We start from the raw sequence: 55052 nt of genomic DNA, 5'->3' as shown, positions 1-55052 counted from the left end.
CGAAGGCTATTACAATTGCCCCTATCATATCCAATACAAGTCCGTATATTTGTGGGTTAATTTTGTAGAAATATACCGTGTCAAGAATAAATAATCCAAGTACAAAAGTCAAAACTGGTAAATAATACTTCGAGCGGTCCAATATGCCCGCAAAAAAGAACATTCGTATCTTTTCGGTTTCAGAGGGTTTAATTTCAAAATCGTAATAAGAATCGTTAGTGTCAATTTTGTCAAGAAGGCCTAACAACGCTTTCGAGAGGTGAAATAGAGCCGTTTTCCATTTTGGAAGGGATATTGTGACCGTCTCCTTAGACTGATGCTCACCTAAAGTAATATCCGTATCTAAGTCTGGAATCCGCATATTTACGTCTGTGTTGCTTATATTATAAAATATCTTATTGCTATGGTAGTAAGCCACAGACCAATTTCAGTGTCGCCCTGATGATTGTCCCTCGGACAGTCAATGAATACTACCAGCAGTCTGTGAGAACCGAGAAGACTGTTGTAGGATACTTCATCTGAATAGAAGTTCATTGATTGTCTGTTTCTTTCCCGACAGGCTCCTACTCCTATCTATGGACTATTGTTGTAGTACATCCTCCATACGCTATACACACACCGACAACTACGTTATGTTGCAAAACCACTGTAGGGAAAGGGTATAACTTCTCACCCTCATCAATTAGTATATAAAAGCACAAAGCACAACTGACAATAAATCTGAATTCCGGATTACTTCCCATACACTCCGTTTCCCGAGACTTGATACTCCTGATATTGCAGGATTCAGGCAACAGAAATGATACCTGGAAATTCGACAACCTCACAAGTGGCATATCCCTCAATGTACCCACACTCCAAATCCGTTCGCAAAACCAGAAATTTCTCGCACTGAGTTACCTAATACGCGCTCGGGCGCACCGATGAATGTTTTAACCGGAGATAGGGATGCATTGAGCCGGTCAGTACTCGACTCAATGTGCTGTTACTCCCTTCGGTAACTGTACTCATACACACAATGCACCACCTTCCGGAACTCAATTGTAGAAAACCCGGGTACGTCGGAAGGTTGGATAGGTAACGGTGGGAAGCTACAAGGGACGTTTCTGGCGGATAAAAGCGGCAAAATAGACATTCAACGGTGTAGGGCTTTTATAAAGGAGCCACGCCTTCTGTCGATTGTTGACGGAGAGAACTCAGATGGACTCGCCGGGATTTGAACCCGGGGCCTCTCCCATGCCAAGGGAGTGATCTACCCCTGATCTACGAGCCCTTGCGTGCATTACCTGCTTCCCGATGGGATTGCTTAAACCCATCGAAGCAACGGGACATAGAGAACAGGCCCCATGGTCTCGAATAGACCGGTATCGCATCGACCTCGCGGGTACGTAGAAGTCTGGTAATCGGAGTTACAGTACGGCCATAATGGTTATAACGCCTGATACCATCCCTACAGTAATCTCAGTTCAGTGAATCAGGCTTATGAACCGTAGGAGAAATGAGACGCAGTCTACCAACCGGCGTGTCACGCGGTTACTCTGGACCGGAGGGCACCATCGGGGGCAGACGACGCTGGATTTCGCAATCGGTATGAGCTTGTTTCTGAGCGTCCTGATATTCATCTTCTTGTTCATTCCGGGACTGTTGTCGCCGTTTTCCGCAGGGGTTCAGGAGGAAACGGTCACGACCGATAGAGTTGCCGATGGACTCACGATGGGCATGCTTGGTTCGCCACAGCAGCCGTACGTTCTGGACGAGCACTGTACGCAGGAATTTTTCGCTGGGAACGCACCACCGTCTGAATGTGGGTACGAGTCTGGCGGGAGTACGGAGGAACGTGTGGGACTTGACCCGGTTCGGGAGAACGTGAACGTCACAATCCGGGGGAATGCGACGGCAACAGCAGCCTCCGATGAAACGCTCTGTTGGGATGGCTCAAGCGAGGAACTGGTCGAAGCTGGGGCTGGCTGTGGAACAACACTTACCACGGGTGGGAATCCGCCGACAAACAACGACGCATCGGTCACTGCGCTGCGAGTGGTATCGCTGAACGGGCAGGATGTCACAGTACGCGTGGTGATGTGGTAGCATGCGCGCGCAGGCGCACACGCTCGAAGCTATCGTCAGCGGAATGCTGTTACTGGCAAGTCTGGTGTTTGCCCTGCAGATGACAGCGGTGACACCGCTGTCGGCGAGTACGTCGAGCCAGCACATCGAAAACCAGCAGCAGGCAATCGGCCACGGCGTCCTCGCCTCTGCGGCGGCAGAGGACGCCCTGAAACCGGCTGTGCTCTACTGGGACAACAGCACCGCGCAGTTCCATAACACGACCGGGGGCCGAGAGTACTACACGAACGGACCGCCGGACAATCGCTTCGGCGGGTTGTTAGAGCGCGCGTTCGACCAGCGTGGAATCGCGTACAACGTCTATCTCAGGTTCCAGAACACGCAAGAGAGGACGGTCACGACCCGCTACATCTACAGCGGTGAACCGAGCGACAACGCGGTGCGAGCCAGCCATACGATTACGCTCATGGACGACGACCACCTGCGAGACGCGGACGGGACGCGAAACAGCACGCAGCTTGGTGACCCGACGACCGACTATACGGTTTCGGACACCGGGACGAACGTCTACAACACGGTTAGCGTGGAGGTGGTCGCGTGGCGCATCTGAACGACGATGAGCAGGGCCAGATAATCCTCATCGCCGCACTAGCCCTGGCGGTGACGTTCATCGGGCTCGCGCTGGTCGTCAACTCCGCGATCTACACGCAGAACCTCGCGAGCCGAGGTGAGGTTGCCGGGAGCAACGACGCGCTGGAGATGCGAGCGATGGTCGAAACGAACGTCGGGCAGGGCATTGTCGCGGCGAACAGGTACAATTACTCGTCCCAGACGGCGCTCGAAACCAGTTTGCGTGAAAGCATGGGGACCGTCAGTACGCAGACGGAGCGCCAGCGGGTAACCAGCGGGGCCCTGGTGAACGCCACTCTCACCGGTTCGCCGACCTATGGCACGCGAATCGCCCAGAATGACACGTCACAGTTCCAATCCAACGGAGCGGCCGGCAACTGGACCGTCAGGGAGCGAGTCACGCGTCCGGGCGATGGAACAAACGCAACTAGGCGGTTCGTCATCAACGCGACAGAAATTCCGACGGATTCCGCGGACGCGTTTGCCGTCACGGCTAATGGCACCAGCGGGGGTCCGAACTGGACGATGCGGGTCTGGGGGGATGTCGGACCCAGTGGAACGGTGAACGTGGAAGTCGATACGCCGAGCGGCATTCAGACCTGCGTTGTCTCAATTGAGGAACCGTATGCACATATCGACGTGACCGGCGGCACGGTGCAGGGTGAGCCGTGTCTCGCGCTTCAGGGCGGAAGCTTCGATGGCCGGTTCGCCCACGGTGTCGGTGACGAGTACAACATCACCTACGAATCGGGCAACATGACAAGGGGGAACTACTCGATGGTCGTCCTCAATGGTGATTCAGCAGGCACGGTCAATACAGCGCCCCCGTCCCCGTTCGAGACGACCGCAATCTACAACGCGACCGTCCGCTATCGCTATGATACGTCGAACTTACAGTACGAAGTAAAGATACGGGTGGCCCCGGGTGAGCCAAATGCGTCGTAACCGCGCCGTCTCGACGACGCTGAGCTACACGCTGAGTCTGGCTATCGCTTCGATTCTGGTGTCAGGCCTCCTCATTGCCGGCGGGAACTTCGTCGAGAGTCGACAGGAACAGGTCATCAGAGACGAACTCGAAGTCATCGGACAGCAGGTCGCCTCGGACATCGCGCGCATCGACCGGCTGGTAGTCGCTGCCGACGACGACCCGACTGCACGGCTGAATCACACGTTTCCGACGCGGGTGAGTGGCTCCAGCTACCGGGTCTCGATTGACCCCGCCGCCGATGCACTCACGCTCGAATCAACGTCGCCGGACGTGTCGGTGACTGTCTCGCTCACAACCCAGACAGACCTGGAAGCGTCCAGCGCTGACGGTGGCGTGATAACCGTGCTCTACGACGAGTCGAACGGGCGACTGGAGGTCCGAAATGGCTGATCGCGCAGTCAGCGAGGTGTTGAGCTTTGCGCTGGTGTTCAGTCTCATCGTGGCTTCGATAATCCTTGTTTCGGTGAGTGGCCTAGGGGCGTTACAGAACGCCCGGGATGCGGAGCAGATGGAGAACGCTGAACGGGCATTCGACGTGCTCTCGGACAACATCGCGGACCTCCACAAACAGGGCGCGCCGAGCCGTGCCACTGAGGTCAGCCTCGGCGAGGCATCGCTCAGGACGGGTGAAAACACGACAATATCGGTGCACGTCCACGACGGGACCGCTCCCAAAGATGTCGGGACATGGGAGGTACGCCCGGTCATCTACGCCGGTAATCAGGAGCGAGAGCTCGTATACGAGGCCGGGGCGGTGTATCGGACGAACCGGGACGGCGGGGTTCAGAAACGGGCTCCACCGATACTTGTCTCGGATGACCGCGTCCTCATCACCGTGGTCGGTACGACCGCCAGCAACCAACAGAGCCTGGGGGGGTCGACAGTGCTCGTCCGGACAAACCACCGAAACAGCAACGTCTCGTTTGCCGATACCGGTGGCAACATCGAACACGTCAACGTCAGTGTCGACGCTGACCCACAGCGCGAGGCACTCTGGCAGTCGTACTTCGAGAGTGAAGGGTTCACGTGCGCGGCCAACGGCTGGTGTAACTTCACGTCGTCCTCGGGTGGAATCGACCGGACGTACGTCGTCTATCACGACATTGCGGTCGAAATCGACCAGTAACCGGCGACTACCCGCTGGTGACGTTGATCCGGTTCTCCGAGACGTGGAGGTACGTCAGCCGGATGATGTTCGTGTTCTTCGGGACGGCTCGTTCGTTTCTGAGCGCCCGGTCGTAGTGGACCAGCCCCCCGTTATCCACCGTGACGGAACCAGCGACGAGGCCGCCGTACAGCTCAGCCTTCTTGATCTGTACAGTGCTGGCCCCGACGCCGCCAGCGGGTGCGTAGATCACGCCTTCAAACTGTGGGGTGTCGGTGTCGCCTTCGATGACAGCGTCGAAATCAGACTGGCCGTACACCCAGAACTGCTTCGAGTTGTTGGCGTTACCGACATCGACATCCCCGGTGCGATAGATGTGGAAGTGGTGGCCGCTGGCGGACGTAGCGTCGCCTCTGACGTAGAGACGGACTTTTCCACCGCCGTTAACTTTGATCTGTCCGTTGTTCTCGATGTAAACGTAGTCCCGGACAGCGATGGTCACATCGTCGCCGCCCGTGTTAATCGTCAGCGTCTCGCCGTTCAGTGTCAAATCCTCAAGATAGTACGTGCCCGCGTCGAGCGTCTGGTCGCCGCTGTCGAGCTGGTCCCCCGAAATGCTGCCAGTCGCACCGTTGTCATTGGTGCCACTTGCGTTGGCGACTTGCCGGTTCACCAGGCCGTCGATAGCGCCAGCCCCCTCAACGCCCGATATCTGTCGAACGTCACCGTTGACAGTCCCCTTGATGTGCTTCGTGGTCGAGTACTCCACGTCACGAGTGACGACGCCGCTGCCCTTGACCTCGACCCGGTCACCGGACCGGACAGCGCCAGCTACCTCGCTGTTTCCCTTCACGTACACATCACCCGCAGTGGTGATCGTTCCGAACGATCCTCGTGATGTCGAGTAGTCGCCGACAGACGAGTTGTAGCTGTCCGTCCGGGCGGGGTCAGTGCCGCTGCCGGAGAGCGTAATCTGTCCGCCAGCGGACGTAGCCGCGACGGCGCTCGTCACCTCTCGCGGCCCCGTCGGCACGACCAGCGTCGTGGTCACGCTGTCGTTTTCGTGATCGTAGTAGGCGTCGCCGTCAGTCCGCTCCTCGAAGTAGCGACCCCAGGAACGGTAGTAGTCGCTCTTGACTGTGATGTTGACTGTCCCCGTATCCAGCGGATTGACGTTCCCGGCCGCCTGGTCGGGGTACACCTGCGTCGTGCCGTTCTTTGAGATGCTCGCTCGTGACCCAAGCGACCGGTCACTGCCACGGACGGTGATAAGTGGGAGCGTCAGCGTCGCGTCGCGGTAGTAAAACTCCGGCGGTGAAATCATGACACTGCCGCTGCCAGAGCGCCGCCACACTCCACCGCCCTGATAGGCGACTCTCTGATTCCCGTTCTCGTAGACGACCGCGCCGAGTTCCTCCTCCATCAGCGTGACAGTTGTCGGGGGCGACGCCGAGTGGTTGGTGATATTGACGGTCATCCGACCCGCGGTGTTGTTGATTCGGTACGTGGATTTGTCCGTCCCGACGAGCGACACCCGCTGGCTGTCGGCGTTCCCAAGCGCCACAAGCGCCGCCTGAGAGTCCAGCTGGGTCATCCCTGTCTCTGCCCGGGAGACGTCGAGCCCGGCCTCAGTATCGACCAACGCCGTCGCTCCCAGGCTGACAACGATGCTGGAACCGACGATGACAAGACTGAGGACCAGTATCAGCCCAAGCGGGGCCGACTGTGCGCGTTGCTGACCCCAGGAGAAGTGCATTATCCGACAGTGGTTATCACAGCTGATAAGATTGCTGGCCAAATTATCACTGGCACCTCTTAGCGGCTGTCTGTGTCAGTCGCACTGAAAATCGAGCGAATATGAGCGCTCCCAATCCTGATAGCTAACGGGCAACCGGTCGGTTATCAATCGGACGTGATATTGACATCGTTCGTTGAAATGTGGACGTACGTAACAGAAGGGATTGCCTGTGGAATCGTCGTTGTCTCTGTCCGCTGAAGTGCCTCGTCGTAGTGGATACCGTAGTTGTTCGACACGAACGTCACGTCACCCACAACACCACCGTAGACGTGTGCGTTCTGGTCAAGTGTTATGTCCGCGCCATCGTTGTTCGGTCCGTTGGGACCGTAGATAACGCCGGTGAATTCGGCGTTGTTATCGAACTCGACATCTGCATCGGGGTTCGTGTAGACCCAGAAGTTCGGGGCTACATCGTCTTCGACGGTGACGAGTGCACCGTTTCGTTGGTAGTAGTCGCCCTCGACGTAGACATTCACTCTGTTCCCGCCGACGACCGTTATTTGCTGGTTGTTCTGTATCGTGATTGTTCCATTGACGACAATGTTGACATCGCCGCCGGAGGTATCGATACGAGCGTCCTCGCCACTGTTGAGTGTGATTTCCGAGAGGTAGTAGTCGCCGGCCGTCAGTTCGCACGTCGACGCGCAGTTTTCGAGCGTGTTCGAGCTATTGTCGATATCCACACTCGAATCGGCATTGTCGTTCGACGACGAGACACTCGACCGGCGTGTGTCGATTAGGCGTTCGACAGAGTCGGGTGCGGTGACTGAGGCGTTCTGTGCGCTCCAGCCACTGACACCGCTGGGGTAACCGCCACCGCTAGCTGTTCCCCCGTAGGAAAGGTTTCCACGGATCTCTCCGTTATTACTTATCTGTACGTCGCCACCGGATTCGAGATCGCCTTCAATGATGGCATTATTCTCCACATCGACATCGCCAGCAGAAATGATTCGGGAATTCGAGTTGTCGGGGAACCCACTGTACGGACCCACCGAGGAGTTGTAGCTGTCTGCCTCGGCGTTATTTTTGATTGTCATTGATGTCCCGGGTGTCCCAGCGACGATACCGCCCTGAACTGGCGGATTGGTCGCAGGGACGAGCAACTCCAGCGTGACTCTGTTACTGCTGTGGTTGTAATCGACCGAGCCGTCGGTTCGCGTCTCGAAATACTGTCCCCATGCCCGGTAGTACTCACTCTGGACTCTGACCTCGACTTGTCCCGAATCGAGCGGATTCACTGCCCCCGCTGATTTGTTGGGCCAGTACTGTCTCGAGGTGTTGTGCGAGATAGACGCGCCGCCTCTGAGTGCCCCGGACCCGCTCACTGTCACGAGCGGAAGCGTCAGCGTCGCGTCCCGGTAGTGGAACTCCGGCGGCGAGACCATCACCGACGTGCCGTCGCCGTTGGACCGCCAGACGCCACCGCCCTGATACGCGAGTCGCGTCTCGCCGTTGCCGCGGTAAGCCACCTCGCCCATCGACTCGTTTACCACGGTCGTCCGGTCCCCTGAAGTGGTGTTCTGATAGGAGACGTTCATCCACCCGGCGTTCTCGTCGACGTGATAGGTACTCGAACTGCTCGCGGGAAGGGTGACCTGCTGGACGTCTGTCTGTCCCAGTGCCACGAGCGCGGTTTTGGAGTTGAGTTCCGTCAACGACTTTTCCGTTCGTTCCGCGTCGAGTTGCGTCTGCGTACTCGTAATTGCGTCAGCACCCAGTGCGACGACCGCCGTCGTCGATATAATCATCACCGCAAAAACCAGCGCCAGTCCGAGCGGAGCACTTTGCCCACGGGTTCCGAGGCTCCACCCAGCGCTACTCATACTACCCATCTCTATTCCAACAAATTACTTAAAATGATCGGGAAAATTATCAAGTATAATACTGCGAAGCCGTTCAGCTATGAAGCGGTATCGCCGTTTCGAGACCCGGCCGGGAAGCGGAACGGTTTAGTCGCGCCCTCTCAGACAGACAGTTGGGAACAGCACGACCGCAAATCTGACTCGCTGTGGACTTTCACAGCTCGGGATTGCGGCCGTGTTCGGCACTGTACAGTGCCAATACGCCTCGTAACGAGAGCGGTTCGTGCGGTTCCAACCAGATTACAATGGCACGAATGCATACACGCCGCCGCGGTTCGTCCGACTCGGACAAACCGGCGGCAGACGAACCCCCGGAGTGGAGTGACGTCGACGAGGACGCAATCGAAGCGCGCGTCGTCGAACTGGCCGAACAGGGCCACTCGCCCAGCGAGATCGGCCTGAAGCTGCGCGACGAGGGCGTTCAGGGTACGCCGATCCCTGACGTCTCGCTCGCGACCGGCAAGAAAGTCACCGAAATCCTCGAAGAGAACGAAGCCGAGCCGGACCTACCGGAAGACCTCCGGAACCTGCTCGAACGGGCCGTCCGCCTTCGCGATCACATGACCGAGAACCCCGGTGACTACCAGAACAAGCGTGCGCTCCAGAACACGCAGTCGAAGATCCGACGCCTCATCGACTACTACCGCGGCGACGAGGTCGACGAGGACTTCACCTACAGCTACGACAACGCCGTCGAAGCGCTGGGCCGCGAATAGATGTCGGCGACCGGTCGGGAATCGACGCCAGCCACGTCGCCCGGTGCTCTCGCCGGGTCGCTTCGTGAGGCCACTTTCGTGCGCCTCGTCAGCGACGCGACCGGCGAGGCGCTGGCCGCGACTGGCCTGCTGGCGCGGGCGCTGGACGACACGCCGTTTCAGGCGAGCGTCGTCCGCCCGTTCGAAGACCCCGGCCGGACCACAGAGACCGACATCACCGTCGCCATCGGTCGCACGCAGCCGACCGCCGACGTGACGCTGACCGACCGCGCCGCCGCGACCGCTTTCGAGGCCGCCCGCGAACTCGGCACGGCCGACCCCGCGCTCGCCCTGGCAGGCACGATTGCCGCCGGGGACGTTGACGGGACTGTCGCAGAAGCCGCAGAGCAGGCGGGGCTCGACCGCCGGCCCGGGGTCGCTGTGCCGACAGCGGACCTCGCGGACGGGCTGGCCCACTCGACGTTGTTCGTCGCGCCCTTCTCGGGCGACGCCGACACAGTACGGGCCGCGCTCGCCGATTTAGGCATCGACGCGGACGAGACGCAGTCAGCGGAACTCTCGGCCAACGACCACAGACGCCTCGCGTCGCTAATCGCGCTGGCCGTCACCGCGGACGCGCCGCCCCGGGCCGCTGACGCGGTCCAGCGCGCGCTCCGACCGACAGTGGGCGGCCCCTTCGAGACGGTCGGCGGCTACGCGGACGTGCTCGACGCCGTCGCCCGCGAACAGCCGGGCACCGCCGTCGCGCTCGCACTTGGCCACGAGGCCGTTCACGAGGACGCCCTAGCCGCGTGGCGAACGCACGCCCGGCGCGCCCACGAGGCCGTCTCCAAGGCGACCACGGGTCGGTACGACGGCCTGTTCGTCGCCCGCGGCGACGCGATGCCGACCGGCACCGTCGCCCGCCTGTTCGCGGACTATCGCGCGCCGGAGCCGGTGACACTTGTTGTCACCGACGACCGGGCCGCGGCCCGCACCACAGACGGACGGGACGTGGCAGAGCCGATGCACGCCGCTGCCGATGCGGTCGGCGGTGACGCCATCGGGACGAACGACCGGGCACGCGCCCGGTTCGACGCCTCGACAGCTGACTTCATCGAAGCGTTCCGGGAGGCAGTATGAGACGGGCCGAGATTCGCACGACACACGACTCGCCCGAACGCGTCGCACGCGCGGTCCGGCCGGACAACACTGACGAGATGACCACGCGGGTCGAGGGCGACGCCGTGGTCACGACCGTCGAGCGCGACTCGACTGGCGGCCTGCAGGCGACCGTCGACGACTACGTCGTCAACATCCGGGTTGCAGCACAGCTCGCAGACCAACACACACAATCCAACCATGAGTGAACGAAGCGTTTCCAAGCGCACAGAACAGAAACGGTGGTACACCGTGCAGGCTCCCGAGCAGTTCGACCGGGAGGTTCTCGGTAAGACACCAGCAGACGAACCGGACAAGGTGCTCGGACGCACCATCGAAACCACGCTGGGCGAACTCACGAACGACGCCAGCGAGAACAACACGAAGCTGACCTTCAAGATTAACGAGGTCGCCTCGGACTCGGCGTACACGGAGTTCATCCGCCACGAGCTCACGCGGGACTACCTCCGCTCGCTCGTCCGCCGCGGCTCCTCGAAGGTCGAAGCCTACATCACCGTGCTGACCACGGACGACTACCGCGTCCAGGTCCAGCCGGTCGCCGTGACGACGAAGAAGGCCGACGCCTCCCAGGAGAAGGCCATCCGCCGAACGATGATCGACCTCGTTCGCGAGACGGCTAAAGACCGCACCTTTGAAGAGCTCGTCGACAGCGTCGTCGAGGGTCGTCTCTCCTCGGCCATCTACGGCGGGGCCAAGGACATCTATCCGCTCCGACGCGTCGAGATCAAGAAGACCACGCTCGAAGCGCGGCCCGAAGAAGTCGCCGCCGAAGAGGAGACGGCTGTCGACGTGGACGAAGAAGACGTCGACGTCGAAGCCTAACTTCGTTACAGCAGCGACCGTTTTCCGATTTTTCATCGCAGCGTGTGGCGAGTTGCATCTTGGAAGCGAACCCGGTAGACATGGGTTTATACCGTGACACGCGGTAACACTATACATGTACGAGTCAGTGCTGATTCCGACCGACGGGAGCGATGACATGGGCGTGGTCGTCGACCACGGCGTCGCACTGGCCGAGCAGTTCGGGGCCGCAGTCCACGCGCTCCACGTCGTCGATGACCGGGCGTACGGATCGGTTCCGGACGACGTGCAACAGCGTGTCGAGGAAACACTCACCGCGGACGGAGAGGACGCGACGAAAGCGGTCGCCCAGCGGGCGCTTGAGACCGGCCTCGACGTCGTCCGGGAGGTCCGCTGGGGGAATCCGCCGGCCGGAATCGTCGCCTACGCCACGGAGAACGATATCGGCCTCATCGTCATGGGAACCCACGGTCGAACTGGGTACGACCGATACCTTCTGGGCAGCGTCACTGAGAAGGTCGTCCGCGTCGCCCCGATGCCGGTTCTGACGGTCAGCGTCGGCGACGACGGCGATGACGCGCCGGCGGCTGGTATCTCAATGCCGGACCCCATTCGGGAGAACTGAAACGCAAACTCTCGTCACAGGGTGAGTACAGACACTACTCGCCGCTCGTCACCGCGTCCGGGTCCTCCGTTACGACGACGGTCCCAACCATCCCGGCTCGTTCGTGCGGGATACAGAAGTACGCATACTCGCCGAGCACCTCGAAGGTGTGCGTGAAATCGTCACCCTCGAACATCGTCCCACCGGAGGAGTTCCCCCAGTTGTCGCGGGCCGCCTGCTCGGTGTCGAACCCGCCGGAGGCGAAGTAGTCGGCCTCGTCGGGGATATCGTCTTCGTATGCTGTGACCGAGTGGCCCTGCTTGCTCGTGTTGAGCCACCGCACGGTCGTTCCCGGTTCGACGGCGATGCGAACCGGGCGAAACGCCTTCGCAGACATCCCCACGTCGTAGTCGGTGTCAGCGCTCCCACCGCCGAGGCAGCCAGCCAACCCTGCGACCGTTGCCGGACCAGCCGCACGGAGAAAGTCCCGTCGCTCCATACCAACGCTCAGGGCCGGACAGGCAAAGACCGCTCGGTTCCGGACTGCTCTGGACCCGATGGGCAGTCCGTCACGGTCACTCGAAACTTAGTCCGTCACGGAGGTCGCGCGCATCGGCGAGTAAGCCCTCGCGGTCGTCAGCGGTCAGCGTCACGTGTCCCATCTTCCGGAGTTCGTACACCTCGCGCTTGCCGTACCAGTGCAGGTGGGCCCGCGGCGTCTCCAGCACGCCGTCTTCGCCCTGCATCGCCGCCGGCTGGCGCTCTGCCACATCTCCGAGGATGTTCGTCGAGACGGTCGGGAACCGCTGGTCGGTCGACCCCAGTGGCTGGCCGGTGACCGCCCGCAGGTGTTGCTCGAACTGCGAGGTGTGACACCCTTCGATAGTCCAGTGCCCGGAGTTGTGCGGGCGCGGTGCGATCTCGTTGAGCAGAATCTCGCCGTCGGTCGTCTCGAACAGCTCGATGCCGAACACGCCGCGACCGTCCATCACGTCAAGCACGTCGTGAGCGACCTCTCGGGCGCGTTCGCGAACGGCTCTCGACGCTCTGGCCGGTGCGACGGATTCCCGAAGAATCTCTGCCCGATGAATCGTCTCAGTGACCGGGAACGTGTCCCGCTCGTCCGCGCCGCGACAGCCCATGACCGCGAGTTCCCGCTCGAAGTCGACCATCTCCTCGACCATCGCCGGGCCGGCGATGGCGTCGACTGCGTCCTCGACGTCTTCCGGGCCGTCGACGGGGACGTTCCCGCGGCCGTCGTAGCCGCCGGTCCGGGCCTTGAGCATCGCGGGGTAGCCCAGTTCCTCACAGGCCTCCCGGAGGTCGTCGGCGGTGTCGACGGCACGGAACTCCGGGACCGGGACGCCGGCGTCGGCCAGCCGGCGCTTCTGGACGAGCTTGTCCTGAATCGTCCGTAGCGTCTCTGGCGCAGGATGTACCGGCGTCCCCGTCTCGTCGGCGACCCGTTCGAGCACGTCGGGGTCGGCGAGCTCGATCTCGAAGGTGAGGTAGTCGGCGCGCTCGGCGAGTTCTCGCAGAGTCGATTCCTCGTCGAAGTCGCCGACGAGCTGGTCGCGAACGACTGGCGCAGCCGGACAGTCCGGCGTCGGGTCGGTCACGAGCAGTTCGAGGCCAAGCGGCGCGGCCGCCTCGCCCAGCATCCGGCCGAGCTGGCCACCGCCGACAACACCGACAGTCGGTCCTGGTGACGTGAGCGTCATACCGCGCGCTTCCACAGCGGCGGGGTTAAGCGTTCGTTTCTCGGCTGTAGGACTCGTGAACCCACACTGTCATGTCGTTGGAGCTGTACTTCGTCCGCATCCGATGGGTTCGGGGCTCGTAGCCGGCGGCTTCGAGCCGTTCGACGGGAACAGTGCTGTCAATCTGCTGGGCGACGACTATCGGTGGCTGCCTGTCCCGGACCTGTTCGGCGAGCGTGTCTGGCCGGTTCTCACACGAGACGTTCACGTCACCGGCCGCGTAGTACCACGGCAGTGGCAGGGAGTTGTACCACTGCAGACAGGTCGGTCTGGTGTTCCACCACGAGTCGTTCCACTGGCCGCGGTTTTCCTTGACGTAGGCATCGTCGGCGTCGTAGGCGTCGCCGCTCTCCCCGTGATACATTACGACATCGGTGCCGTTCCCGTTGGCCGTCGCGATCCGGTCCATCTCGGCCAGGTCAGCACGAAGCGACTCCTGTGGCTGGGCGTACTGGACCAGTGGGTTCCCCTCCAGATGCTCGTTTGTGTACACCCGCGTTGCGGTCGTGTTGACGACGAGTGCAGTGACGAGCAGCACGATGGCGGCGGCGATAGCAGCGCCGGTCACGTCGTCAGCCGACAGCGACTCGTTCCCCCACCGAACCACGGCGGCGAGCCCGACGGCGGCCGGAATCGACAGCGGGACGACGACGTGAACGGCGAGCCACGGCGCGCCGATGTCGGTCCCGATAGGGTAGCCCAGAATCGAGACGTAACCGCCGTAGGCCGCGAACGGGACGAGGTGGCGTGGCCTGACGATTCCCAGTCGGTCGACTACGTACCCGAATACCGAAAACAGGAGCAACGGTGCCGCCGTGTAGCCCAGCGCCTTCAGCAGTACCTCGTAGTGGCCGTCGACGCTCTCGTAGAACGTCTCGATGGATTCGACGAGGCCAGTGTCCGTCGTCGTCGCCTTTTCGGAGGCCGGCGAGAACCACTCGCTGTACTGGTCGGCGACGCGCTCCCAGGTGGCCTGGACGAGTTCGGGAAACAGCGACGGGTTCGTCACGCCCGACCAGAAGTTCACGTCGCCGCTGGTAGCCGGCGCTGGCGGGTGTTCGAGGCCGGCGACACCGGCCCCGCGAGGCGCGTAGAAGAACAGCGAGACGAAGCCAAACACCAGTGCGGCGAGGACAATGTGACTCGCGTACGCCGCGAGGACGGAGGCGGCGCTGTCGTGGCGGTCACGGAACGAGCGAACGGTGTCAACGACAAGCCCGACATCCGCCCGGGCGCGACCAGCAATTCGGCCCCAGATGGCACCGATACTCGGGACGGTCCGGAGGAAGCCGACGGCGTCACGGTAGCCGTTGGGGAGGACGAACACCTTCGCCAGCAGCAGGCCGGTCGCGCCGAGCCACGTCAGCACGTAGACGATGGCGTTTTCCTTCGAGGCGAACCCCAGCGCCATGAATGCCCCGACGCCATAGAGATAGCGTGCCTTCCGGGTGTCGACGAACCGGACGAGCAGACCGAAGGCGGTGAACATGAACGCCGCGACCAGCACGTCACTGCGCATGAACCGCGAAAAGTACAGGAGGACGGGGTTGAGCGCAAGAAAGGCAGCCATGAGCACCGTCTCGTCGGATCGAAGGTGTTCTCGGAAGAGCAGCGCTGTCAGTGGGAGGAGGCCGCCGACAATCGCGACGGGGAGCCGCATCGTGAAATCGGTTGGCGCGGCGAGGGCGAACACCCAGCTATCGACGTGCTGGATGAACGGCCCGTGGATGATGTATCGGTAGGCGAACGACCCGGAGTCACGGAGATGCAGCGCCCAGTAGGCCACCCGCCCCTCGTCGAAGTGAGCGACACGGCTCCCGAGTGCCGCGATTCTGAGGCCGAGACCGAGAAGCGTCACAACGACGACGAGCTTCACGGTGGCGCGGGGGTCGTCCGCGAACCAGGACCGACACCGACCCCGGACATCGTGGAGGGCAGACAACAGGGACGACTCAGCCATACCTGGCCCAAGCACATGAGGCATTAGAATCCTTCTGGTTTCTATAACGTGTTTTGAAGCTACTGCTCCGCCGCAGCGGCCGGCACAGCGGTCTAGAGATTCGTAGGCACGGAACGGTAGTTCTTTAGTCGCCCCTCCCCGGAAATCAGATATGGTGCAGCTTGGGCTGGTTGTCGCCCAGTACGACAAACACGGGGCCGTTATCGAGGAGATGGAGCACGGGGCTTACGAGGCCGCTGCCGACAACAACGCCGAGATTGTCGCATCGATTGATGTCCCCGGGTCCTACGACACGCCGCTGGCTGCCGACCGGCTCGCACGCCGGTCGGACGTCGACGCCGTCGCCGTTCTCGGTGCGATTATCAGCGGCGACACTGACCACGATCAGGTCATCGGCAACGCCGCCGCACAGGGGCTGACCGACGTGTCCCTCGACCGCGACACCCCCGTCACGCTGGGTATCATCGGCCCGGGCATGAGCCAGGACGAGGCCGAAGCCCGAACCGACAAGGGGGCCTCGGCCGTCCGGAGCGCAATCGAACTCGCCACCGAACTCGAACAATGACTATGGACTTCGCTTCCCGCGTCGAACGTGTAGAACCGAGCGCGACCCTCGCAATCAGTAACAAGGCCGCAGAGCTGGAGGCTGAGGGGAAAGATGTCGTCGACCTGAGCGTCGGCGAGCCCGACTTCGACACGCCGGAGAACATCAAGGACGCCGCCAAGGACGCACTCGACGCCGGCCACACCGGCTACACGTCCTCTAACGGCATCCCCGAACTGAAAGAGGCCATCGCCGACAGCCTCCACGACGACGGCCTCACGCAGTACGGCCCGGACAACCTCATCGTCACGCCGGGCGGTAAGCAGGCGCTGTACGAGATCTTCCAGACCATCATCGACGACGGCGACGAGGTCGCGCTGCTGGACCCGGCCTGGGTATCCTACGAGGCGATGGCGAAACTCGCCGGCGGGACGCTGACCCGCGTCGACACCGCTGCCCACGACTTCCAGCTTGAGGGCGCGCTGGATGACCTCGCCGACGCCGTCTCCGACGAGACGGAACTGCTGGTCGTCAACTCACCGGGCAACCCCCACGGCGCAGTGTACTCCCGCGAGGCGCTGGCGGGCGTTCGCGACCTCGCCGTCGAGCACGACATCACGGTCATCTCTGACGAGATCTATAAGGAGATTACCTACGACGGCGTCGACGCCGTCTCGCTCGGCACGCTTGAGGGCATGGAAGACCGGACCATCACCCTCAACGGCTTCTCGAAAGCGTACTCGATGACCGGCTGGCGGCTGGGCTACTTCGCGGCTCCTGAAGAACTCGTCTCACAGGCCGGGAAGGTCCACTCCCACTCCGTCTCCTGTGCCGTGAACTTCGTCCAGCACGCCGGCGTGGAAGCCATCACGAACACGGACGACGCTGTCGAGGAGATGCGTCAGGCCTTCGCCGAGCGCCGCGAGTTCCTCATGGGCCTGTTCGAGGACCACGGCGTCCACGTCCCCGAGCCACAGGGCGCGTTCTACATGATGCCCGAAATTGCCCCCGATGGCGACGATACCGAGTGGTGTGACCAGGCTATCTCGGAGGCTCAGGTCGCCACTGTCCCCGGGACCGCGTTCGGGACGCCCGGCTACGCTCGCATCTCCTACGCCAACAGCAAGGAGCGCCTGCAGGAGGCCGTCGACCGGCTGGCAGAAGCCGACCTCATCTGAAGAACTGGCAGTACCCACTCTCGCCGACGCTCGATAACACACCCGTCTAAACGCGGCAAAAAATTGTGCTGGGCCGCGGAAACGGCTACTGTCGCTACGTGACGACGAACACGGTCACCAGTGTGAGGATGACCAGCGTCTCGGGCAGGACTGTGAGAATGAGTCCCCGGCCGAACATATCTGGGTCCTCGGCGATGGCTCCGACCGCCGCCGCGCCGATACCGCGTTCGGCGAACCCGGAGCCAAGCGCCGCTAACCCGACGGCGAGGGCCGCGAGTCCTCCGGCGAGATAGCTCGCCGCCTCGGCAGAGATCGCGGGACCCCCTGTCTGTAACATGACCGCACTTGTGGTGGCTGACATGGCAGTTTCCCGTTCGAAGGCGGGGACAATCACCTGACCGATGGATTCCAACCCCTGGTATTCATGGTCGTCTTTTACGATGATCGGCGGCGAAGCACCACGGACGTACAGTTCTCACGGAGAACGACTCTCGGTCACTGAACAGCGCCAGCACTCAAACCGGACAGGGCTTCAGCAGTTCCCGGGCGAACCGTTTTCTCCCAACCGCTGGAACGGCCGGTATGCGAACCCGTAGAACGCTACTCGCCCTCTCGGCCGGAACGCTCTGTCTGGCTGGTTGTGGGGCCCCAGGCGGCGGCTCGGACAGCGGTCTCGCCATCGAAACGTCAGACGCGACCGCTGCGCCGGGCGAGACGGCGTGGATAGAGGTGCAAGCCTCGTCCGTCGGTGTCATGACGTGGCAGCTGGCCGAGATTCCGGAGAACTGGCAGGTGACACACGAGGGGTTCGAGCCGGAACCCACCGCGGTTCGGGAGTCCTACCCGCCCGAACTTGTCTGGGACCCTGTCGCTGGCTCTGTTACCGGTACTCTGGCTGTGGCCGTTCCGGACGGCGCGTCGCCGGGCGAGTACGTGCTGGCGGTTGAGGCCGGTATCGACAGTACAGATGAGCGTGTCATCTCGGAGGCAACAGTTACTGTTGCGCGATAAAGACTGCAAGTAGGCTGAAACCAAAGCCAGTCACAGCGCCTACCCGGCTCCTGTGAGTCCCACGCTCACGTCCCGGGCCGAAACAGGGAGGGCTACGTCAGCGATTACAGTGTCCCGATAGCTCGGTGGCGGCGAAACAGGTAGTAACAGCCGATTATGGGGTACACTATCGGCCCGGGAATCATGAAAAAGACACCGAGATTGACGTAGTTCCCCGGATTGGGCTGCCACGTCCCGGACTGAAGGCGAACGTAGGTCGCATCGCGGTAGATGGCGACAGAGAACGGTACCGCGGTGAGGATACCGACGCCAATCAGAGTAAGTCCGATACCGACGCTTCCGCTTGAAACAAGCACACCCCCGAGAGCGAGACAAACGGGCGGCAGCACGGTCCCGATAGCGACAATCGTCCACCACCAGTCCCGGTCAACCCAGTCGACAACATACTGATGGCGTTTGTACAGGTGGTGAAGTTTCATCAGGTAGCCGAGGAAGAAGCTGGCGACCGCATACAGGACTGGATTCGGGTCCCAGTCCACGTCTGCTTCCTGCACCTTCTTTGTATCAAAGTAGAGGAAGAACGGCGTTACGAGCCACGATATCAGCGCTACAACAATGCCGCCGAGGTACCAGACGCCGAACGTCCCGAAGATACTGGCCATCCCGAGCGGCCCGCTACCCACACTCTCGCCCCCTATCCCGACAATGATCAACCCGAGCCCGAGAAACCCAAACAGAAAGGTCGGCAAGAGCAGCAATATCTCTACAGCGCGGTACGACCGTGAATCGACGTCGTTGACTGTGACCATCCCCATTGTATCGTTCCAACTGGCGATTGCATTAGCGACGCAGAGATGTAAAATAATTTTGCTAATGCGCTGATAAGAGTGGGGCTGCGGAACCGAGTCAGCTACGCTCGTCGACAATCCGGTCGATAATCCGGCCTGTCGACAGGAGCCGGTCAGCCGCCTCGGCTTCCAGCGGGCTGGCTCGGCAGATGTCACAGTCGAGACCGCGGGCGGACAGCGCTGCTTCGAGTTGTTCGTCGTCATGGTGCTGGTCGTAGCCCAGCGCGATGACGTCCGGTTCGATGCGCTCGATGGGCACGAAGATATCCTCGGGATGACCGAGGTGGGCCTCGTCGACCGGTTTGAGCGCGCTGACCATCTCCCGCCGTTGCTCGTCCGGGACAATCGGTGTTTCCTTGTGCGTGACGTTGACCGAGCGGGCGACGATGACGTGGAGTTCGTCGCCCATGTCTGCGGCGTCTTGCAGGTAATGGACGTGGCCCGGGTGCAGGATGTCAAACGTGCCCTGTGCGACGACGCGGGTCACTGATCGAACTCCTCCTCGCGCAGTTCCGCGTCGATATCGGCCTGATCGAAATCGAAGAACGACTCCTCGGGCGGTTCGACGTCGAGCACCGGAAGATCGACGACCGAGCCGTCGCTGTCGAAGGCCTTCCAGTCGTCGCGGCCGTACGGGTAGCCGATGATGATGTGGACGTCGCCGCGCCCGAACGTGGCGAGGTCGGCGTCGCTGGGCTTGAGGACGCCGTTCGGGTGGGAGTGAATCGACCCCGCCGCTCGCATGTCGTTTGGCACCATGCTCGTCTTGACGGTCGCGCTGACCGGGTTCGACTCTGTCCCCGGGATGACCAGTACGTCGGTCAGAACTGTACCGTCGTCGTCGAGCCCGAGCTTGCTGGCGTCATCACCCCGAAGAAAGCCCATGTACTCGTTGGGATGGGCCTCCTCGGAGGCTGCGAGCGCGAACTCGAGTGCGGACTCCGCGATCCCGAGTATCCCGCTCGTTCGGAACAACCCCATATCACGCAGTCGGGTCGGACGCTTTTTACGCGTTGTGTTCGGCCCTCCGCGGATTCCGAAGAGTACAAACGGGGGAGCACCGAAGGATTGACAAATGTCTTCGCCAACTGGCACCGGTGACGGTGCGACGGTCCCCGACGGCGGGACCATCGTCTACGATCTCGCGGACCAATGTACGTCCGATGATCTCGAGGAAGGTGCACTGTACCACGCAACTGTCAACGGCACTGTCGAATACGGTGTGTTCGTCGACCTCTCCGACGCTATCTCCGGGCTCGTCCACGACTCTAATCTCTTGGGCCGGTACGATGTCGGCGACGAGCTTATCGTCGAACTCGGTGAGATTCGCCCCGACGGCGACCTGAGCTTCGAGGAAGTGCAGGTCGCCGACTACGAGGAACAGCGCGTCGTCCACGGCGACGCGACCACCGTCGCCGACCTCGCCGACGCTACCGGCGAGACGGTCATCATCGAGGGCCAAGTCGTCCAAATCAAACAGACCGGCGGTCCCACCGTGTTCCAGGTCCGTGAGGAAACCGGCATCGTCCCGTGTGCCGCCTTCGAAGAGGCTGGCGTCCGGGCCCACCCCGATGTCGAAATCGACGACATCGTCCGCGTCTCCGGGCGCGCCGAGGAGCGCGACGACGGCCTGCAGGTCGAGGTCGAATCGCTGACGGTACTCGACGGTGAGGTGGCCGCCGACATCGAGAGCGACCTCGACGCCGCGCTGGCGGAGGCCGCCGAACCGGCCGACGTCGAGCCGCTTGTTGAATGGCCCGCCTTCGAGAAGCTGTGGGACGACCTCCGTGAAGTCGCGACGGAACTGCGCAAAACGGTGCTCTCGGGTCGCCCGATTCGCATGCGTCACCACGCCGACGGCGACGGGCTCTGTGCGAGCGTCCCGCTGCAGGTCGCGCTGGAGTCGTTCATCGCCTCCCAGTACGAGGACGCCAGCGCCCCCCAGCACCTCCTCAAGCGCCTGCCGAGCAAGGCCCCCTACTACGAGATGGAAGACGTGACCCGGGACCTCAATTTCGCGCTGGAGGACCGCACCCGCCACGGCCAGAAGCTCCCAATGTTGCTGATGCTCGACAACGGCTCCACCGAGGAAGACACGCCGGCTTACCGGAACCTCCGGCATTATGACATCCCGGTGGTCGTCGTCGACCACCACCACCCGGACCCCGACGCCGTCGAACCCCTCATCGAGCAACACGTCAATCCTTACCTCCACGACGAGGACTATCGTATCACCACGGGCATGCTGTGTGTCGAACTCGCCCGGATGATCGACCCCGACCTCACCGAGGACCTCCGGCACGTTCCCGCTGTCGCGGGCCTGTCGGACCGCTCGGAGGCCGAAGCGATGCGAGACTACATCGACCTCGCCGGCGAGAAGGGCTACGACGAGAGCGACCTGCGCGACATCGGCGAGGCGCTTGATTACGCCACTCACTGGCTGCGTTACAACTCCGGTGAACAGCTCATCACCGACGTCTTGAACGTCGACTGTGATGACCGGGACCGTCACGGGGAAGTCGTCGACTTCCTGGCCGAGCGGGCCGAACGCGACGTCGAAGACCAGCTCGACGCCGCCATGAGCCACGTTGACCACGAGCGCCTCGACAACGGGGCGCACCTCTACACGATTGACGTGGAGAACCACGCTCACCGCTTCACCTACCCCGCGCCAGGCAAGACGACCGGCGAAATCCACGACCGGAAGGTCGCCGAAACCGGCGACCCCGTCATCACCATCGGCTACGGCCCGGACTTCGCCGTACTGCGCTCGGACGGCGTCCGGCTTGACATCCCGCGGATGGTCACCGAACTCAGCGAGGAGGTCGACGGCGGCGGCGTCTCCGGCGGCGGCCACCTCGTCGTTGGCTCCATCAAGTTCGTCAAGGGCCGCCGCGAGTCGGTCATCGACGCGCTCGTCGAGAAGATGGCCGAGGCCGAGATCGACGAAGAACTCGGCAGTTCGACGGCGCTGCCCGAAGAAGTGTAAGTCGGCGACACTGCGCCAGCGCACCGCGGTACTCGGTTTTTACCGCTCGAACACGACCCGGCGAGCGGCGAGTCCGGCGACCACAAGGAGTCCGGACAGGGCAACGAGGATACCGACCGGCGTGTCGAATCCGCCGGCGTCCCAGTCAGCTTCGAAGACAGCGCCGAAGTAATCGGCCGCGTCGCTGCCGTGAAGCACCAGCACGACTTCACGGTTTTCGGTCGCTGCCTGCTCGTTCCAGTTGAGACTGCCGACGACGACGCGCTCGTCGTCGATGACGGCCCCCTTCGCGTGAATCTTCTCGTAGCGGCCGTCGGGGTCAGATACCTTGGCTGTCAGCGGCGCGTCGCTGCGGTCGGCCCACTCCCGAAACCGCTGTGCCGTCTGCTCGTTCTCTTCGCGGACGTACCAGGCGTCACTGAGCAGCAAGCGGACCTCGACGCCGCGCGACGCGGCCCGGCGGAGCGCCCGCAGCAGTGGGCTGTCCCAGTTCCCGACTGTCGGCTGGATAACGTCGATAGCGTCGTCTGCGTCGTCTATTGTCCCGACGAGTTCGCCTTGGGCGTTGTCCGGGGTGACGAGCAGGTCCGTCCGCTGGACTGAGACCGACTCTGCCTCGAACTTCTTCGGATACGACCCGGTTGCCGGCTCTCCCTGTTCGAACTGCCGGCCCTGACGGTAGTCCTGCCATCGTTCGGTGTCTTGCCACCCGGCATCGGCGTGGAACGTCTGATTCAGCCCGTCGATGACCCGCGGCTGTGACGTAACGACGCCCCAGCCGCGGCTGCTGTTGCCGCCGGTGCCGGCGGGCTTCCAGTTCTCCGTCAGCACGACGGCTCGCCCGTCGGCGACGGCGTACTTCGCGTGGTGGTAGCGGTATCTGACACGCGGGCCCGTCAGGACTCGGACAGAGATGCCGGCCTCGGCCAGCCGGTCGAGCGTGTTGGCCTCCGCAGCAGTTCGGCTGCCGACCGGTTCTCCCTCAAGCAGGACGCGGACCGTCACACCGCGGCGCTGGGCGGCGATCAGGGCGTCCGCGACTCTGTCCGAGGAGAGCGTGTAGCCGGCCAGGAACACCCGCTCGGTGGCGTTCCGTATCGACCGAAGCGGGGCAGCGGGGGCGTCCGGTAGGGCGAACGCACGGACCTCGCCGCCGGCAGCCCTGACGACCGGGCGATCGCTCGCTCCCAGCGGTCGCCAGCGGACGACTGACCCGTTCACGAGGCCGAGTTCTCCCTCGACAGCATCCGTGTACTGGACGGCGTCAACGGTCTCGTTGCCCCGCTGAAGCCGAATCCGCTCGCCGCCGTTTGCCAGCGCGAGATGGCCGTCGAGACCGACCACAGACCGTTCGGTGAGTTCCTGCGTTCGGTTCGGTGCCGTCGAGACGGCGACGCGCCCACGCGCAGTCGTGTTTGGAAGGCTAGCGGTGCTATCGCCGTCGGTGATCTCGTACTGTCCGATATCGCTTCCGGCGGGAGCGTCGAGGACGACGAACTCCCCCTCGTCGCCGCCGGCGACGGGGTCCGGGTACACCGCGTGAATCGACGGCTCTGTGGGACCGCTGGCTGTTGTTCCGGCCAGAAATTCCGGTTCGACTTGTCCGGCTGCGATATGGGGACCTATCGCAGCGAGGACGAGCACGCAACAGACGAGTGGGGCAAACGACCGCATCGGGGCGTCTGGCCCCCTGTTCGTATAAAAAGGTACCCAGACTCAGGCGCTTGACGCCTTCTCGGCTTCGGCCTGGACGATGTACGCACGGTCGTCCGTGTAGCGGGCGGCTTCCTCAAGCGCCGCTTCGGTGCCGATCTGTCGGAGCGCCCACGCTGCGGAGGCGCGCACTGAATCGCTGTCGTCGGATTGGAGGATGTCGCTCAGCGGCTCGATAGCGCGGGTGTCACCAAGTAGACCGAGGGCGCGGGCCGCGACCGAGCGCACCTCCTCGCTGTCGGCGTCGAGTCGGTTGGCGACCGGCTGGACCGACTCCGCGCTGCCGATAGCCCCCAGCGCGCGTAGCGTGACCTTCTGAAGCGCGGGGTCGCCGTCGCCGTCGATGTAGTCGTGCAGCGTCTCGGTCGCGCGCTCGTCGCCGATTTTCCCCAGCACCTCGATTGGTCCTTTGTCGCGCTTCTGTGCGCGCTGGTGCATCGCGTCGAAGGCCGGTTCGGCGTCACTCCCGAGGTTGTACAGGAGGTCGACGATGTAGCCGTCAAAGAACTCCGACCCGAGTTTGTCGTAGGCGAACAGCACCGGTTCGAAGTTCCCTTCCTCGGCGTGGAGCTTCGCGGCGTTCCACTCTGGCGGGAAGTCCTTCCGGTTCTCGTTGGTCAGGATGTCGTAGAAGCCGCGGGCGTCGAGTTGCTCCTGTACCGTGAGGTCGTCCCAGACTTCGGCCTCTTCGAGACCGGCCTCCAGCGCCTCCGCCGCTTCGAGGAGTCCTTCGATAGTCTCCGTGTCCTCGTCGGGGTCGAGGTTTTCTGCTTCGATTGCGTCGGCGACTGTCGCCAGCGCGTCTCCGGCGGCGACGAAATCGCCGCCCGTGTCGGCGTCATGATCGACAAACTCCGCGCTTTCGTCGAGGAACGTCTCGACGGTCTCCTGGGCCTCTTCCTCGCCGTCGTCGGTCCACTCGCTGTCGGTGACGGTGTCCTGTGCGTCGGTGACGATAGTGACCACGTCCTCGGCGTAGGGGCCACGCTGTGATTCGAGATCGTCACGCAGGTCCGAAAGCTGGGACTCCAGTTCCTCGCGGGGATCGTCTGCGTCGTCGTCGTCCTCGTCGGGTTCGGGCAGGTCGGCGGCTTCGAGGTCGCTCTCGATGTCGTCGAGGGACGACTCCACGTCGTCGAGGTCGGCCTCCGTCTCTGCGGCCTCTAACGCGTCGCCGGCCTCCGTGAGACGCGATTCCAGTTCTTCGGCGGTCACGTCGATCTCGTCTGTTGCCTCGGCGTCGTCCGACGCGTCGGCATCGTCGTCCCCGTTGCTCATGTCTAAGACTGTGTCGGAGCGGGCCAAGAGCGTTTTCCTTTCGAGGCGGCCCCGAACTGTCGCAGTGCTGTCGTCCGCTGGGCCAACGAGCAAAGAATATGTATCGGGAGTTGCAGTGCCATGGGTAGCGAGCATGACTGACGCGACACCGCCGGACGACGGACAAAACCCGACCACACCGGAGGAACCGGAAACCGCCGGCTTCGTCGAGTACGGTATCGACGACAAGCCGCCGCGAAAACAGGCGATACTGCTCGGCGTCCAGCACTACCTGACGATGATCGGCGCGTCCGTGGCAATCCCGCTCGGACTTGCAGGCGCGATGGGGATGTTCGAGGCCGCACCGGAGCAGGTCGGCCGTCTCATCGGGACGTTTTTCGTCGTCTCCGGTATCGCGACGCTCGCCCAGACGACGCTCGGGAATAGATACCCGATCGTTCAGGGCGGGACGTTCTCCATGCTTGCGCCCGGGCTGGCCATCATCGGCGTGCTCGCCCAGCAGGGCGCGGACTGGCAGACCATGCTCGTCGAGCTACAGGGGGCCGTCATCGTCGCCGGCGTCGTCGAGATGGTCATCGGCTACAGCGGCCTCATGGGGAAGCTGAAGCGGTACGTCGGTCCGGTGGTCATCGCGCCGGTCATCGCGCTCATCGGACTGTCGCTATTTAACGTCCCACAGATAGCGAACCCGAACTTCGGCGACCCCGGGACTGGCCAGAACTGGTGGCTGCTCGGGCTGACAATGCTCTCGATTATTGCGTGTTCACAGTATCTCGACCGACGCCACCGCGCGTTCAAGCTCTTTCCCGTACTTTTAGGTATTCTATTTGCGTGGACCGTCGCGGCCGTTCTCTCGGTCACGGGCGTCTTCGCCGCTGGCTCGGTCAGCTATGTCTCGCTCGGGTCCGTCACGAGCGCGCCGCTGGTCCAGCCCATCTACCCGTTCCAGTGGGGGCTTCCACAGTTCACACCTGGGTTCGTCGTCGGGATGTTCGCCGGAATGCTCGCCTCCGTCATCGAGAGCTTCGGCGACTACCACTCCGTCGCCCGCATCGCCGGCCGCGGCGCGCCGAACAGCCACCGAATCAACGACGGGATCGGGATGGAGGGTGTCGGCAACGTCTTCGCCGGCATCATGGGCACCGGCAACGGCTGTACCTCCTACACTGAGAACGTCGGTGCAATCGCCATCACGGGCGTCGCCTCCCGCTACGTCGTGCAGATCGGCGCTGCAGTGATGATTCTGGTCGGCTACTTCGGCCCGGCGGGCCAGCTGTTTGCGACCATCCCGTCGCCGATCATCGGCGGCCTCTACATGGTCATGTTCGGACAGATAGCCGCCGTGGGGCTCTCACAGCTCAAATACGTCAATCTCGATGCTAATCGGAACGTCTTCATTGTCGGCTTCGCGCTCTTTGCCGGCCTCGCAGTGCCCGAGTACATGAGCCAGCTCGGGCAGGGGATGGACGTCGGCGGCTCGACGGCGCTCCAGCAGGGCCTCGCGGCCGTCCCGGTTCTCGGGAGTGTGCTGGGGACCGATGTGGTCGCGACCACGCTGTTTGTCATGGGCGGAACCGGGATGGTCGTCGGCGGCATCGTCGCCTTCGTCCTCGACAACACCGTGCCCGGGACCCGCGAGGAACGCGGCCTCGCGGCTTGGGCCGCGCTCACAGAAGACGACAACGAGTACGTCTCGTCGCTGGACCGCATCCGCGGACGCGGCGGTGACCGGCCGTCCGCACCGAGTGACGACTGACTGTGGGCGACGATAGCGACGGTACGGCTGCTGACACCGCATCGCCTGTTAGCGACGAGCGGTACGCCGGCGCGCTCCGAACCGGCGGGACTGTGGTCCTCGGTACAGACCGACTGGCGGTCGACCGCGGCGGCAGTCCTGTCGTAATCGACCTCAACGACGTGGTCGAGGTGAGTCTGCAGGACATCGACTGGTTCCTCGCGGTGATGAGCGCCGCACTGGTCGGGTTCGGTCTGCTGTCGCTCGACCGGTCTGTCCTGCTCGGCGGGGCCTTCGCCGTCGCCGGCGCGGTCAGTCTCGCGCTCACCTACCGCAAGCGGAACGCGCTCAGGATACGGGTCGCCGGCCGGGCGGACCCGCTCAGGTGCTTCCCCGCGGAGCCAGAGCCGCTGCTTGCTGAACTGGAAGCGGCGCTGGCCGACTGACCGGAAACCGCCTACACTTACGCCGGTCCCGGTTCCAGTCGGTCGTATGCCCGCAGACAGCGTCCAGTCGCTCATCGACCAGTTGCACGACGAGGCCGAGATGGACCGACCGAACGACCTGACGCCCGATATCGGTATCATCATGGGGTCGGATTCGGACCTGCCGACGATGGCCGGCGGGCAGGGCAAGCGGCCCGGGGCCTACGTGGCACTCGCCGACCAACTTGGCTTCGAGGAACAGACGGACTACACCGACGCGCCCGAGAGCCGCTTCACGTTCGAGACGTTCGTCTGCTCGGCCCATCGGACGCCGGACCTGATGTACGCATACGCTGAAACGGCTGAAGACCGCGGTATCGACGTGATTATCGCCGGCGCTGGCGGCAAATCCGCTGACCTGCCAAATATGACCGCGAGCATCGCCTACCCACTGCCGGTCATCGGCGTCCCAGTACAGGAGAAGTCCGTCGACTCGGTCATCGGGATGCCACAGGGCGCACCGCTGACCGCGGTCGACGCTGGCAAGTCGTTTAACGCCGCGCTCTCGGCGGCACAGATTCTCTCGCGGCAGTACGACGAACTACGGGACCGCCTTGTCTCGTATCACGAGGGTCTCCAGACCGAGGTCGGCGAGGCGTCGCGTGCCCTCCACGAGCTCGGGACGCCGGGGTTCAAAGACGAGTACTGGGACGAGTAATCTGAGAGGGCGTCACACCCCAAGGGGTACGACGGACAGGCCACGTTCCGTCCGAGAGCGCGTCGGCTCTTAAAGACCCACAGGGCCGAAAAACCGAACAATGAACCCTTATATGCGAGTACTTCTAACCGAGAGACGATAGGAGATACCGGAATGAGTAATCCATGGATCGCCATCGGCGCGCTCGCGGTCGTGGCAGTTGCCATCCCAGTGACGATGATGGCAGTTTCGAGCCTTTTGCGGCCCAGCGTGCCGGAGCAAGGCAAACGCACCACCTACGAGTCCGGTGAAGTGCCGACTGGCAGCAGTCGACAGATCAAGTTTAATATCCAGTACTACATGGTCGCGCTGCTGTTCGTCGTCTTCGACATCGAGACCGTCTTCATCTTCCCGTGGACGGTCATCTACAGCGACGCTGTCGCTGCGGTCGGGATGACCAAGGCACTGCTACCGATGGTCGTATTCATCGGCATTCTCGCCGTCGGACTCGGTTGGGCCTGGCGTAACGGCGCAGTTCAGTGGGTGCGCAGTCCGCGCGCCACGAAGGGGGCAGACACATATGAGTAGTGACCAGACACCACCGGCCGTCGAAGACGTATCGACACAGGAGGCCCGCATGGGTGACGGGGCCGACGACCGCTTCAACTCGACGCTCCGCGAAGCGTTCGGCTCGACGCCGTTCATCCTGACCAAGTTCGACAAGTTCATGAACTGGGTCCGGGGCTCCTCGATGTTCATGCTGCAGTTCGGGATCGCCTGCTGTAGCATCGAGATGATCCACACCTACGCAATCAAACACGATCTCGACCGCTTCGGTTCAGGGGTGCCACGGGCGTCCCCCCGACAGGCGGACGTCATCATCGTTCCGGGGACCATCGTCTCGAAGTTCGCGCCGCGGATGAAGCGCGTGTACGACCAGATGCCCGAGCCGAAGTTCGTCGTTTCGATGGGGTCGTGTACCATCTCCGGTGGCCCGTTCCAGGAAGGGTACAACGTCATCAAGGGCGCGGAAGAAATCATCCCGGTCGACATTCACGTCCCGGGCTGTCCGCCCCGTCCCGAGGCGCTCATCTACGGCGTCGCCAAGCTGCAGGAGCGTATCGCCGAAGGTGAGTCTTCACCGGTGACGGTCAAGCCCTACGAGCTGGAGCAGTTCGGCGACCTCGAACAGGACGAGCTCGTGGACAAACTCGCCAGCGAAATCGACGAGGAAGACCTCGTCATGCGGTACAACTGGAACGACTCCCCCTAACCAGCCATGAGTTTAGAGAAACCATCACGCGATACGGCGCTCGACGTCGGCGTTACGGAGGACGGCCTCGATTACGACGCGCTCGCGGACCTGCTCGGGGGCCACGTCCTCGACCGCGAGGAGCACGTCAACGCCGAGGGGTTCGTCATCCGTCCCGACGAGGTCCAGGAAGTCCTCTCGACGCTGAAAGAAGAAGCTGGGTTCGACCACTGCGCCTGTGTCACCGCACAGGAGTACGACGACCGGTACGAATCCATCTACCACCTCCGGAAGTTCGACGACCCGACACAGGAACTGTCGATTGTCGTCCCGTCGCCGAAAGACGACCCCCACAACGAGTCGGCCGCCCGCGTCTACGACACCGCGGACTGGCACGAGCGGGAGGCCTACGACCTGGTCGGGATCGACTACGACGACCACCCGGACCTGCGTCGCATCCTCCTGCCCGAGACCTGGCAGGGCCACCCCCTGAGCCAGGACTACAACCAAGACCAGCCACAGATCGTCTCACTGCGGGAGCACGCGAACCCGCTGGAAGACGACAAGCGCAGCGAGGACGACCCGGACACGATGTTCGTCAACATCGGTCCGCACCACCCGGCGACTCACGGTGTGCTCCACGTCGAGACGGTGCTTGACGGCGAGCAGATCGCCGACCTCGAACCCGACATCGGATACCTGCACCGCTGTGAAGAACAGATGTGCCAGCAGGGCACCTACCGCCACCAGATCATGCCGTACCCGGACCGGTGGGACTACATCTCGGCTGGCATTCTCAACGAGTGGGCGTACGCACGCGCCGCGGAAGACCTCGCGGACATCGACGTCCCCGAATACGCACAGGTCATCCGGACGATGTCGGCGGAGATGTGCCGAATCGCCTCCCACGAACTCGCGCTGGCGACGTTCGCGCTGGACGTGTTCGGCGACTTCACTGCCGTCTTCCAGTATGGCATCCGTGACCGCGAAATCGTCCAGAACCTGCTAGAGGACCTGACCGGCCAGCGGCTGATGTTCAATTACCTCCGTCTGGGCGGGGTCGCGTGGGATCTGCCCGAGCCCCGCGAGGAGTACTTCGAGAAGATCCGTGATTTCCTCGATGACCTCCCGCACAAGCTCGAAGAGGTCCACGACCTCGTGACCGGCAACGAGATCTTCCAGATGCGGTGTGTCGACACCGGCGTCCTCTCGAAGGAGCAGGTCAAGCAGTACGGCGCGACTGGGCCCGTGGCACGCGGTTCAGGCGTCGACTACGACCTCCGGCGGGACGACCCGTACGGCTACTACGACGAGCTCGACTGGAACGTCGTCACTGAGGAGGGCGGCGACAACTTCAGTCGCGTTCTCGTCCGCCTCCGCGAGGTCGAGGAATCGGCCCGCATCATCGAACAGTGCGTCGACCTGCTGGAGCAGTGGCCGGAAGACGACCGCGAGATTCAGGCCAACGTTCCGCGGACGCTCCGCCCGGACCCCGACAAGGAGATTTACCGCTCCGTCGAGGGTGCGAAGGGCGAACTCGGCATCTACATCCGCTCAGATGGGACGGACAAGCCGGCCCGGTTCAAGATCCGCAGCCCATGTTTCTCGAACCTGCAGACGCTGCCGGAGATGTCCCAGGGTGAGTACATCCCTGACATGATTGCCTCGCTCGGGAGCCTCGACATCGTACTCGGGGAGGTGGACCGGTAATGCAGTCGGCGCCGTTACCCGAAACGCTCGCGAACCTGCTGGAGCTGGACCCCAACAGCACGGTCGTGATGATCGTGCTGAGCCTTGCCGGGGCCGGACTCATCGGGACGCTCATGATGACGAACACGGCGCTTGCTGGTCCGTGGGCGAAGCGAAAGATTACCGCCGCGTTCACCGACCGAATCGCCGTCGACCGTATCGGCCCGTACGGACTGTTCATTATCGTGGCTGACGCCGTTCGCCTGCTGTCGAAGGAACTCATCGTTCCTGAGGGCGTCGACAGACCGGCGTGGGACCTCGCGCCGCTGATTATCGCCAGCACCGCACTGCTTGGCTTTGCGGTGATTCCGATGGGGAACGGCATCCACCTCGCCGACCCCGAAGTCGGGCTGGCGTACGTGTTCGCTGTGGCCTCGACCACGTCGATTGGCCTCGTGATGGCCGGCTACGCATCGAACAACAAGTACTCGTTCCTCGGCGGCCTGCGTGCCGTCGCGCAGAACCTCGCCTACGAGATCCCGCTCATCCTGACGGGCGCGTCGGTGGTCATCTTCGCCGGTTCGCTTCAGATGAGCGAGATTGTCGCCGCACAGCAGCAGTCGCTGATCGGCCCGCTGCCGTCGTGGTACGCGTTCGTGAACCCCTTCGCGTTCGTGCTGTTCATGATCGCGAATCTCGCGGAAGTCGGCCGGAACCCGTTCGATATCCCGGAAGCGCCGACCGAGATTGTCGCCGGGTACCAGACCGAGTACTCCTCGGTGTACTTCGTCCTAATCTACCTCGGGGAGTTCATCCACATCTTCCTCGGCGGGGCAATCATCGCCACGATCTTCCTCGGCGGACCGGCCGGTCCGGTCCTGCCGGGCATCGTCTGGTTCCTCATCAAGATCTGGGGCGTCTTCCTGTTCACACAGTGGGCCCGCTCGGCGGTGCCACGCGTCCGGATCGACCAGCTCATCGAGATCGGCTGGAAGGGGATGCTGGTGCTCTCGCTGGCGAACCTGCTGCTGACTGCGGTAATCGTCGGGGTGACCGTCTGATGACGGCCACACGAACCGACACGCGAGCGACCGGAGGTGACCTCTCATGATTGGAATCCTGAAATCAATGGCGACGACGATGAAGCACGCCCTCGACGGGGAGACGTTCACGGTGGAGTATCCGGACGTCGCCCCCGAGGTGAGCCCCCGTTTCCGTGGCGTCCACAAGTGGAGCCAAGAGCGGTGTATCTGGTGCCGGCAGTGTGAGAACGTCTGCCCGAACAACACCATCCAAATCGTGATGGACGAGCAGCGCAACGGCGAGCAGTACAACCTCCACATCGGCCAGTGTATCTACTGCCGGCTGTGTGAGGAGGTCTGTCCGACCGATGCGATTCTGCTGACCCAGAACTTCGAGTTCACCGCGGACACGAAAGACGAGTTCGCCTACGACAAAGAGCAACTCAAGAACGTACCGTGGTACAAGGATATCGACCCGCTGGAGTCCCGCGAACCCGACCGGGGCGCGTGGATCGGCGAGGGCGACGGCGAAGTGGATTACCAGTAACTCCGTTTAGGACGGATTTTAGCGGTTCTCTGTCGGGACAAGCGTCGCAACTGCATGTGCTTACTGCCGGGATGACGTTCTGCTCGGTGGGGCTTGCCGGCCAGTACCACTCATGGAGTAGAACGCCGGTTTCCACCGCTCAAACCTGTCCCGCCAGTGATATGTGTTGGCCAGATTGACGGATGTGCCCCGAAATATGTGGGCCACGCCGGCAAACAGTGGCTCTACTGGCGAGACGAAAGAGGAATCTTCAAAGGGACGCCGCAAAGAGTCTCCAAGTAAGATGGCACTGGCAGAGTCAATTGCGTTCGCGCTGTTCGCTATCGTAACGGTGGGCAGCGCTGCGGGCGTCGTGTTAGTCCGGGACGTCTGGCACTCGGCGCTGTTACTGGGCGTGTCCCTTATCAGCGTCGCAGTGTTCTACGTCATGAACCAGGCGGCGTTCGTCGCAACCATGCAGATCCTGGTCTATGTCGGCGGCGTCCTCATCCTCATTACCTTCGCGGTGATGTTGACCCGCGAGGACGAGTCGGTGATTGAGGTGACACCATGACTACAAAGCCCGAACTACAGACGGAGGGGAGTTTCGTCGCAGGACTGGCCGCAATCGCCCTGTTCGTCGTTCTCGGGGCTGTGTTTATCGGCGTCTCGTTTCCCGCGCCAGCAGGGTTCGGCGAGGGCGCATCGATAACCAAGAGCCTCGGTGCGGCGATGTTCGACATCGAACCGGGCCTGCTGGTCGGCGACGCGGCCGTTCCCGCCGAAGGGTTCCTCGTCGCGTTTATCCTCATCGCGATCGCCCTCGACGCGGCCCTTGATGGCGCGTTGATGCTGGCGAAACGCGACGACGAGGAAGAAACCGTTGTCGCCGATGGCGGCACCCACCACGGAGGTGACGACTCGTGATCCCCGCCGAAACGTACCTCCTTCTGTCGGCGGCCATATTCTGTATCGGCCTGTTCGGCATCCTCACGCGACGGAACGCGCTTATCTTCCTGATGTCCGTCGAGCTGATGCTGAACGCTGCGAATATCAACCTCGTCGCGTTCTCGCTCCAGCACGGGAACCTCACCGGCCAGGTGTTCAGCCTGTTCACGATGGCACTCGCCGCCGCGGAGGTCGCCATCGGTATCGGCATCATCCTGGTCCTGTACCGCAACTTCACGGACGTGGACGTGACGAAGGCGACGACGATGAGGTGGTAACAGATGGCTGCATTCACATACGCTCCAGCGATTGTCCTGCTGCCGTTCGTATCGTTCCTCGTCGCGCTGTTTGCCGGCGACCGCATGCCGAAAGGCGGCGCGCTCGCGGGCATCACCGCGACGGGTGGATCGCTCCTGCTGTCGATCTGGGTCGCGCTGACGGTGGCCGGCGGTGAGGTCCACAACGAGATACTGTATCAGTGGACAACGAGCGTCGAGTCGCTCCGGCTGAATTTCGGACTCCTGCTGGACCCGCTATCGGCGCTGATGCTGCTTATCGTCTGTCTCATTTCGTTCCTCGTTCACATCTTCTCGCTTGGCTACATGAACGACGAGGGCGAGACCGGCCTCCCGCGCTACTACGCCGGGCTCGGCCTGTTCACGGCGAGCATGCTCGGGTTCGTCGTCGCCAACAACCTCCTGATGGCGTTCATGTTCTTCGAGCTGGTGGGCCTGTGTTCGTACCTGCTCATCGGCTTCTGGTTCCGCGATGACGGCCCGCCAAGCGCCGCGAAGAAGGCGTTCCTGGTCACCCGCTTCGGTGACTACTTCTTCCTCATCGGCGTCGTCGGCATCTTCGCTACCTTCGGGACCGGCCTGTTCGCCCCGATTACGCAGGGCGGCGACGTCGTCGCCGAGAGCTTCCCGATGCTTGCCGAACACGCCGTCATCGACGGCGAGACAGAGGGCATCGCAATGCTTGAGACAGTCGGCATGGAGCCACAGCAATGGTTCACTGTGCTCGGCCTGCTCGTGCTGGGTGGCGTCGTCGGGAAGTCCGCGCAGTTCCCGCTGCACACCTGGCTGCCCGACGCGATGGAAGGCCCGACGCCGGTTTCGGCGCTGATCCACGCGGCGACGATGGTCGCGGCCGGTGTGTACCTCGTCGCGCGCATGTACGGTTTCTACGCGATCTCGCCGACGGCACTCGCCGTCATCGCGCTCATCGGCGGCTTCACCGCGCTGTTCGCGGCGACGATGGGTCTGGTCAAACAGGAGATCAAGCAGGTCCTCGCGTACTCCACCATCTCCCAGTACGGGTACATGATGCTCGCGCTGGGGTCGGGTGGCTACATCGCCGCTGTCTTCCACCTGACGACCCACGCCGTGTTCAAGGCGCTCCTGTTCCTCGGTGCAGGGTCCGTCATCATCGCCATGCACCACAACGAGAACATGTGGGACATGGGCGGTCTGAAACAGCGGATGCCGGTGACCTACTGGACGTTCCTCGCCGGCTCGCTCGCTCTGGCCGGTATCGTTCCCTTCGCCGGCTTCTGGTCGAAAGACGAGGTGCTGTACGAGGCGCTTATCCACGGCTTCGGCACCGAGGGTGGTCTCGGAACGGTCTACCTCGCCGCGTACGCGATGGGACTGCTCGCTGTGTTCTTCACCGGCTTCTACACCTTCCGGATGGTGTACCTGACCTTCCACGGTGACGCCCGCACTGACACGGCCCGGGACCCAGAACCCGTCCACTGGAACGTCAAGGGCCCACTGACGGTGCTTGGCATCCTCGCGACAACGATCGGGTTCATCAACATGGCCCCGGTCAAGAAACTCACTGGCGCAGAAATCGACTTCCTCCACAAGTGGCTGAACGGACCCGAAGAAGGCGGCTGGCCCGCACTTCTCTCGACGGACCTGCACCACTACGAGGAGCTACTGCACGAGGTGCCACACGTCGACCCGGCCTATCCGCTGGGCGGTGAAACCGGGACGCTGCTGGTTTCGGCTGGCCTCTCGCTCGGACTGGCACTCGCCGGTGTGTTCGTCGCTCGGAGCCTCTATGCCGGTGCCGACCCGGTCGAGCATACGGACAAGCTTGGCGGTCTGAAGACGCTACTCATGCACAACTACTATCAGGACGAATATCAGGTGTGGCTCGCGACGGGTGTCACCTACCCGCTCGCCCGTGTAATGAACAAGTTCGACCAGGGAGTCGTCGACGGCGTCGTCAACGGCATCTCCAGCGTGAGCCTGTTCGGCGGCAGCCGCATCCGACGCATCCAGTCCGGCGTCGTCAGCAACTACGCGACGCTGCTGACGCTCGGACTCGTGCTCTTGCTTGCTGCCTTCGGCATCATGGGAGGGTGGTTCTAGATGTGGGTCGCCGCGCTACTGCTCGCGACTCTGCTGGGAACCGGTCTCGTGTTCCTCTCGCCTGACCGGTACGCCGGCAAGCTCGCCGCGGCCGTCAGTGCGGTTCCGGCACTTGGCAGCATCTACATGTACTGGGTGTACCTCACGCAGTACGGCGGCACGGGCAACGCGCTGCTGTCGCCTGCTGACATCGCGTTCGGCCAGCAGATCCCATGGATTACGCTGGGTGAGCTGGAAGTGTCGTACTACGTCGGCCTCGACGGCATCAGCATGCCGCTGCTCGCGCTGACGACGGTGCTGACGACGCTCGCCATCGTCTCGGCGTGGACGCCCATCGACGAGCGCCAGTCCCAGTTCTACGGACTGATGCTGTTCATGGAAGTGAGCCTCATCGGCGTGTTCTCCGCGCTCGATTTCTTCCTCTGGTTCGTCTTCTGGGAGGGTGTCCTCATCCCGATGTACCTGCTTATCGGGGTCTGGGGCGGCCCGCGCCGGAAGTACGCCGCCATCAAGTTCTTCGTCTACACGAACGTGGCGTCGCTGGTCATGTTCGCGGGCCTGTTCGCGCTCGTGTTCAGCACTGACCTCACGTCGCTGTCCCTGCCCGCGATGGCCGAGGCGTTCCGCACCGCGAGCGGGCTGCCGACCATCGCTGGCGTCAACCTGATGACCATCTCCTTCATCATGATGTTCTTCGGGTTCGCGGTGAAGGTGCCCGTCTTCCCGCTGCACACGTGGCTACCGGACGCCCACGTCGAAGCCCCGACGCCAGTGTCGGTCATGCTGGCCGGCGTCCTCCTGAAGATGGGGACCTACGCACTGCTTCGGTTCAACTTCACGATGCTCGCTGACACGGCGCGCCAGCTCGCGGTGCCGCTGGCCATCATCGGCGTCGTCAGCGTCATCTACGGCGCGATGCTCGCGCTGGCACAGCGCGACCTCAAGCGCATCGTCGCCTACTCCTCTATCTCGTCGATGGGGTACGTCATTCTTGGTCTGGTCGCGTTCACGCCCTACGGCATGGGTGGGGCGACCTTCCAGATGATCGCCCACGGCCTCATCTCGGGGCTGATGTTCATGGCTGTCGGTGTCATCTACAACACGACGCACACGCGCATGGTCGGCGATATGTCCGGCCTCGCAGACAGGATGCCCTGGACGGTTGGTATCTTCGTCGCCGCCGCGTTCGGCTACATGGGACTGCCGCTGATGGCCGGCTTCGCCGGGGAGTACTTCATCTTCCAGGGCTCGTTCAACGCGCCCACGCTCGGTGGGGCCGCGCCGGTGTTGACCTCGCTGGCGATGTTCGGTATCGTCATCGTCGCCGGCTATCTGCTGTGGGCCATGCAGCGCACGCTGTTCGGTGCCTTCAGTCTGGAAACCGACTACGAGGTCAGCCCGGCTGCGTTCCACGATGTCGCGCCGTTGGCTGTGTTGCTCTTGCTGGTCATCGCACTCGGCGTCGCGCCAGATCTCTCCTTTGCCATGATACAGGACTCGATATCACCGGTTCTCGAAATCGGAGGTGGTGCATAGATGGTCGCACTCCCTGACTGGATGGCGCTTGCCCCGGCACTCTCGCTAGCCCTCGCCTCGCTGGTGTTGCTGCTAGCAGACTCAATCGACCCGGACTCGACAAACACGGGGCTGCTGGCCGGTATCTCGGGCGTCGGCTCGCTACTGTCCTTCGGGTTTGCCGGCTGGTTTATCACCGCCGGTACCGGGATGGCAAACGACACCGGCGTCGCACTGTTCAATAATCAGCTCGTCATCGACCAGATGGCCCTGTTTTTCATGGCCATCGTCGGTAGCGTCACGACACTGGTCGTGCTCGCGAGCTACGACTACATCGCCAGCCACGACTACCAGGCCGAGTTCTTCTCGCTGGTGCTGCTGTCTGCGACCGGGATGAGTCTCCTGAGCGCGGCCAACAGCCTGGCGACGGCGTTCATCGCCCTCGAACTGGTGTCGCTACCGTCCTATGCGCTCGTCGCCTTCCTCAAGCACAACAAAGGGAGCGTCGAGGCAGGCCTGAAGTACTTCCTCATCGGCGCGGTGTCCTCGGCGGTGCTGGCTTACGGCATCTCGCTGGTGTACGCTGCGACGGGCGTGCTGCGATTTGACGGCGTCGCGACGGCTATCTCCAGTGGCACGATCCAGACTATCTCCGAGGGGTCGATTCAGGCTCAGTCCGGCGACCCGGCCGTCCCGATGGCTATCCTCGGTGTCGGTATCCTGATGATCATCGGTGGCGTCGCGTTCAAGACTGCCTCCGTGCCGTTCCACTTCTGGGCACCGGAGGCGTACGAAGGCGCACCGGCACCGATCTCGGCGTTCCTCTCGTCGGCGTCGAAGGCCGCCGGCTTCGTGCTGGCGTTCCGCGTCTTCGCTGTTGCCTTCCCGATCGATGACCTGCTCGCCGCTGGCGGGGCGATAAACTGGGTGATGGCGTTCCAGATTCTCGCCATCGCAACGATGTTTATCGGGAACTTCGCTGCTGCGACCCAGGAGACCGTCAAGCGGATGCTGGCTTACTCCAGTGTCGGCCACGCCGGCTACGTCCTCATCGGACTCGCCGCCGTGTCCGGCTCCGGTGAGGGGCTGAGCCTCAGTCTGAGCGCCGGGATGTCCCACCTGCTCGTCTACGGCTTCATGAACACGGGCGCGTTCCTGTTCATCGCCCTGGCCGAGTACTGGGGCGTCGGCCGCCGCTTCGAGGACTACAACGGCCTCGGCAAGGAAGCGCCGGTCGCCTGCGCGGCGATGACGGTGTTCCTGTTCAGCCTCGCCGGCCTGCCCATCGGCGGCGGGTTCTTCTCGAAGTTCTACCTGTTCTCGGCGACGCTCAACGTCGGCGCGTGGTCGCTGGCCGCCGCGCTCATCATCAACAGCGCGCTCAGCCTGTTCTACTACTCCCGCGTCGTCAAGGCGATGTGGATCGAAGAGCCAAACGGCAGCCGGACCATCGAGTCGTACCCGATGGGACTGTACACCGCCGTGGTGGGTGCCGCGGTCGTGACGGTCCTCCTCGTTCCCGGCTTTAACCGCGTCTCCGAAATCGCGTTCCAGGCCGCGCAGTTGCTGTAAGCGCGGTTCAAGGCGTCTTCTTACGTCGACTCATACACGAACACGCCGCCGCTCTCACGTTTCTCAACGCGACCGCTGGCTTCGAGCACGTCCAGATGCCCGACAGCCTCGCTCATGCCCGCGAAGTACTCCGTGGCCGGCAGATCGCCGAACAGCGCCGTCATCACGTCGCTCGGCGTCGTCGCGCCACCGGAAACGATGTCGGCAACCTCTGAGGTGCGCTGGTCGTGTTCCGCGAGGATATCGGTAATGCGTTCCTGCGGTGATTCAACAGGCTCGCGGTGACCGGTGAGAAATCGGTCGTGGCCTTGGTCGTGGAGCCACCGGAGCGAGTCGTTGAACGCCGGCAACACCCTCGGCCGCGTCCCGCTCTCGTCGGGCACCTGAAGGAACGGATTGGGTGTGATGTCGCCCAGCACGTTGTCACCGACGACCGCTTCACGGCGACCCTGAAAGTCGTACGAGAAGATGATTTCGCCCGCGGAGTGGCCCTGCACGGTGTCGATGGTTAGTTCTGTGTCGTCGACGGTGACGGTATCACCGGCCGTGAGCACGCGGTCGGTGTCGACACTCTGGGCGTAGGGGAGGAAGGCTTCCGGTAACTGTGTCACCGTTTCGGCCGTCTCGCGTGAGACACCACAGCGCTCGAAGAAATCCGCAAAATAGGACTGTTCGGTGTGTAGCTGTGCTGCGAAATCACGCATGATTTCTGCCCCCGGTTCGCTGGCGAGGACACGCGCCCCCCGCTCGGCGAATCGGTTCGCCATGCCGAAATGGTCCGGGTGCGGGTGTGTGACCAGCACCTGCTCGATGTCATCCGGAGACAGCTCACGTGCTTCAAGTGCCTCGATCAGACGCGACCACGCTTCCTCGCTGTCTGGTCCCGGATCGATGAGTGTTCGACGCGCGATGTATGCATTGACTGGCCCGACCTGAAACGGCGTCGGAATCGACACCCGTGTGAACATATCCCCTCGTTGCAGGTGGCGGCGCAAAACAGTTCGTACCCGCACGACACGTTTACCATCGTGGACGCTCGCTGTCTTTCGGTTGGCCGTAATTTCTCATTGTTTTCCGGGCATAAGAGATATATTCGTCCTTCGCGTAGGGACAGATATGAACAAACACTTCGAAGACGCACGGTACTACCTGAAACGCGCCGGGGAGACCGCTACCAAAGGTGTCAAGGAGGAACTCGAACCGGTCGAAGAACGCTTCCGCGAACTCACCGGAACGGAAACTGAGCCCGAACCCAGCCGACTGGAAGCGGTCAAGGCGGACCTGAAAGAGCTACAGGAGAAAGCAGAAGGCGAGGCTGAAGAAGCCATCGCCGACGCCCGCGAGAAGATTGGGGAGTACCGCGGGAAAAGCGAGACGGAAGCGTAGTCGGAAAGCAATTCTTAAGGGATGCGCTCGAATAGAGTTGAGTGCGTCGGGTTGGTGATCTAGTTCGGTTATGATACCTCCTTCACACGGAGGAAGTCGGCGGTTCGAATCCGCCCCAACCCATCCGGTTGCTGCACCTTTCTGAAGGACAGCGTACACGGTCTGAAACCGTTCTCGTAGCGACGCCTATTGGCATGGGGCCCGCAAATCGATACGGGACTGGTCTTCAGTCCGTGCGTCACAAATCTGCCAACAGACGCCAGCAGTGGCGGTGAATAACACATAGAGTTCGGGTACATCCGACGGTTTTTACCGCTCGGTAAACAACGGAGAGTATGACCCAGCGCGACTCGTCAGCGTCGACTGATGGGCCGATTCCCGGAGAGATGGTCCAGCACGGGACGGGCGTGAATTCGAACCGTGCGTTCCCGACGGACGGCTATCCGCACAATCTGGATCCGTTCGTCCTGTTCGAGCAGTTCTATATCGACCCCGAGACGGGGTTCCCGATGCATCCCCACCGGGGATTCGAGATTGTCTCGTACATGATCGAAGGCGGCATGGAACACGAGGATTCCCTCGGCGTCGCAAACACCGCATACGAGAACGATGCAATGCGAATCACAGCCGGAAGCGGGATACGTCACTCCGAGTTCCCCGCAGATGGGCGGGCCTGTACCGGACTACAGCTCTGGGTGAATCTGCCCCAGGCCGAGAAAGACGTTGACCCGGACTACGTCGACGCGACGGCCGATTCGCTGCCGACGGAGGCGCAAGACGGCGCAACGGTCACAACAGTTGTTGGCGAGGGCTCGCCGATCAGCCTTCATACGCCGATGGAGTATCTCGCTGTCTCTGTGGCCGATGCATGGACGTGGTCGGTTCCGGAGAAGTGGTCCGGATTCCTCTATGGTGTCGCCGGCGATGGAACGGTCGATGGGCATCCGTTCACTGGGGGTGATATGCTGCCGGTGACTGACGCGCAGTCAGTGACTCTTCGGAGCGATGAGTCGCTCCGTGTCGTCGCCGTCTCGGGACGCCCACACGGCGAGCCGATCCGACAGCGCGGGCCGTACGTTCTGTGAGTTGACCGTAAAATCCGGCTGCGAGCCATATACGTGCTGCTCTCAAGATTTTACCAGATGGTAAGACTCTTTTACAGGCGACCCATGCTGTGAGACATGGCAGATGTAGCAGTTGTCGGCGGCGGCCCCGCCGGCCTGAGTGCGGCACAGTACGCGGCGAAAAACGACCTCGAAACAGTTGCCTTCGATACGGACGAGTCGTGGATGCACAAGGCCCACCTGTTCAACTACCCCGGCGTGCGATCCATCAGCGGCGACGAGTTCCTCACCATCGCTCGTGGACAGACCCGCGACCGTGGCGCGACGCTGCACGAGACGGAAGTCACCGATATCGAACAGACCGACGATGGGTTTGTCCTGTCGGCAGACGGAGACGAGTACACCGCTGAGTACGTCGTCCTCGCAACTGGTGGCGACCGAAGCCTCGCCGAGGACCTCGGCTGTGACTTCACCGATGAGGATGTCGTCGACGTGACCGTCGACATGGAAACGTCTGTCGAGAACGTGTACGCGACCGGCGCGATGGGCCGAGCGGAGAAGTGGCAGGCGGTCATCGCGGCCGGTGACGGTGCTGCTGCCGTCCTCGACATTCTCTCGAAGGAGAAAGGCGAGTACTACCACGACTTCGATATGCCGTCAGACGTGCCGGAGCTCTAACGATGCAGCCAGATTCGACTACCACAATGTATTCCGCTACGACCCCGAACCGTACTGTTGGAAACGCTCGTGTGCTCTCGGTGGTGAGCGTCTGATGGGACCTGAACTCAACGTCGTGTTGCTCGTCGTCGGCCGCGTCCTCTTCGGCGGCGTGCTCGCCTTCACCGGTCTGAGTCATTTCACACAGACCGAGCAGATGGCCGGCTACGCCGAGTACAAGGGCCTCCCGGCACCGAAGTTCTCCGTCCTCGCGTCCGGTGGGCTCCTCATCCTCGGTGGGCTCGGTGTGACCGTGGGTATCTTCCCAGTCGTCGCAGCGGTCGCCCTCGCGGTGTTCCTCGTTGTCTCGGCTGTTACGATGCATGACTTCTGGGCCGTGCCGGACGAGGACCGACAGGACGAACTGAACAGTTTTCTGAAGAACGTAACACTCGCCGGCGGGGCACTCGTCGTCGCGGCGTCAGCCACCGGAACGTGGGCGCTTAGCGTCGGCATTAGCCCCCTCTGACGCTCGGCGATGGCCGTCTACTGCGACGGGTACAGCGAGTCGAGAATGAAGTTGTTGACGGCGCGCTTGGCTTCGTCGGGTGCGTCTTCGTGGCCGAGGGCGATCCGGCGGCCGCGGGCCGCGTGAATCACGTCCGTGATGAGCTGGCCCATCAGGTCGGCATCGACATCGCGAAACGCGTCCTGCTCGATCCCGTCTTCGATGACTGTCGAGATGCTTTCGCGAAGTCGGTCGTAGTGCTCGTTGAACAGGGCCCGGTGCTCCTTGTCGTTTTGCGCGTAGGCGTACAGTTCGTGGTACACCTTCATCCGGTCCCAATGTGAGAAGTCGTCGAACTCCGGACCGAACAGGCATCGGTCGATACGGACATCGAGTTCCGCGCGGGGATCGGTCTCGTCGTCGACCTCGACGCTGCCCTCGTACTGGTCGATAATGTACTCCAAAAACGACGAGATCAAGTCGTACTTGCCGTCGAAATGATAGTGGATCACCTGCCGAGACATATCCATCTCTTCGCCGATGTCCCGGACCCGCAAGTCTTTGTAGCCGTGCTTGCTCAGCGCCCGAAAGGTTGCCTCCATAATGACCTCGCGGGTGTCCTGTGGCGTGCTCTGCCCGTCCGATTCGCTCATGGCCTGTTTTATCGTGGTAGGCACATATCGGTTTCTCCATCCAACAGGACTGGCGAGTCGACGCGACCCCGTGCTGGCCACGACGCTGTCACCGCCGCCCTTCGATCACGCGCGTTCGACGAACCGAGCGTCGGCAGAAGTGTTGCCTCGGTTGAACGACAGCACCTTCGCCCGGATCACGTCGCCGGCCGACACCGACGACGGCACGTCCTCGGCGAACAGGACGAACCCCTTGACTTTCCCGACGGCGACGCGGTCGCCGGAGTGGTGGTCGCTGAATTCGGTGATGCCGAACTCGTATGTTTCACCGATTTCTACAGGCGGTGCTCGCTCCTGTGCGGCGTCGTGGGCACGTTTTGACGCACTGCTCTGGGAGCGGCGAGCAATCGCAAACGCCAGCGCGAGGCCCACGGCGAGGGCAGCCCCGCCGGCGGCGAGCCAGATCGGTTCCATGCCAAGCGTTGCAGGGCGGACGGATTAATACCTTTCAGAGTCCGGCGACCGCGCTTACAGCCCGAGGCGGTCCCGAAGGCCGCCGCTGGAGTCCAAATCCTCGTCCTCGGGGTCCCACTCTGTCGGTAGCTCTGCCGCGAGCGAGGTGACCTCGTCATCGCTGTAGCGGGGGTCCGCCGTCGCGTCGTCGAGCCAGTTCGCCCACTCTTCGGCCGTCATCTGCCCCCGAGAATCTACCTCCCACTGGTCGACCAGCGCCTCGCGGTCGCGGAACGGGATATCCATGCCGCTGTCGCCCCAGTACAGTGGGGAGAGCGCGAACTCGTGGGTATCGCCCTCCAGCCAGACGAGCCGATAGGGGTAGTCGTTGTAGCAGAACACGTCGCCGGGCGAGACGACATCGCCGTTGGGGAGCTCCAGGGTCCGGGACATTACATCAGTGTACGAGCTACCCACGCTTCAGGATTATGCGTCGGGAGAAACATCGGCGCAACCGGAGACGCGCCGTTACGCGAGCGGGTCACACAGCGCCCACTCGTCCGTCTCGGGGTCGAGATTCGAGGGCTCTGCGCCGCGTTCAGTCACGACCCCCGCGTGGTAGTATATCGCCTTCAACTGGAACACGGTAGGGGAGTGATAGACGCTCCCGTCGGTGAGTTCCGTGCGGCGGAGTTCGCCGTCGCCGGTCAGCACCCGCTGTCGAACGGCCTCGTCGCCACGGAGGAACAGTTCGACGGTGAACTCGGGGTGGAGGGCGTGGAGATACTCGACGAACTCGACGAGTGACGGGGCGTCGTAGCCGTCCCGGTGGCAGGCATAGAGCCCGTCGACAAGCAGTTCTGTGGCCGGGTAGTCCGAGACGACGCGGCGGACGAGTTGGCCCCACTGTGGTGCGATGTCGATGAACCGCTTGCGGGACCGCTGCCAGTCCTCAAACCGCTGGAGCGCGGCGTCGAGGTCGCCGACCGTCCGGAGCGCGAAGCGGATAACTTCCCGACCCAGTGGCGTCAGCGTGAGCGAGCCCTGGCCGGCGTCGATCAGGTTCAGGAACGCCGCGCCGGCGATAGCACCATCGACGGCTCCGACAACGTGGGACGCAAGCAGGTCCCGCGCGTCGCCATCGTAGTGGACGGCCAGCGGGACAGCAATGTAGTTCTTCGGATGGTTGAGCCCGAAGTTCTGGTCGGCGACGCCCTGGGCACTGGCCTGAAACCGGATTGCCGACGCGGCGTCCATCGACCCGTGGCCGACTACACGTGGCCGTTCCAGAACCGCTACTGAGCCGTCAGGGTCGACGCCAAGCACGCCGACGTTCAGTTCGCGGGCCATCGTCCGCGCGGCGGTGGAGATGCCGCTTCGAGGGGCAGTCAGGAAGGCGACGTTCGCTTCGTTGAGACGGTCATGGGCCTGGACGACGCCCCGCTCGGCGTCGACACCACCATTGCCGGTGTACCCTTTCGCCTCGACGGCAATCAGCGGCGGCCGGTCGCCGAGCCGGTCGACGGACAGCAGGTCCGTCGAGAGGGCCTGTACGCCAACGAGGTCGGGATAGCCTGCCCCGACCTGAACGTGGTTGAACGGCGCGAGCGTCGCTTGCACGGACGCCTCGATGGGTGTCTCGTTCAGCCAGCGTTGCTGTGCGAACTGCGTGTCCGCGACGACGTAGGCGTCTTCGCGGTCCGCAAATAGCCGGTCTTTCGTTTGGGCGAGTACCTGTGGCTCGGAGAGTCCCGACGCCGCTGTGGCCATAGGCGGCGTTCACACAGGGCAGACATGAGTGTTCTGACCCGTTCGGGGCCTCTGTTCTGGAACACACTGGCAGTAATGTTATTATGTGACACGATAAGGAGAATATATGACAGCTCCACTACCAGACAGCGTGCAGGACTGGTTCTGGGCCCGGCATTCCAACCCCAAGAGCGGCTGGTCACGGGTACCGACCGGGGCTGTCATCGTGTATGCAGTGTATCAGCGTCGCTGGCGGCTCTTGACTGTAGCGTTGCTGTGGACAGCTATCAATCCAATTCTGTTCGCACCGCCGGCCACCGAGGATGCCTGGATGACTCGCGCCGTCCTCGCAGAGCGATGGTGGCTTGCGAAACAGGACAACGGTACGATGGGCCTCGACTATCCGAATATCTGTAACACCGGCGGTGCACTGGCGTCGGCTCTCGCGCTGTATGCCGCCTGGCGTCGCCGGCCGGTCAGCACCGCAGCTGCCACGCTGGCGATGGTCGGACTGAAGCTCTGGTGGCTCCGCGAGCTCGTGCAGCAGTACGACAGACGGACCCCAGAGTAATCGGCGCTCGCGTGACCGGTGCAACGAGCCTCGAAAGGAGGAATGTCTCTGCTGGTCGTCAGTACTGGTGGAGCGGCTGCTGGCGGATTTTGGCCCGTAGCTCCCCGATTGACGGGTCGCCGTCGCCCCCGAACTGCTGTGTCACGGAGTGGACCTCCTCGCGGGAGATCTTGACGTTGCCCTGCTCGATAACATCGGCGGGCCGCTCGCGGAGTTCCCGGATCGTTCCGACGGCAAGCAGGAACGGAATCGCCCACGCGGAGAGGGTGTTGCCGCGAGTTTCGGGCATGGCTTCGAGCCACGCCTGCGCGTCGTCGAGGTAGCCCTCCGCTCGCTCGGTTACCTGCTCGATGACGGGGACCAGCGAGTCGACGTTGTCAGTGTTGCTCACGTCGCTGTGGTCAAGACCCTGCTCGTGGAGCAACTCCAGTGGGAGGTAGACGTTGTTCTCTTCCTCCATGTCCGTCGCAGCGTCCTTGGCGACGTTGACGAGCTGGAGCAGGAGCGCAAAGGAACGGGCGTTTTCCTCCATCTGGGCGATCTGCTCGTCGGTGGCTTCGTGAGAAACCAGTCCGGTCACCAGCGTGCCGACGGTGCCGGCGGCGTACCAGCAGTACTCTTCGAGTTCGTCGAGAGTCTTGATCCGAAGCCCGCCGGCCTCGGCGTAGCGGTCGACGAACATCGCCATTCCGTCGACGAGTTCCCGGACCGGCCCGCGGATGGTCCGCGTGGAGTGGTCCTCGAGCGTATGAAACACGTCGACGATGCGGCCCGCGTTCTCGACGACTTCCCAGTCGGCGTTCGTCGTCGTGGGGATCCACTCTTCGACGGCGTTGTGAAACGACGAGACGGTCGTCCCGCTCGACGGTTCGAGCGAGCGGCTGTACGTCTGTAGGAGGTCGGCCTGTACCGCTGGAGGGAGATGACCGGCGTCCTCGATAGTGTCAGCCACACGACAAAGGAGATAGCCCAGGCAGATGTCCCGGGCCATCGGTTCGTTGAGTTCCGAAATTGTGAGACTAAACGTCCGCGACACACGATGGACGGCATCGTAGCACCACTCGATGTCTTCCGAAGACGACCGGTCTGTGTGGTTCTGAGACATTCCCGACATCCGGGGTAGGGCATACGATGATAAAAATGGGACGGCTACGGCGTCAGTTCCGTCCCGGTCGCGATTCGGTGTTCCGACAGACTCAGGAGTGTCCGAGCCCTGTTTACGGTATGAACGGCACAGCAACCGGGAGGGCACAATCGTGAACAATCAGGACGCGATACTGTTGGCGCTGACGGTCCTCGCTGCAATCATTCTCCCGGGCCTCGCAAACTGGGGATTCAGCACACTCGGCTACCCCTGGGTCGGGAGCGCCACCTGGGCGCTGGGGTACGGCCTCGGCGTCGTCTTCATCTGGTACGAGTGGGTCCGGCCGCTCGATATCACCGGCCCAGAGGGCGTCAGCGGGAGTGAGGACTCGGGCGAGTAACGCGCTGATCGGCTCCTCTTAATTACGTACTATCAGTTTTCTCTGCTAGCGCCGCCCCGGTGCTGTCATATTGCATATCTTTCATACAACACCTGTAGTACCCGCCTGAAAACATTTATAGCCGTGGTCGGCCCAACGTGGGGTATGACAAACGAGGCGCTCGGCGAGAGTCGTCCCGGGACGAGAGGACGCGCCGGGTGGACACGCGAGCAGGCGAGTCGGATCGAGCGGACCGACGACACCGTCGCCCCCATCGTCTACCCGCCCGCCACTGAACAGATTCCGGAGGTCCATATCTGGGATACCTGGTTCCTCCGGAACCGTGACGGCACACTGGCGACAGTCGACGGCTACCGGGTCTGTTTCTCGCTGACCGCCCCGTCGGACCTGCTGCCCGGCAAACGCCACGACGTGGCGACCATCCGCTGTTTCTACTCCGACGACGGCCGGAACTGGCACAGCGCCGGCCCGGTGTTCGAGGACGCCCTGGGCCAGCGTCAGTGGGCCGGCTCGGCGCTGTACGACGACGACGGCAGCGTCTATCTCTTTTACACCGCAGCTGGCGAGGAGGGCGCCGAAGACCTGACCTATACGCAGCGAATTGTCGGCGCGGGCGGCGGGCGCATTGAGACGGCCGACGGGTTCGAGCTCTCGGGGCCGTGGACCCACCACGAACTGCTCCAGCCCGACGGCGACCGCTACGAGCGCGAAGACCAGTCTCGCGGGATGATATACACCTTCCGCGACCCGTGGTTCTTCGAGGACCCCGAGACGGGCGAGACGTGGCTCCTGTTCGAGGCGAACACGCCGGTGCCCGAAGGGAGCGACGTCTGCGGTGGCGACGCCGCGCTACAGGAGTTCAACGGCAGCGTCGGCATCGCGCGCTCGCCGACGGGCGACCCGCTGGAGTGGGACCTCGAAGACCCGCTATTAGACGCTGTGGGCGTCAATCAGGAGCTCGAACGGCCACACATCGTGTATCGGGGCGGCCTGTACTACCTGTTCATCTCCAGCCACCTCCACACCTTTGCGCCGGGGCTAGAAGGGTTCGACGCGCTGTATGGCTTCGTCGCCGAGGAGCTCCGCGGCGACTACGTCCCGCTGAACGACTCGGGACTTGTCGCCACGAACCCCGAGAACGCGCCGTTCCAGTCCTACTCGTGGATGGCCTTTCCCCACGGCGAAGAGGTGCTGGTCCAGAGCTTCTTCAACTACTACGACTTCGACGGCGACACACTGGACGAAATTGCGCACCTGTCTGACTCCGAACAGATGCGCCGGTTCGGCGGCTCGCTCGGCCCGACGCTCCGACTCGATGTCGAGGGGAGCCGAACGCGCATCATCGGGGCGCTCGGACACTGGCACATACCCCTGGACGACGAGACGCTCCCGCCGACGGACCGTGAACTGATCCGGCGCGGGAAAAGCAACGCTGCTGGCTCCAGCAACTACGGCGCGCGAACCGGGACGCAGTCGGAGTAAGGGCACTGAAACGGTCCGTTCGCGTAGCGATACCCGGTCACCAGACGGAATCCAGTTCCCAGATATCCAGCGACGCGATAGTCGCGCGCCCGCCGTCGGCCGACAGCGAGATGCCGGTTGCGTCCTCGCGGGTCGGGTAGACGCGGCTGGTCAGGCAGTGTCGTTCATTGGCGAACACCTCGACGACGCTCCCGTCGACGAAGACACGCAGGGACAGCGGCGCGTCGTATGGCCGGACCCGCATCGACTGGGTATCCCCGGTCGCCTGCGGGTCGGTGCTCGACGCCGACCGGTCGACAGTGATCTCGCTTTCATACGTGTACCGGATGGGCGTCCGCTCCTCGCCGTCGGGCGATTCGAGGACGGACAGCTCGACGGCTTCGGCGTCCTCCAGACGGACGGTCGCGCGGAGTTCGAACGACCGGCTCTCGACCGGCAACTCCTCGGTGTCGTCCGCATCGAGACGCACCACGTCGTAGCTGGTGGTGTCGCCCCGAAGTTCGGTGAGTTCGGGGGCCGGTCGCTGACAGAGGCCGCCGTCGTCGGCCAGCGACAGCTCCCGGGGCAGCGACATCGCGCCGGACCAGCCGGCGTCCCACTGCCCGCTCACGTCGCGGGCCTCGGGGAGCCACCCCCAGGTCAGGATGCGGCCGTCGTCGGTCCACATCGACTGCGGGGCATAGAAGTCACCGTGGTCCAGCTTGTCGCGGCGGTCCACGTCGAAGTCGCCATCCTCGTAGGTCCCGAGGAAGTACACGACATCCTCATAGTTCGAGATGTGGAGGAGCTGTCTGTCGCCGAAATCGAGTAGTTCCGGGCACTCCCAGACGGTCCCAGCGGTGTCGCGGTCGCCGGTGAGAATCGGCCCCTGATACTCCCAGTTCCGGAGGTCTGCAGACTCATACAGCAGCGCCGCGCCGCCGCCGCCCTCGATGCCGGCCCCGATGAGCTGATACCAGGTGCCGTCCTCGCGCCAGACACAGTGGTCCCGGAATTCTCCCTCCCAGTGCTCGGTCCGGAGCACCTCCGGTTCGGCCGGCAACTCCTCGATGATGGGGTTGTCCGGGTCCTTGTCCCAGGCCGTGAGGTCGTCGTCCGCGGCGGTCGCGATACAGGGGAGCTGGCGCTTGTCCCGACCGCCCGTGTACAGCACGGTTGGGACACCGTCGTTGTCGACTGCACAGCCGGACCAGCAGCCGTCCCGGTCCGGGCCGTCTGGCGAGGGCGTGAGCGCGACCGGGCGGTCCTCCCAGTGGACGAGGTCGTCGCTGACGGCGTGGCCCCAGTGGATCGTGTTGTGGAACGGCCCGGCCGGGTTGTACTGGTAGAACAGGTGGTAGCGACCGTTCCAGTGGATGAGCCCGTTCGGGTCGTTGAGCCAGTTCGCGGGCGAGGTGACGTGGTAGGACGGACGACAGGGGTCGTCGTCGAGTCGGTCGCGTAGCTGTCCGAACGTGTCGATGTCCTTCGGGCGGCCGGTTAGCGGATGCCGCTCGTCCGTCGCCAAGAATGCCAGCCCGTTCTCGATAAGTGTCTCGCGGTTGCCCCGACACACGTCGTGGGTCGGCTGACCGAACGCTACCGAGGAGCCGACGCCGAGTACCTGCCCGTCTCCGGGCTCCCAGGAGAGAATCGACATCTGCTTGACCACGTCGGTGTCGCCCCGGACCGTGCTGGCGAGCACGTCGCCGGACTGAGGGGCGATGGACTCGTATCTCGCGTAGGGAATCGTCACGCCGGGGCCGCGGGTGTGGACGCGCAGGGTGTCGTAGTCTGCGTGGATCGGGTGGTCCTCGTACAGGGCTTGCCAGAGGTGGCCAGTCGGCTCGGGAACCTCCTCCCAGCCGGTGGCGTCTGGCGCGACCGGCTCGAAGCCGAGCGGTTCGACGGCCGAGAGCGCGCTCAACGTCAGCAGAAGTGACCCGCCATCACGAACGTATGCGGCCAAGGCCGACGCGTCGTCAAGGGTTCGCTCGTCGAACAGTTCGTCCCGATGCCACCAGAGGACGTCGTACTCGGTGGGTTCGACTGACGAGAGTGCGCACCGCTCCGCACCGTCGACCGCCTCCTGACACCAGTCGTAGGCTGACGCCTGCTCGTCCGTACAGGCGTCGACGTAGAGACAGCCGATGCGTGGCGAATCTGCCATTGCCCGTTATCCCCTCCTGAAATATAAAAATATTCGGCAATTGTTTCTGTTCGAATATGCACGCTTTTGTGGATTCTGTCCCCGATTCGGTCAGCGAAGCGTCCAACAGCCCATCAGCGGCTTACCGTGCAACATCAGCATGGGCTCACACGGATGCGGAAATACTGAGAAGGGGCACTGGCCGGAGCGGTGGCTGAAGGGAGACTATCGGTCAAAAAGCGGACAGAACCGGTCAGTGAACGCGGGCGTTGCGGGCCTCGGCCTTCCAGTCGATGACGGTTTCGTGACAACTGGGACAGACGAACTCGGTGAGCTTTGTCGTCTGGTCGTTGTATGACATCCGTGTGCCACAGTTGGTGCAATCCATTATAATTGTATATATTCCACAAGGGGATATAAACTTTCGCCTGATCATAGTCGGTTCGGGCGTAATACGGTCTGAAACGCCTGTATTTTGGTACCTCGTCACATAGTACTGATTAAACAGCCGCAACCGATGGCAAGAGAGCCACCGCTGACCAGTCTCTCCGGAGCCCGAACTGACGCCCCCGATAGAAAATTCGGTGGGGAACAGAATGTCGGTAGGGACTACGACTCGTTGTGTCCCGTCGGGTCGACTTTCGACTCAGTTCCGTCATTGCGGCCCTCGATATCCGCGAGCTCGGTCGTGTCAGCCGGTGACGGCGAGTGCTTGTCGGCCGCCGTGAAGTCCAAGTCCGGCGTTGTCGCGGTCTCGTCGAAGCGTTCATCCACGTCGACGCGTTCGCCGTCGAGTCTGGCCTCCGTCCGCGAGAGTCGCTGCTCGACGGCGTCGAGTTCGGCTTCCAGATGATCGGTGGCATCCGGGTAGCAGTCCTTGGCTGCCGCCAGCGCAGTTTCGAACGCCGCCTGTGCCGTCTCGTACTCTGCTAATGCGGCGTCAGGCTGGCTGGCGTCGGCGTACCAGTCCCCTGCCTCCATCGCGTCCGTCGCGACCGTCCGCCGCGCAGTGACGAGATTCTCTGCAACGGTGGCCAGTCGGTCTCGGATCCTCTCGGAGTCGCCAGCGAACCGCTGTTCGTTTGCACCCCAGTCGAGTTCGAGGACATCTCGGTAGGCTTCGAGCGCCTCGGCCCAGTGTCCGGCGGCAGCTTCTGGGTCTTCCGCCGCGACGGCCTCGTTGTCAGCTTCGACCGCAATACGGAGCGGCGACCGTTCGAGGTCTTCGACGACGGAATCGAGCCGGTCCCGTTCGGCCCGGATGGCGGTGAGGTCGGGAACGGCCTCCGTCGGAAGCGAGAAGATCGCCTCGTACTCTGCCCGTGCTGCGTCGTAGGCGTCGTACGCGGCCTCGAACTCGTTCTCCCGCCAGTGCTGCTCCCCGGTGTCGACCGCCCGCCGGGCGCGGCTCCGGCGGATCTCCGCGAGCGTCCCAACGTGGCGCTCCCGGACCGTGGTAATACGCCCTTCGAGCGCGTTCGTACCGCCGGGCGGTCCGAACTCGGTGGCCGTCTCGTCGGCCGCATCGAGGCGGTCCTCGGCTTCCAGCACCGTCGCCAGTGCCTGCTCGTAGTCTCCGTGATTGCGCTCTTCTGTCGCCGTCACGAGCATCCGTTTGACCTCGTCTATGATGTTTTCGACGCGGACCCACGCCTGTGACGCGTGGGAGAGATACGCGGTCAGGTCGACGATTCCCTGCTTGCCACAGTGAACCCGCCACTCCGTCCCGCCACGCCGCCGGAACGTGACCTGGCCGTGTCCCAGCGAGTGGTCTCCCGCGACCTGATCGATATCGACATGCGGGACAGCGAACCGCCTGTCGCCGTCGTCGGTGCCCACCAGCAGTATGAGTCGCCTGTCGGTCACGACGCCGACCATGCGGTAGTTGCGTCCCGGCCGCACCGTCTCACCCGACTTCGACGTACCGATTTCGACGCCGTGCTTGCGGCTGGTGAGAGCGAACCGTGGGGTTTCGTCGTCATCAACGGCTGCCAGTGCTGGCTCGTCGTGGAGATAGCCAGTCGAGAAGAGCCCGCCCGGACCGGTACTGGTGAGAATATCGGGTGGCTCCTCCAAATTATTTAATTTGATAATTTTTCCCATTATCGGGGCAGAATACAGCTGCAGACTTGAGTTTGACTTATCTATTCTGATACTGGCGTAGTAAATTACTGCAATCTTCGCATGAATTACGCTGTCGCGTTCCCGGTAGGCCGCGGCCGTCGATAGACCGCGTATCTCATCACCTCGTCCGTCAGCCGGCAGACGGCTGTCTGACTTGGCTTTAGGTTTCAGGCACCCATAGCAGCGCACATGCCACGTACTCGTCTTGGAGGGAGCCGGTCGCAGAAGCGACGGGGTGGTGACCTCGCAACTGACGCGACCGGCCTCGGAATCGATACTGACGTATTCGAACTGCTCTCGGCCGGTCGCGGTCACAAGATGGCACAGTCCGAACCCAGAATCGAACGGTGGCTGGACTGCTGGCGGAATCCCTAGTTGGTCTCGACGAGACGGGCCGCGATCCGCTGTGCGCCGATGGTCGGCGCGATGTCCGGTTCGTCGGCAGCGATGACGTCGATGTCGCGGTTCAGTTCTGCGCTGAGTCGCTCCTCGAACTCGTCGACGATACCGGGGATGCAGGCCATGCCGCCGGTGATAGCAATCGGGCGGTCCAGTGCTAGCTGGTACACTTTCATGTAGTCGTTGGCCAGCTCCGGGAGGAACGTGTTTGCCAGTTCATCGACGGCGTCGTCCAGGTACTCGTTGACCGCGTCCATCACCGAGCGCTCGATAGTGAACTCGTGTGAGCCGCCGCCGGGCTGCTGGATGATGTCAGTAAAGGGCTCGAAATCGACGAAGTCGGCGTGTTCTTCCTTGTACTCGCGGGCGGTCTGGTTGTCGATGTTGACACGGCCCTGCGTTTCCTCCTCGACGTAGTTGGCGATCATCCGGTCGACTTCGTTCCCGGTCACCGCGCCCGTTGTGAAGGGAGACAGCTGTTCGCCCCGTCGGTACGCGGAGGCTTCGAGATTCGTCGACCCCATGTTGACCGCGACGAAGATCTCGTCGATGGCTTCGAGGTCGTCGCCGAAGGCCGGGATGGAACCACACAGCGACTCCGGATAGCTCTCGACAAGTTCCAGCCCGATAGAGGAGTTTTCGATGACGTTCTGCAGGTTCTCCAGCCCGGTCGGATTGTCGATAGTCGGGATCGCGTACACGACACCGCTGTTTGCCGGGATGTCGTGCTCGTCGATGATCGCTTCGAAGAACGTCTTGGTCATCTCGGCCCGGTCAGCGTCCTCGGGGAGCCCCGACCGAAGCATGTACTCGACGCGGTCAGGATACTCGCGGGCCGCCTCCTCGCCGTAGAGGATTTTCTCTTCGCCGGTCAGGGCGTCCTCGTACGTCGCCATGCACGTCAGTGTCTTGATAATCCGGTTCTCCGTGCCGTGTTCGCCCGGCAGGGCAATGACAGTCCGGGTGCTCCCGAGCTTGACCCCGACCGGAACGGCAGCAGCGCCGTCTGACGACACACCGGCGTCCGATTCGGACCCGGTGTCATCGTCCGCATCCTCGTCACTCATATACGGTCGTCCTTGTCGACCGCCCGATATATATCCTCTCCCTAGTATTCAGGACTGATAGCTGTCCCCTCGGGTAGCTGATACTGAAACCCCCTCGGTATCAGACATTGAACGGGAGAATTGCTGCTGAAAACAGACGTTACGTCATCGCGGTGAGCTTCGCGATGTAGACGAGACTCAGCATATGGTCGTCGACGCTCAGTTCGTTGTCGTCGTTGGTCGCGGACTCGTCGATGCCAAGCAGGTAATCCGAGAGGTCGTCCTGCACGTCTTCGGTTATCCAGTCGATAGAGCAGTAGTAATCGAGCGCTTCGTCGGCCCCCTGATACCCGGAATGCATCAGCAGGAACTCGAGCCACTCGAAGACGACGAACTCCGCGGCGTAGGTCTCGGGCAGTGTTTCGAGATAGGGCTTCTCCTGGGCCTCGCCGCCGAGGAACGGCAGCAGTTCGCGGTACAGCCCGGAGCGGAACGAACTCCCCGCAAGCACCTCTTCATCGGAGTCGTCAAGCCCCATGTCGAGGTCCGTCGGGTCCGGGACATCTTCATCGCTCATCCCGTTCCCCCGCTGACGAG

The 55052-nt window shown here is 62.8% G+C and carries 59 protein-coding genes and 2 tRNA genes (2 of these 61 cut by a window edge); 37 read left to right on the top strand and 24 right to left on the bottom strand.

The genetic code is table 11. The features are described from left to right. Both C437_RS16975 and C437_RS16970 read right to left on the bottom strand, forming a co-directional pair. On the bottom strand, positions 1-361 hold the 5' portion of the coding sequence (locus tag C437_RS16975) for a hypothetical protein (protein WP_004518227.1). The gene continues 197 nt to the left of window position 1, outside the view; only the first 361 of its 558 coding nucleotides appear in the window; its start codon is at positions 359-361; the stop codon falls past the left edge of the window. Positions 362-1201: 840 nt separating this feature from the next. Continuing rightward, positions 1202-1273, bottom strand: a tRNA-Ala gene (locus C437_RS16970). 209 nt (positions 1274-1482) lie between these two features. Between C437_RS16970 and C437_RS16965 the strand changes: the two genes are divergently transcribed. The 5 genes from C437_RS16965 to C437_RS16945 are packed head-to-tail and all read left to right on the top strand — an operon-like array spanning position 1483 to position 4811. Further along, entirely contained in the window at positions 1483-2088 is a 606-nt protein-coding gene (locus C437_RS16965; protein WP_049919874.1) for a DUF7287 family protein, read from the top strand. 1 nt (position 2089) lies between these two features. Then, complete coding sequence (locus C437_RS16960; protein ID WP_004518225.1) at positions 2090-2677, top strand: DUF7288 family protein; 588 nt, start codon at positions 2090-2092, stop codon at positions 2675-2677. Beyond that, positions 2665-3642 (top strand): DUF7261 family protein, encoded by a 978-nt coding sequence (locus tag C437_RS16955; RefSeq protein WP_004518224.1) that lies wholly within the window; start codon positions 2665-2667, stop codon positions 3640-3642. The genes C437_RS16960 and C437_RS16955 overlap by 13 nt, the downstream gene beginning before the upstream one ends. Then, positions 3632-4075, top strand: a complete 444-nt coding sequence (locus C437_RS16950; protein ID WP_004518223.1) for a DUF7266 family protein — start codon at positions 3632-3634, stop codon at positions 4073-4075. Before C437_RS16955 ends, C437_RS16950 begins: the two co-directional genes overlap by 11 nt. Further along, positions 4068-4811, top strand: a complete 744-nt coding sequence (locus tag C437_RS16945) for a DUF7289 family protein (protein WP_004518222.1) — start codon at positions 4068-4070, stop codon at positions 4809-4811. The genes C437_RS16950 and C437_RS16945 overlap by 8 nt, the downstream gene beginning before the upstream one ends. A 7-nt stretch (positions 4812-4818) precedes the next feature. On the opposite strand, the gene C437_RS16940 is transcribed toward C437_RS16945, so the two are convergent. Further along, the gene (locus tag C437_RS16940; RefSeq protein WP_004518221.1) at positions 4819-6546 is read right to left on the bottom strand and encodes a polymer-forming cytoskeletal protein; all 1728 of its coding nucleotides are present in this window, start codon (positions 6544-6546) and stop codon (positions 4819-4821) included. Positions 6547-6692: 146 nt separating this feature from the next. Then, the gene (locus C437_RS16935; protein ID WP_004518220.1) at positions 6693-8336 is read right to left on the bottom strand and encodes a DUF7289 family protein; all 1644 of its coding nucleotides are present in this window, start codon (positions 8334-8336) and stop codon (positions 6693-6695) included. Positions 8337-8695: 359 nt separating this feature from the next. On the opposite strand from C437_RS16935, the gene C437_RS16930 reads away from it, so the two are divergent. The 5 genes from C437_RS16930 (at position 8696) to C437_RS16910 (ending at position 11753) form a co-directional block, all read left to right on the top strand. After that, complete coding sequence (locus C437_RS16930; protein WP_004518219.1) at positions 8696-9166, top strand: 30S ribosomal protein S15; 471 nt, start codon at positions 8696-8698, stop codon at positions 9164-9166. Next, positions 9167-10288, top strand: a complete 1122-nt coding sequence (locus C437_RS16925; protein ID WP_004518218.1) for a hypothetical protein — start codon at positions 9167-9169, stop codon at positions 10286-10288. It begins immediately after the preceding gene. Continuing rightward, positions 10285-10515, top strand: coding sequence for a KEOPS complex subunit Pcc1 (locus C437_RS16920; RefSeq protein WP_004518217.1), 231 nt, complete (start codon positions 10285-10287; stop codon positions 10513-10515). The genes C437_RS16925 and C437_RS16920 overlap by 4 nt, the downstream gene beginning before the upstream one ends. Next, positions 10508-11149, top strand: a complete 642-nt coding sequence (locus C437_RS16915; RefSeq protein ID WP_004518216.1) for a 30S ribosomal protein S3ae — start codon at positions 10508-10510, stop codon at positions 11147-11149. The genes C437_RS16920 and C437_RS16915 overlap by 8 nt, the downstream gene beginning before the upstream one ends. Before the next feature lie 115 nt (positions 11150-11264). Continuing rightward, positions 11265-11753 (top strand): universal stress protein, encoded by a 489-nt coding sequence (locus tag C437_RS16910; protein ID WP_004518215.1) that lies wholly within the window; start codon positions 11265-11267, stop codon positions 11751-11753. Between the two features lie 34 nt (positions 11754-11787). Here the strand turns inward: C437_RS16910 and C437_RS21250 are convergent, their stop codons facing one another. The 3 genes from C437_RS21250 to C437_RS16895 form a co-directional block, all read right to left on the bottom strand. Beyond that, positions 11788-12075, bottom strand: coding sequence for a plastocyanin/azurin family copper-binding protein (locus C437_RS21250; RefSeq protein WP_394324841.1), 288 nt, complete (start codon positions 12073-12075; stop codon positions 11788-11790). 232 nt (positions 12076-12307) lie between these two features. Beyond that, positions 12308-13453: a 5-(carboxyamino)imidazole ribonucleotide synthase gene (locus C437_RS16900; protein WP_004518213.1), complete on the bottom strand. Its 1146-nt coding sequence runs from the start codon at positions 13451-13453 to the stop codon at positions 12308-12310. Between the two features lie 25 nt (positions 13454-13478). Further along, positions 13479-15452 (bottom strand): flippase activity-associated protein Agl23, encoded by a 1974-nt coding sequence (locus tag C437_RS16895; protein ID WP_004518212.1) that lies wholly within the window; start codon positions 15450-15452, stop codon positions 13479-13481. 151 nt (positions 15453-15603) lie between these two features. Here C437_RS16895 and ribH point away from each other — a divergent pair, with 151 nt between their 5' ends. Together ribH and C437_RS16885 are read left to right on the top strand one after the other, a co-directional pair. Continuing rightward, positions 15604-16017, top strand: coding sequence for a 6,7-dimethyl-8-ribityllumazine synthase (ribH, locus tag C437_RS16890; protein WP_004518211.1), 414 nt, complete (start codon positions 15604-15606; stop codon positions 16015-16017). Beyond that, the gene (locus C437_RS16885; protein ID WP_004518210.1) at positions 16014-17174 is read left to right on the top strand and encodes a pyridoxal phosphate-dependent aminotransferase; all 1161 of its coding nucleotides are present in this window, start codon (positions 16014-16016) and stop codon (positions 17172-17174) included. The genes ribH and C437_RS16885 overlap by 4 nt, the downstream gene beginning before the upstream one ends. Positions 17175-17268: 94 nt before the next feature. On the opposite strand, the gene C437_RS16880 is transcribed toward C437_RS16885, so the two are convergent. Then, entirely contained in the window at positions 17269-17511 is a 243-nt protein-coding gene (locus C437_RS16880) for an ATP synthase subunit C (protein ID WP_394324840.1), read from the bottom strand. A gap of 245 nt (positions 17512-17756) precedes the next feature. Here C437_RS16880 and C437_RS16875 point away from each other — a divergent pair, with 245 nt between their 5' ends. Then, complete coding sequence (locus C437_RS16875) at positions 17757-18185, top strand: hypothetical protein (RefSeq protein WP_004518208.1); 429 nt, start codon at positions 17757-17759, stop codon at positions 18183-18185. 104 nt (positions 18186-18289) lie between these two features. Here C437_RS16875 and C437_RS16870 read toward each other — a convergent pair whose 3' ends face one another. The 3 genes from C437_RS16870 to C437_RS16860 all read right to left on the bottom strand — a co-directional run bounded on the left by C437_RS16870 (position 18290) and on the right by C437_RS16860 (position 20014). Next, a complete protein-coding gene (locus C437_RS16870; protein WP_241431704.1) occupies positions 18290-19000 on the bottom strand; it encodes a hypothetical protein in 711 nt (236 codons plus the stop codon). Positions 19001-19091: 91 nt separating this feature from the next. Beyond that, positions 19092-19520 carry an adenylyltransferase/cytidyltransferase family protein gene (locus tag C437_RS16865; protein ID WP_004518206.1) on the bottom strand — a complete coding sequence of 143 codons (429 nt, stop codon included), beginning with the start codon at positions 19518-19520 and terminating at the stop codon, positions 19092-19094. Next, entirely contained in the window at positions 19517-20014 is a 498-nt protein-coding gene (locus C437_RS16860) for a Mov34/MPN/PAD-1 family protein (protein WP_004518205.1), read from the bottom strand. The genes C437_RS16865 and C437_RS16860 overlap by 4 nt, the downstream gene beginning before the upstream one ends. 94 nt (positions 20015-20108) lie before the next feature. Between C437_RS16860 and C437_RS16855 the strand changes: the two genes are divergently transcribed. After that, positions 20109-22022 carry a DHH family phosphoesterase gene (locus C437_RS16855; protein ID WP_004518204.1) on the top strand — a complete coding sequence of 638 codons (1914 nt, stop codon included), beginning with the start codon at positions 20109-20111 and terminating at the stop codon, positions 22020-22022. Between the two features lie 39 nt (positions 22023-22061). Here C437_RS16855 and C437_RS16850 read toward each other — a convergent pair whose 3' ends face one another. Together C437_RS16850 and C437_RS16845 are read right to left on the bottom strand one after the other, a co-directional pair. Further along, a complete protein-coding gene (locus tag C437_RS16850; RefSeq protein ID WP_004518203.1) occupies positions 22062-23696 on the bottom strand; it encodes a phospholipase D-like domain-containing protein in 1635 nt (544 codons plus the stop codon). Between the two features lie 42 nt (positions 23697-23738). Continuing rightward, positions 23739-25013, bottom strand: a complete 1275-nt coding sequence (locus C437_RS16845; protein WP_004518202.1) for a HEAT repeat domain-containing protein — start codon at positions 25011-25013, stop codon at positions 23739-23741. A gap of 133 nt (positions 25014-25146) precedes the next feature. On the opposite strand from C437_RS16845, the gene C437_RS16840 reads away from it, so the two are divergent. The 14 genes from C437_RS16840 to C437_RS16775 all read left to right on the top strand — a co-directional run bounded on the left by C437_RS16840 (position 25147) and on the right by C437_RS16775 (position 38772). Beyond that, positions 25147-26769, top strand: coding sequence for a uracil-xanthine permease family protein (locus C437_RS16840; RefSeq protein ID WP_004518201.1), 1623 nt, complete (start codon positions 25147-25149; stop codon positions 26767-26769). Positions 26770-26771: 2 nt separating this feature from the next. Next, positions 26772-27194: a hypothetical protein gene (locus tag C437_RS16835; protein ID WP_004518200.1), complete on the top strand. Its 423-nt coding sequence runs from the start codon at positions 26772-26774 to the stop codon at positions 27192-27194. Positions 27195-27240: 46 nt separating this feature from the next. Beyond that, complete coding sequence (locus C437_RS16830) at positions 27241-27891, top strand: AIR carboxylase family protein (RefSeq protein WP_004518199.1); 651 nt, start codon at positions 27241-27243, stop codon at positions 27889-27891. 153 nt (positions 27892-28044) lie between these two features. Next, positions 28045-28458 carry an NADH-quinone oxidoreductase subunit A gene (locus tag C437_RS16825; RefSeq protein ID WP_004518198.1) on the top strand — a complete coding sequence of 138 codons (414 nt, stop codon included), beginning with the start codon at positions 28045-28047 and terminating at the stop codon, positions 28456-28458. Next, positions 28451-29143 carry an NADH-quinone oxidoreductase subunit B gene (locus C437_RS16820; RefSeq protein WP_004518197.1) on the top strand — a complete coding sequence of 231 codons (693 nt, stop codon included), beginning with the start codon at positions 28451-28453 and terminating at the stop codon, positions 29141-29143. The genes C437_RS16825 and C437_RS16820 overlap by 8 nt, the downstream gene beginning before the upstream one ends. 6 nt (positions 29144-29149) lie before the next feature. Beyond that, positions 29150-30832 (top strand): NADH-quinone oxidoreductase subunit D, encoded by a 1683-nt coding sequence (locus C437_RS16815; protein WP_004518196.1) that lies wholly within the window; start codon positions 29150-29152, stop codon positions 30830-30832. Continuing rightward, entirely contained in the window at positions 30832-31872 is a 1041-nt protein-coding gene (locus C437_RS16810) for a complex I subunit 1/NuoH family protein (protein WP_004518195.1), read from the top strand. Before C437_RS16815 ends, C437_RS16810 begins: the two co-directional genes overlap by 1 nt. Before the next feature lie 46 nt (positions 31873-31918). Beyond that, a complete protein-coding gene (locus tag C437_RS16805; protein WP_004518194.1) occupies positions 31919-32380 on the top strand; it encodes a NuoI/complex I 23 kDa subunit family protein in 462 nt (153 codons plus the stop codon). A gap of 283 nt (positions 32381-32663) precedes the next feature. Further along, on the top strand, positions 32664-32933 hold the full coding sequence (locus tag C437_RS16800) for an NADH-quinone oxidoreductase subunit J (RefSeq protein ID WP_004518193.1): 270 nt from the start codon (positions 32664-32666) through the stop codon (positions 32931-32933). Further along, positions 32930-33286 (top strand): hypothetical protein, encoded by a 357-nt coding sequence (locus C437_RS16795; RefSeq protein WP_004518192.1) that lies wholly within the window; start codon positions 32930-32932, stop codon positions 33284-33286. The genes C437_RS16800 and C437_RS16795 overlap by 4 nt, the downstream gene beginning before the upstream one ends. Then, a complete protein-coding gene (nuoK, locus tag C437_RS16790) occupies positions 33283-33585 on the top strand; it encodes an NADH-quinone oxidoreductase subunit NuoK (protein ID WP_004518191.1) in 303 nt (100 codons plus the stop codon). The genes C437_RS16795 and nuoK overlap by 4 nt, the downstream gene beginning before the upstream one ends. A gap of 3 nt (positions 33586-33588) precedes the next feature. Continuing rightward, positions 33589-35685, top strand: coding sequence for an NADH-quinone oxidoreductase subunit L (nuoL, locus tag C437_RS16785; RefSeq protein ID WP_004518190.1), 2097 nt, complete (start codon positions 33589-33591; stop codon positions 35683-35685). Beyond that, complete coding sequence (locus tag C437_RS16780; RefSeq protein WP_004518189.1) at positions 35686-37221, top strand: complex I subunit 4 family protein; 1536 nt, start codon at positions 35686-35688, stop codon at positions 37219-37221. It abuts the gene before it with no gap. Then, entirely contained in the window at positions 37222-38772 is a 1551-nt protein-coding gene (locus tag C437_RS16775; RefSeq protein ID WP_004518188.1) for an NADH-quinone oxidoreductase subunit N, read from the top strand. A 20-nt stretch (positions 38773-38792) separates the two neighbouring features. Here C437_RS16775 and C437_RS16770 read toward each other — a convergent pair whose 3' ends face one another. Continuing rightward, positions 38793-39740, bottom strand: a complete 948-nt coding sequence (locus C437_RS16770; RefSeq protein WP_004518187.1) for an MBL fold metallo-hydrolase — start codon at positions 39738-39740, stop codon at positions 38793-38795. Between the two features lie 148 nt (positions 39741-39888). On the opposite strand from C437_RS16770, the gene C437_RS16765 reads away from it, so the two are divergent. The 5 genes from C437_RS16765 to C437_RS16745 all read left to right on the top strand — a co-directional run bounded on the left by C437_RS16765 (position 39889) and on the right by C437_RS16745 (position 42408). Then, on the top strand, positions 39889-40158 hold the full coding sequence (locus tag C437_RS16765; RefSeq protein WP_004518186.1) for a DUF7553 family protein: 270 nt from the start codon (positions 39889-39891) through the stop codon (positions 40156-40158). A gap of 48 nt (positions 40159-40206) precedes the next feature. Next, a tRNA-Val gene (locus tag C437_RS16760) sits at positions 40207-40281 on the top strand. A 212-nt stretch (positions 40282-40493) separates the two neighbouring features. Beyond that, entirely contained in the window at positions 40494-41243 is a 750-nt protein-coding gene (locus C437_RS16755) for a pirin family protein (protein ID WP_004518185.1), read from the top strand. Between the two features lie 96 nt (positions 41244-41339). Beyond that, positions 41340-41900: an NAD(P)/FAD-dependent oxidoreductase gene (locus C437_RS16750; RefSeq protein ID WP_004518184.1), complete on the top strand. Its 561-nt coding sequence runs from the start codon at positions 41340-41342 to the stop codon at positions 41898-41900. Positions 41901-41994: 94 nt separating this feature from the next. Then, on the top strand, positions 41995-42408 hold the full coding sequence (locus tag C437_RS16745; RefSeq protein WP_004518183.1) for a DoxX family membrane protein: 414 nt from the start codon (positions 41995-41997) through the stop codon (positions 42406-42408). Positions 42409-42425: 17 nt separating this feature from the next. Here the strand turns inward: C437_RS16745 and C437_RS16740 are convergent, their stop codons facing one another. From C437_RS16740 to C437_RS16725, 4 genes are all read right to left on the bottom strand, one after another. Beyond that, entirely contained in the window at positions 42426-43040 is a 615-nt protein-coding gene (locus C437_RS16740; protein ID WP_004518182.1) for a TetR/AcrR family transcriptional regulator, read from the bottom strand. Between the two features lie 105 nt (positions 43041-43145). Beyond that, entirely contained in the window at positions 43146-43493 is a 348-nt protein-coding gene (locus tag C437_RS16735; protein ID WP_004518181.1) for a TRAM domain-containing protein, read from the bottom strand. A gap of 54 nt (positions 43494-43547) precedes the next feature. After that, positions 43548-43925 carry a hypothetical protein gene (locus tag C437_RS16730; protein ID WP_004518180.1) on the bottom strand — a complete coding sequence of 126 codons (378 nt, stop codon included), beginning with the start codon at positions 43923-43925 and terminating at the stop codon, positions 43548-43550. Between the two features lie 75 nt (positions 43926-44000). Further along, positions 44001-45242, bottom strand: a complete 1242-nt coding sequence (locus C437_RS16725; RefSeq protein ID WP_004518179.1) for a hypothetical protein — start codon at positions 45240-45242, stop codon at positions 44001-44003. 106 nt (positions 45243-45348) lie between these two features. On the opposite strand from C437_RS16725, the gene C437_RS16720 reads away from it, so the two are divergent. Continuing rightward, positions 45349-45792 (top strand): DUF6653 family protein, encoded by a 444-nt coding sequence (locus C437_RS16720; RefSeq protein WP_049919872.1) that lies wholly within the window; start codon positions 45349-45351, stop codon positions 45790-45792. 58 nt (positions 45793-45850) lie between these two features. Here C437_RS16720 and C437_RS16715 read toward each other — a convergent pair whose 3' ends face one another. Continuing rightward, a complete protein-coding gene (locus C437_RS16715) occupies positions 45851-46897 on the bottom strand; it encodes a phytoene/squalene synthase family protein (RefSeq protein ID WP_049919871.1) in 1047 nt (348 codons plus the stop codon). Between the two features lie 151 nt (positions 46898-47048). Between C437_RS16715 and C437_RS16710 the strand changes: the two genes are divergently transcribed. Then, the gene (locus tag C437_RS16710) at positions 47049-47276 is read left to right on the top strand and encodes a hypothetical protein (protein WP_049919876.1); all 228 of its coding nucleotides are present in this window, start codon (positions 47049-47051) and stop codon (positions 47274-47276) included. Between the two features lie 144 nt (positions 47277-47420). Then, positions 47421-48758, top strand: a complete 1338-nt coding sequence (locus C437_RS16705) for a glycoside hydrolase family 68 protein (protein ID WP_004518175.1) — start codon at positions 47421-47423, stop codon at positions 48756-48758. A 37-nt stretch (positions 48759-48795) separates the two neighbouring features. Here the strand turns inward: C437_RS16705 and C437_RS16700 are convergent, their stop codons facing one another. The 3 genes from C437_RS16700 to C437_RS16695 form a co-directional block, all read right to left on the bottom strand. Next, positions 48796-50907: a GH32 C-terminal domain-containing protein gene (locus C437_RS16700; RefSeq protein WP_004518174.1), complete on the bottom strand. Its 2112-nt coding sequence runs from the start codon at positions 50905-50907 to the stop codon at positions 48796-48798. A 232-nt stretch (positions 50908-51139) separates the two neighbouring features. Continuing rightward, a complete protein-coding gene (locus tag C437_RS21165) occupies positions 51140-51274 on the bottom strand; it encodes a hypothetical protein (protein WP_023843340.1) in 135 nt (44 codons plus the stop codon). A gap of 221 nt (positions 51275-51495) precedes the next feature. Further along, positions 51496-52989, bottom strand: a complete 1494-nt coding sequence (locus C437_RS16695; RefSeq protein ID WP_049919870.1) for a hypothetical protein — start codon at positions 52987-52989, stop codon at positions 51496-51498. Positions 52990-53199: 210 nt separating this feature from the next. On the opposite strand from C437_RS16695, the gene C437_RS16690 reads away from it, so the two are divergent. Then, positions 53200-53385, top strand: coding sequence for a hypothetical protein (locus C437_RS16690; RefSeq protein ID WP_049919869.1), 186 nt, complete (start codon positions 53200-53202; stop codon positions 53383-53385). Here the strand turns inward: C437_RS16690 and C437_RS16685 are convergent. Next, positions 53382-54476, bottom strand: a complete 1095-nt coding sequence (locus C437_RS16685) for a rod shape-determining protein (protein ID WP_004518171.1) — start codon at positions 54474-54476, stop codon at positions 53382-53384. The genes C437_RS16690 and C437_RS16685 overlap by 4 nt on opposite strands. A gap of 139 nt (positions 54477-54615) precedes the next feature. Beyond that, on the bottom strand, positions 54616-55052 hold the 3' portion of the coding sequence (locus C437_RS16680; RefSeq protein ID WP_004518170.1) for a FlaD/FlaE family flagellar protein. It continues 49 nt past the right edge of the window; only the last 437 of its 486 coding nucleotides appear in the window; the start codon falls outside the window, past its right edge; the stop codon is at positions 54616-54618.

The organism is Haloarcula vallismortis ATCC 29715 (genome assembly GCF_000337775.1).
In the GTDB taxonomy this organism is placed as follows: Archaea; Halobacteriota; Halobacteria; order Halobacteriales; family Haloarculaceae; genus Haloarcula; species Haloarcula vallismortis.
Note: the sequence above shows the minus strand (reverse complement) of the source record. Positions and strands in the feature narration are given on the sequence as shown.

Bases quoted from the DNA above. Each gene is read 5' to 3' on its own strand.
- C437_RS16965 (WP_049919874.1), top strand. From the start codon at position 1,483: ATGAACCGTAGGAGAAATGAGACGCAGTCTACCAACCGGCGTGTCACG.
- C437_RS16960 (WP_004518225.1), top strand. From the start codon at position 2,090: ATGCGCGCGCAGGCGCACACGCTCGAAGCTATCGTCAGCGGAATGCTG.
- C437_RS16950 (WP_004518223.1), top strand. From the start codon at position 3,632: ATGCGTCGTAACCGCGCCGTCTCGACGACGCTGAGCTACACGCTGAGT.
- C437_RS16945 (WP_004518222.1), top strand. From the start codon at position 4,068: ATGGCTGATCGCGCAGTCAGCGAGGTGTTGAGCTTTGCGCTGGTGTTC.
- C437_RS16940 (WP_004518221.1), bottom strand. From the start codon at position 6,546: ATGCACTTCTCCTGGGGTCAGCAACGCGCACAGTCGGCCCCGCTTGGG.
- C437_RS16935 (WP_004518220.1), bottom strand. From the start codon at position 8,336: ATGATTATATCGACGACGGCGGTCGTCGCACTGGGTGCTGACGCAATT.
- C437_RS16930 (WP_004518219.1), top strand. From the start codon at position 8,696: ATGGCACGAATGCATACACGCCGCCGCGGTTCGTCCGACTCGGACAAA.
- C437_RS16925 (WP_004518218.1), top strand. From the start codon at position 9,167: ATGTCGGCGACCGGTCGGGAATCGACGCCAGCCACGTCGCCCGGTGCT.
- C437_RS16920 (WP_004518217.1), top strand. From the start codon at position 10,285: ATGAGACGGGCCGAGATTCGCACGACACACGACTCGCCCGAACGCGTC.
- C437_RS16915 (WP_004518216.1), top strand. From the start codon at position 10,508: ATGAGTGAACGAAGCGTTTCCAAGCGCACAGAACAGAAACGGTGGTAC.
- C437_RS16910 (WP_004518215.1), top strand. From the start codon at position 11,265: ATGTACGAGTCAGTGCTGATTCCGACCGACGGGAGCGATGACATGGGC.
- C437_RS16900 (WP_004518213.1), bottom strand. From the start codon at position 13,453: ATGACGCTCACGTCACCAGGACCGACTGTCGGTGTTGTCGGCGGTGGC.
- C437_RS16895 (WP_004518212.1), bottom strand. From the start codon at position 15,452: ATGGCTGAGTCGTCCCTGTTGTCTGCCCTCCACGATGTCCGGGGTCGG.
- ribH (WP_004518211.1), top strand. From the start codon at position 15,604: ATGGTGCAGCTTGGGCTGGTTGTCGCCCAGTACGACAAACACGGGGCC.
- C437_RS16885 (WP_004518210.1), top strand. From the start codon at position 16,014: ATGACTATGGACTTCGCTTCCCGCGTCGAACGTGTAGAACCGAGCGCG.
- C437_RS16880 (WP_394324840.1), bottom strand. From the start codon at position 17,511: ATGTTACAGACAGGGGGTCCCGCGATCTCTGCCGAGGCGGCGAGCTAT.
- C437_RS16875 (WP_004518208.1), top strand. From the start codon at position 17,757: ATGCGAACCCGTAGAACGCTACTCGCCCTCTCGGCCGGAACGCTCTGT.
- C437_RS16870 (WP_241431704.1), bottom strand. From the start codon at position 19,000: ATGGGGATGGTCACAGTCAACGACGTCGATTCACGGTCGTACCGCGCT.
- C437_RS16860 (WP_004518205.1), bottom strand. From the start codon at position 20,014: ATGGGGTTGTTCCGAACGAGCGGGATACTCGGGATCGCGGAGTCCGCA.
- C437_RS16855 (WP_004518204.1), top strand. From the start codon at position 20,109: ATGTCTTCGCCAACTGGCACCGGTGACGGTGCGACGGTCCCCGACGGC.
- C437_RS16850 (WP_004518203.1), bottom strand. From the start codon at position 23,696: ATGCGGTCGTTTGCCCCACTCGTCTGTTGCGTGCTCGTCCTCGCTGCG.
- C437_RS16845 (WP_004518202.1), bottom strand. From the start codon at position 25,013: ATGAGCAACGGGGACGACGATGCCGACGCGTCGGACGACGCCGAGGCA.
- C437_RS16840 (WP_004518201.1), top strand. From the start codon at position 25,147: ATGACTGACGCGACACCGCCGGACGACGGACAAAACCCGACCACACCG.
- C437_RS16830 (WP_004518199.1), top strand. From the start codon at position 27,241: ATGCCCGCAGACAGCGTCCAGTCGCTCATCGACCAGTTGCACGACGAG.
- C437_RS16825 (WP_004518198.1), top strand. From the start codon at position 28,045: ATGAGTAATCCATGGATCGCCATCGGCGCGCTCGCGGTCGTGGCAGTT.
- C437_RS16820 (WP_004518197.1), top strand. From the start codon at position 28,451: ATGAGTAGTGACCAGACACCACCGGCCGTCGAAGACGTATCGACACAG.
- C437_RS16815 (WP_004518196.1), top strand. From the start codon at position 29,150: ATGAGTTTAGAGAAACCATCACGCGATACGGCGCTCGACGTCGGCGTT.
- C437_RS16810 (WP_004518195.1), top strand. From the start codon at position 30,832: ATGCAGTCGGCGCCGTTACCCGAAACGCTCGCGAACCTGCTGGAGCTG.
- C437_RS16805 (WP_004518194.1), top strand. From the start codon at position 31,919: ATGATTGGAATCCTGAAATCAATGGCGACGACGATGAAGCACGCCCTC.
- C437_RS16800 (WP_004518193.1), top strand. From the start codon at position 32,664: ATGGCACTGGCAGAGTCAATTGCGTTCGCGCTGTTCGCTATCGTAACG.
- C437_RS16795 (WP_004518192.1), top strand. From the start codon at position 32,930: ATGACTACAAAGCCCGAACTACAGACGGAGGGGAGTTTCGTCGCAGGA.
- nuoL (WP_004518190.1), top strand. From the start codon at position 33,589: ATGGCTGCATTCACATACGCTCCAGCGATTGTCCTGCTGCCGTTCGTA.
- C437_RS16780 (WP_004518189.1), top strand. From the start codon at position 35,686: ATGTGGGTCGCCGCGCTACTGCTCGCGACTCTGCTGGGAACCGGTCTC.
- C437_RS16775 (WP_004518188.1), top strand. From the start codon at position 37,222: ATGGTCGCACTCCCTGACTGGATGGCGCTTGCCCCGGCACTCTCGCTA.
- C437_RS16770 (WP_004518187.1), bottom strand. From the start codon at position 39,740: ATGTTCACACGGGTGTCGATTCCGACGCCGTTTCAGGTCGGGCCAGTC.
- C437_RS16765 (WP_004518186.1), top strand. From the start codon at position 39,889: ATGAACAAACACTTCGAAGACGCACGGTACTACCTGAAACGCGCCGGG.
- C437_RS16755 (WP_004518185.1), top strand. From the start codon at position 40,494: ATGACCCAGCGCGACTCGTCAGCGTCGACTGATGGGCCGATTCCCGGA.
- C437_RS16750 (WP_004518184.1), top strand. From the start codon at position 41,340: ATGGCAGATGTAGCAGTTGTCGGCGGCGGCCCCGCCGGCCTGAGTGCG.
- C437_RS16745 (WP_004518183.1), top strand. From the start codon at position 41,995: ATGGGACCTGAACTCAACGTCGTGTTGCTCGTCGTCGGCCGCGTCCTC.
- C437_RS16740 (WP_004518182.1), bottom strand. From the start codon at position 43,040: ATGAGCGAATCGGACGGGCAGAGCACGCCACAGGACACCCGCGAGGTC.
- C437_RS16735 (WP_004518181.1), bottom strand. From the start codon at position 43,493: ATGGAACCGATCTGGCTCGCCGCCGGCGGGGCTGCCCTCGCCGTGGGC.
- C437_RS16730 (WP_004518180.1), bottom strand. From the start codon at position 43,925: ATGTCCCGGACCCTGGAGCTCCCCAACGGCGATGTCGTCTCGCCCGGC.
- C437_RS16725 (WP_004518179.1), bottom strand. From the start codon at position 45,242: ATGGCCACAGCGGCGTCGGGACTCTCCGAGCCACAGGTACTCGCCCAA.
- C437_RS16720 (WP_049919872.1), top strand. From the start codon at position 45,349: ATGACAGCTCCACTACCAGACAGCGTGCAGGACTGGTTCTGGGCCCGG.
- C437_RS16715 (WP_049919871.1), bottom strand. From the start codon at position 46,897: ATGTCTCAGAACCACACAGACCGGTCGTCTTCGGAAGACATCGAGTGG.
- C437_RS16705 (WP_004518175.1), top strand. From the start codon at position 47,421: ATGACAAACGAGGCGCTCGGCGAGAGTCGTCCCGGGACGAGAGGACGC.
- C437_RS16700 (WP_004518174.1), bottom strand. From the start codon at position 50,907: ATGGCAGATTCGCCACGCATCGGCTGTCTCTACGTCGACGCCTGTACG.
- C437_RS21165 (WP_023843340.1), bottom strand. From the start codon at position 51,274: ATGGATTGCACCAACTGTGGCACACGGATGTCATACAACGACCAGACG.
- C437_RS16695 (WP_049919870.1), bottom strand. From the start codon at position 52,989: ATGGGAAAAATTATCAAATTAAATAATTTGGAGGAGCCACCCGATATT.
- C437_RS16690 (WP_049919869.1), top strand. From the start codon at position 53,200: ATGCCACGTACTCGTCTTGGAGGGAGCCGGTCGCAGAAGCGACGGGGT.
- C437_RS16685 (WP_004518171.1), bottom strand. From the start codon at position 54,476: ATGAGTGACGAGGATGCGGACGATGACACCGGGTCCGAATCGGACGCC.